Annotated in this window: 46 protein-coding genes and 2 pseudogenes (1 of these 48 running past the window's edge); 22 read left to right on the top strand and 26 right to left on the bottom strand. The window is 72.1% G+C overall.

All coding sequences use genetic code 11. From position 1 onward, the window contains the following. From ACIPXB_RS31470 to ACIPXB_RS31460, 3 genes are all read right to left on the bottom strand, one after another. Positions 1-12 carry the beginning of a hypothetical protein gene (locus ACIPXB_RS31470; protein WP_401455384.1) on the bottom strand. The gene continues 1,998 nt to the left of window position 1, outside the view, so only the first 12 of its 2,010 coding nucleotides appear in the window; the start codon lies at positions 10-12; its stop codon lies beyond the left edge, outside the window. Between the two features lie 109 nt (positions 13-121). Beyond that, entirely contained in the window at positions 122-1,021 is a 900-nt protein-coding gene (gene mmuM, locus ACIPXB_RS31465) for a homocysteine S-methyltransferase (RefSeq protein WP_401455381.1), read from the bottom strand. A 14-nt stretch (positions 1,022-1,035) separates the two neighbouring features. After that, complete coding sequence (locus ACIPXB_RS31460; protein WP_401455380.1) at positions 1,036-1,959, bottom strand: LLM class F420-dependent oxidoreductase; 924 nt, start codon at positions 1,957-1,959, stop codon at positions 1,036-1,038. Positions 1,960-2,164: 205 nt separating this feature from the next. Here ACIPXB_RS31460 and ACIPXB_RS31455 point away from each other — a divergent pair, with 205 nt between their 5' ends. Further along, on the top strand, positions 2,165-2,437 hold the full coding sequence (locus tag ACIPXB_RS31455; RefSeq protein ID WP_401455377.1) for a hypothetical protein: 273 nt from the start codon (positions 2,165-2,167) through the stop codon (positions 2,435-2,437). Positions 2,438-2,602: 165 nt separating this feature from the next. Here ACIPXB_RS31455 and ACIPXB_RS31450 read toward each other — a convergent pair whose 3' ends face one another. The 4 genes from ACIPXB_RS31450 to ACIPXB_RS31435 form a co-directional block, all read right to left on the bottom strand. Then, positions 2,603-3,091: a DUF6099 family protein gene (locus tag ACIPXB_RS31450; protein ID WP_401455375.1), complete on the bottom strand. Its 489-nt coding sequence runs from the start codon at positions 3,089-3,091 to the stop codon at positions 2,603-2,605. A gap of 124 nt (positions 3,092-3,215) precedes the next feature. Next, a complete protein-coding gene (locus ACIPXB_RS31445; protein ID WP_401455372.1) occupies positions 3,216-3,593 on the bottom strand; it encodes a nucleotide pyrophosphohydrolase in 378 nt (125 codons plus the stop codon). Then, positions 3,590-4,876: an AAA family ATPase gene (locus ACIPXB_RS31440; protein ID WP_401455369.1), complete on the bottom strand. Its 1,287-nt coding sequence runs from the start codon at positions 4,874-4,876 to the stop codon at positions 3,590-3,592. The genes ACIPXB_RS31445 and ACIPXB_RS31440 overlap by 4 nt, the downstream gene beginning before the upstream one ends. A 66-nt stretch (positions 4,877-4,942) precedes the next feature. Continuing rightward, positions 4,943-5,338 (bottom strand): cell division protein SepF, encoded by a 396-nt coding sequence (locus tag ACIPXB_RS31435; protein ID WP_401455367.1) that lies wholly within the window; start codon positions 5,336-5,338, stop codon positions 4,943-4,945. Between the two features lie 97 nt (positions 5,339-5,435). Here ACIPXB_RS31435 and ACIPXB_RS31430 point away from each other — a divergent pair, with 97 nt between their 5' ends. The 5 genes from ACIPXB_RS31430 (at position 5,436) to meaB (ending at position 12,070) form a co-directional block, all read left to right on the top strand. Then, on the top strand, positions 5,436-6,125 hold the full coding sequence (locus tag ACIPXB_RS31430; RefSeq protein WP_401455364.1) for a TetR/AcrR family transcriptional regulator: 690 nt from the start codon (positions 5,436-5,438) through the stop codon (positions 6,123-6,125). Between the two features lie 42 nt (positions 6,126-6,167). Then, complete coding sequence (locus tag ACIPXB_RS31425; RefSeq protein ID WP_401455362.1) at positions 6,168-6,884, top strand: DUF2470 domain-containing protein; 717 nt, start codon at positions 6,168-6,170, stop codon at positions 6,882-6,884. Between the two features lie 134 nt (positions 6,885-7,018). Next, positions 7,019-8,881 carry a methylmalonyl-CoA mutase small subunit gene (gene mutA / locus ACIPXB_RS31420; RefSeq protein WP_401455360.1) on the top strand — a complete coding sequence of 621 codons (1,863 nt, stop codon included), beginning with the start codon at positions 7,019-7,021 and terminating at the stop codon, positions 8,879-8,881. Continuing rightward, a complete protein-coding gene (scpA, locus tag ACIPXB_RS31415; RefSeq protein WP_401455358.1) occupies positions 8,878-11,064 on the top strand; it encodes a methylmalonyl-CoA mutase in 2,187 nt (728 codons plus the stop codon). Before mutA ends, scpA begins: the two co-directional genes overlap by 4 nt. A gap of 16 nt (positions 11,065-11,080) precedes the next feature. Further along, a complete protein-coding gene (meaB, locus tag ACIPXB_RS31410; RefSeq protein WP_401455356.1) occupies positions 11,081-12,070 on the top strand; it encodes a methylmalonyl Co-A mutase-associated GTPase MeaB in 990 nt (329 codons plus the stop codon). Between the two features lie 287 nt (positions 12,071-12,357). Here the strand turns inward: meaB and ACIPXB_RS31405 are convergent, their stop codons facing one another. Next, the gene (locus ACIPXB_RS31405; RefSeq protein WP_401455354.1) at positions 12,358-13,359 is read right to left on the bottom strand and encodes an asparaginase; all 1,002 of its coding nucleotides are present in this window, start codon (positions 13,357-13,359) and stop codon (positions 12,358-12,360) included. A 130-nt stretch (positions 13,360-13,489) separates the two neighbouring features. Between ACIPXB_RS31405 and ACIPXB_RS31400 the strand changes: the two genes are divergently transcribed. The 6 genes and pseudogenes from ACIPXB_RS31400 (at position 13,490) to ACIPXB_RS31375 (ending at position 21,640) form a co-directional block, all read left to right on the top strand. Beyond that, complete coding sequence (locus ACIPXB_RS31400) at positions 13,490-13,945, top strand: Lrp/AsnC family transcriptional regulator (RefSeq protein ID WP_401455351.1); 456 nt, start codon at positions 13,490-13,492, stop codon at positions 13,943-13,945. Positions 13,946-14,027: 82 nt separating this feature from the next. Continuing rightward, positions 14,028-17,561 carry a DUF4132 domain-containing protein gene (locus ACIPXB_RS31395; protein ID WP_401455349.1) on the top strand — a complete coding sequence of 1,178 codons (3,534 nt, stop codon included), beginning with the start codon at positions 14,028-14,030 and terminating at the stop codon, positions 17,559-17,561. Between the two features lie 144 nt (positions 17,562-17,705). After that, positions 17,706-18,833 (top strand): PP2C family protein-serine/threonine phosphatase, encoded by a 1,128-nt coding sequence (locus tag ACIPXB_RS31390; RefSeq protein ID WP_401455347.1) that lies wholly within the window; start codon positions 17,706-17,708, stop codon positions 18,831-18,833. A gap of 55 nt (positions 18,834-18,888) precedes the next feature. Next, positions 18,889-19,590: pseudogene (locus ACIPXB_RS31385) on the top strand (cation:proton antiporter); the annotation flags it as partial. A gap of 169 nt (positions 19,591-19,759) precedes the next feature. Continuing rightward, positions 19,760-21,040 carry a hypothetical protein gene (locus ACIPXB_RS31380; RefSeq protein ID WP_401455438.1) on the top strand — a complete coding sequence of 427 codons (1,281 nt, stop codon included), beginning with the start codon at positions 19,760-19,762 and terminating at the stop codon, positions 21,038-21,040. Between the two features lie 18 nt (positions 21,041-21,058). After that, complete coding sequence (locus ACIPXB_RS31375) at positions 21,059-21,640, top strand: ester cyclase (RefSeq protein WP_401455345.1); 582 nt, start codon at positions 21,059-21,061, stop codon at positions 21,638-21,640. A 27-nt stretch (positions 21,641-21,667) separates the two neighbouring features. Here ACIPXB_RS31375 and ACIPXB_RS31370 read toward each other — a convergent pair whose 3' ends face one another. Next, positions 21,668-22,390 carry an NUDIX hydrolase gene (locus tag ACIPXB_RS31370; RefSeq protein WP_401455343.1) on the bottom strand — a complete coding sequence of 241 codons (723 nt, stop codon included), beginning with the start codon at positions 22,388-22,390 and terminating at the stop codon, positions 21,668-21,670. A 25-nt stretch (positions 22,391-22,415) separates the two neighbouring features. Between ACIPXB_RS31370 and ACIPXB_RS31365 the strand changes: the two genes are divergently transcribed. From ACIPXB_RS31365 to ACIPXB_RS31355, 3 genes are read left to right on the top strand one after another with little or no spacing between them, the layout of a single operon-like run. Beyond that, entirely contained in the window at positions 22,416-24,230 is a 1,815-nt protein-coding gene (locus ACIPXB_RS31365) for a hypothetical protein (RefSeq protein ID WP_401455341.1), read from the top strand. Further along, complete coding sequence (locus ACIPXB_RS31360) at positions 24,227-25,144, top strand: hypothetical protein (RefSeq protein ID WP_401455339.1); 918 nt, start codon at positions 24,227-24,229, stop codon at positions 25,142-25,144. The genes ACIPXB_RS31365 and ACIPXB_RS31360 overlap by 4 nt, the downstream gene beginning before the upstream one ends. A 50-nt stretch (positions 25,145-25,194) precedes the next feature. After that, the gene (locus tag ACIPXB_RS31355; protein ID WP_401455336.1) at positions 25,195-25,860 is read left to right on the top strand and encodes a hypothetical protein; all 666 of its coding nucleotides are present in this window, start codon (positions 25,195-25,197) and stop codon (positions 25,858-25,860) included. Here ACIPXB_RS31355 and ACIPXB_RS31350 read toward each other — a convergent pair. Then, positions 25,822-26,340: an SDR family NAD(P)-dependent oxidoreductase gene (locus ACIPXB_RS31350; RefSeq protein WP_401455334.1), complete on the bottom strand. Its 519-nt coding sequence runs from the start codon at positions 26,338-26,340 to the stop codon at positions 25,822-25,824. The two genes, ACIPXB_RS31355 and ACIPXB_RS31350, sit on opposite strands and share 39 nt — an antisense overlap. 87 nt (positions 26,341-26,427) lie before the next feature. Further along, entirely contained in the window at positions 26,428-27,393 is a 966-nt protein-coding gene (locus ACIPXB_RS31345; RefSeq protein ID WP_401455333.1) for an alpha/beta hydrolase, read from the bottom strand. 221 nt (positions 27,394-27,614) lie between these two features. Between ACIPXB_RS31345 and ACIPXB_RS31340 the strand changes: the two genes are divergently transcribed. Both ACIPXB_RS31340 and ACIPXB_RS31335 read left to right on the top strand, forming a co-directional pair. Continuing rightward, positions 27,615-28,073: a MarR family winged helix-turn-helix transcriptional regulator gene (locus ACIPXB_RS31340; RefSeq protein WP_401455332.1), complete on the top strand. Its 459-nt coding sequence runs from the start codon at positions 27,615-27,617 to the stop codon at positions 28,071-28,073. 32 nt (positions 28,074-28,105) lie between these two features. Continuing rightward, on the top strand, positions 28,106-28,909 hold the full coding sequence (locus ACIPXB_RS31335; protein ID WP_401455329.1) for a hypothetical protein: 804 nt from the start codon (positions 28,106-28,108) through the stop codon (positions 28,907-28,909). A 126-nt stretch (positions 28,910-29,035) separates the two neighbouring features. Here the strand turns inward: ACIPXB_RS31335 and ACIPXB_RS31330 are convergent. The 10 genes and pseudogenes from ACIPXB_RS31330 to ACIPXB_RS31285 all read right to left on the bottom strand — a co-directional run. Further along, positions 29,036-29,176, bottom strand: a pseudogene (locus tag ACIPXB_RS31330) (MBL fold metallo-hydrolase); the annotation flags it as partial. A 240-nt stretch (positions 29,177-29,416) separates the two neighbouring features. After that, the gene (locus tag ACIPXB_RS31325) at positions 29,417-29,899 is read right to left on the bottom strand and encodes a TetR/AcrR family transcriptional regulator (RefSeq protein ID WP_401455327.1); all 483 of its coding nucleotides are present in this window, start codon (positions 29,897-29,899) and stop codon (positions 29,417-29,419) included. After that, positions 29,838-30,818: a sensor histidine kinase gene (locus tag ACIPXB_RS31320; protein WP_401455326.1), complete on the bottom strand. Its 981-nt coding sequence runs from the start codon at positions 30,816-30,818 to the stop codon at positions 29,838-29,840. The genes ACIPXB_RS31325 and ACIPXB_RS31320 overlap by 62 nt, the downstream gene beginning before the upstream one ends. Before the next feature lie 65 nt (positions 30,819-30,883). Beyond that, positions 30,884-31,792: a lysostaphin resistance A-like protein gene (locus tag ACIPXB_RS31315; RefSeq protein WP_401455325.1), complete on the bottom strand. Its 909-nt coding sequence runs from the start codon at positions 31,790-31,792 to the stop codon at positions 30,884-30,886. A gap of 307 nt (positions 31,793-32,099) precedes the next feature. Next, complete coding sequence (locus tag ACIPXB_RS31310; protein ID WP_401455323.1) at positions 32,100-32,510, bottom strand: hypothetical protein; 411 nt, start codon at positions 32,508-32,510, stop codon at positions 32,100-32,102. A 270-nt stretch (positions 32,511-32,780) separates the two neighbouring features. Then, on the bottom strand, positions 32,781-33,959 hold the full coding sequence (locus ACIPXB_RS31305) for a glycosyltransferase family 4 protein (protein WP_401455320.1): 1,179 nt from the start codon (positions 33,957-33,959) through the stop codon (positions 32,781-32,783). A 15-nt stretch (positions 33,960-33,974) separates the two neighbouring features. Beyond that, the gene (locus ACIPXB_RS31300) at positions 33,975-34,700 is read right to left on the bottom strand and encodes an FkbM family methyltransferase (RefSeq protein ID WP_401455319.1); all 726 of its coding nucleotides are present in this window, start codon (positions 34,698-34,700) and stop codon (positions 33,975-33,977) included. 717 nt (positions 34,701-35,417) lie between these two features. Further along, positions 35,418-36,365: a transcriptional regulator gene (locus ACIPXB_RS31295; protein WP_401455318.1), complete on the bottom strand. Its 948-nt coding sequence runs from the start codon at positions 36,363-36,365 to the stop codon at positions 35,418-35,420. 346 nt (positions 36,366-36,711) lie between these two features. After that, the gene (locus tag ACIPXB_RS31290) at positions 36,712-37,794 is read right to left on the bottom strand and encodes a transcriptional regulator (protein WP_401455317.1); all 1,083 of its coding nucleotides are present in this window, start codon (positions 37,792-37,794) and stop codon (positions 36,712-36,714) included. 509 nt (positions 37,795-38,303) lie between these two features. Further along, on the bottom strand, positions 38,304-38,519 hold the full coding sequence (locus ACIPXB_RS31285; RefSeq protein WP_401455431.1) for an MbtH family protein: 216 nt from the start codon (positions 38,517-38,519) through the stop codon (positions 38,304-38,306). Positions 38,520-38,983: 464 nt separating this feature from the next. Here ACIPXB_RS31285 and ACIPXB_RS31280 point away from each other — a divergent pair, with 464 nt between their 5' ends. Together ACIPXB_RS31280 and ACIPXB_RS31275 are read left to right on the top strand one after the other, a co-directional pair. Next, on the top strand, positions 38,984-39,781 hold the full coding sequence (locus ACIPXB_RS31280; RefSeq protein WP_401455315.1) for an alpha/beta fold hydrolase: 798 nt from the start codon (positions 38,984-38,986) through the stop codon (positions 39,779-39,781). Positions 39,782-39,811: 30 nt separating this feature from the next. Continuing rightward, on the top strand, positions 39,812-41,749 hold the full coding sequence (locus ACIPXB_RS31275; RefSeq protein ID WP_401455313.1) for an ABC transporter ATP-binding protein: 1,938 nt from the start codon (positions 39,812-39,814) through the stop codon (positions 41,747-41,749). 180 nt (positions 41,750-41,929) lie between these two features. Here ACIPXB_RS31275 and ACIPXB_RS31270 read toward each other — a convergent pair whose 3' ends face one another. Next, a complete protein-coding gene (locus ACIPXB_RS31270; protein ID WP_401455311.1) occupies positions 41,930-43,402 on the bottom strand; it encodes an amino acid adenylation domain-containing protein in 1,473 nt (490 codons plus the stop codon). Positions 43,403-43,674: 272 nt separating this feature from the next. On the opposite strand from ACIPXB_RS31270, the gene sbnA reads away from it, so the two are divergent. Both sbnA and sbnB read left to right on the top strand, forming a co-directional pair. Next, positions 43,675-44,661 carry a 2,3-diaminopropionate biosynthesis protein SbnA gene (gene sbnA / locus ACIPXB_RS31265; RefSeq protein WP_401455308.1) on the top strand — a complete coding sequence of 329 codons (987 nt, stop codon included), beginning with the start codon at positions 43,675-43,677 and terminating at the stop codon, positions 44,659-44,661. Then, entirely contained in the window at positions 44,658-45,683 is a 1,026-nt protein-coding gene (gene sbnB, locus ACIPXB_RS31260; RefSeq protein WP_401455306.1) for a 2,3-diaminopropionate biosynthesis protein SbnB, read from the top strand. The genes sbnA and sbnB overlap by 4 nt, the downstream gene beginning before the upstream one ends. 78 nt (positions 45,684-45,761) lie before the next feature. Here sbnB and ACIPXB_RS31255 read toward each other — a convergent pair whose 3' ends face one another. The 3 genes from ACIPXB_RS31255 to ACIPXB_RS31245 form a co-directional block, all read right to left on the bottom strand. Next, positions 45,762-48,212 (bottom strand): aminotransferase class I/II-fold pyridoxal phosphate-dependent enzyme, encoded by a 2,451-nt coding sequence (locus ACIPXB_RS31255; protein WP_401455305.1) that lies wholly within the window; start codon positions 48,210-48,212, stop codon positions 45,762-45,764. Then, positions 48,212-49,225, bottom strand: coding sequence for a 4-hydroxyphenylpyruvate dioxygenase (hppD, locus tag ACIPXB_RS31250; protein ID WP_401455303.1), 1,014 nt, complete (start codon positions 49,223-49,225; stop codon positions 48,212-48,214). The genes ACIPXB_RS31255 and hppD overlap by 1 nt, the downstream gene beginning before the upstream one ends. A 142-nt stretch (positions 49,226-49,367) precedes the next feature. Beyond that, entirely contained in the window at positions 49,368-50,951 is a 1,584-nt protein-coding gene (locus ACIPXB_RS31245; protein WP_401455302.1) for an MBL fold metallo-hydrolase, read from the bottom strand. Between the two features lie 696 nt (positions 50,952-51,647). On the opposite strand from ACIPXB_RS31245, the gene ACIPXB_RS31240 reads away from it, so the two are divergent. Beyond that, a complete protein-coding gene (locus ACIPXB_RS31240; RefSeq protein ID WP_401455299.1) occupies positions 51,648-52,664 on the top strand; it encodes a pyridoxal-phosphate dependent enzyme in 1,017 nt (338 codons plus the stop codon). 30 nt (positions 52,665-52,694) lie between these two features. Here the strand turns inward: ACIPXB_RS31240 and ACIPXB_RS31235 are convergent. Next, positions 52,695-57,671: amino acid adenylation domain-containing protein (locus ACIPXB_RS31235; RefSeq protein ID WP_401455296.1), on the bottom strand; the 4,977-nt coding region annotated here is incomplete at its 5' end.

Raw genomic sequence — 57,671 nt, 5'->3', positions numbered from 1 at the left:
GGCAGCACTCATCAGACCCCCCGTTCGATGGTCGGAGCATGGTGCCCCGGACCGACCGGCCCTGTCAGCTCCCGTGGCGTCCGCCGCCCCGCTCTTTGGCGGGAAACGGCCCACGTTTGGCTCAAGTCGACGAGCGGAGCCCCGCGATCCAGGCCGGGCCGATCCGGCAGCAGCCGCCGATGAGACGGGCGCCGGCCCGCTGCCAGTCGGCGGTGGGCCAGGGTTCGGGGGTGTCCGGGGCCCGCCAGATCCGGTGCGCGGCGTCCCAGGTGGATCCGTCGTTGGGGTAGGCCAGCAGCGGTTTGCCGGTGACCGAGGCGGCGGCCCGGAGCGCGGGCAGGACATCGGCGGGGGCGCAGCAGTTGACTCCGACCGCGATGATCTCGGGCAGGGCCGCTGCGAGGGCGAAGGATTCGGCCAGGTCCTGCCCGGCCCGGGTACGTCCCTCCGCGACCGTGTACGAGAGCCAGGCCGGCACCCCGGTGCCGGCCAGGACGGCGAGCAGGGCCTCGGCCTCGTCGGCGTCGGGGATGGTCTCCAGGGCCAGTACGTCCGGCTCCGCGGCCAGCAGTGCCTCGATCCGCGGGCGGTGGAAGGCGGTCAGCTCCCGTACGCCGAGCCCGTAGCGGCCGCGGTACTCGGAGCCGTCGGCCAGCAGCGCCCCGTACGGGCCGACGGAGGCGGCCACCCACACCTCGTGGTCCGCGGCCTCCGCGGCGCGGGCGGCCAGCGTGACGCTGCGCCGCAGCAGGGCGGTGGTCGCGGCCCGGTCGTAGCCCCGGCGGGCGAAGGCCTCGTAGCCGACCTGGTAGCCGGCGGTGATCAGGACCTCGGCGCCGGCCCGCGCGTACGCGGTGTGGGCGGCCTCCACCTGGGCCGGGTGCTCGGCGAGCACCCGGCCCGTCCACAGGCCGCCGGACAGGTCGCAGCCCTGGTCGGCGAGCTGGTTGCTCAGGCCGCCGTCCAGGAGGACCGTCCGGCGGGCGAGGGCGGCCGCGAGCGGACCGGACGCGCGGGGCACGGAGGGTTCCTCCCTCAGCCGAGCTGGGACATGACCTGGGAGGAGATCAGCTCCAGGTGGTCGAGGTCGTCGAGGTCGAGCACCTGGAGGTAGATCCGCGAGGCGCCGATGGCCGCGTAGGTGCCGATCTTCTCGACGACCTCGGCCGGGGAGCCGGCCAGGCCGTTGGCCTTCAGCTCGTCCACCTCGCGGCCGATCGCGGCGGCGCGGCGGGCGACCTCGGCGTCGTCCCTGCCGACGCAGACCACGAGCGCGTTGGAGTACACGAGGTCGTCGGCCTTGCGGCCGGCCTCCTCGGCGGCGGCCCGGACCCGGCCGAACTGCCGCTCGCTGTCGGCGACCGAGGCGAACGGCATGTTGAACTCGTCGGCGTAGCGGGCGGCCAGCTGCGGGGTCCGGCGGGCGCCGTGGCCGCCGATGAGGACGGGTACCTTGGCCTGGGCGGGCTTGGGGAGCGCGGGCGACTTCTCCAGCTGGTAGAAGCGCCCCTCGTAGTCGAAGGTGCGGCCGGGGGCGGTGGACCACAGGCCGGTGACGATCGCCAGCTGTTCCTCCAGACGGGCGATGCGCTCCGCCGGGAAGGGGATGCCGTACGCCTTGTGCTCCTCCTCGAACCAGCCCGCGCCCAGGCCCAGCTCGATACGGCCGCCGGACATCTGGTCGACCTGCGCCACCTGGATCGCGAGCACGCCGGGCAGCCGGAACGTGCCGGCGGTCATCAGGGTGCCGAGCCGGATGCGGCGGGTCTCGCGGGCCAGGCCCGCCAGGGTGATCCAGGCGTCGGTGGGGCCGGGCAGCCCGTCGGCCGAGCCCATCTTCACGTAGTGGTCGGAGCGGAAGAACGCGTCGAAGCCGAGGTCCTCGGTGGCCTTGGCGACCGTCAGCAGGGTGTCGTAGCTGGCGCCCTGCTGCGGTTCGGTGAAAATGCGAAGATCCATGCTCTTATCCTGCCCTCCCGACCCCTGCAGGGTGAATCTGCGTCAACCGGGAGCGGCGCCCCCGGCCCGGCCAGTGACCAGCACGGATGGCACTCGTTGGCTCGATCGGAGCCGGACCGCCCGGCCCGCGCGCCGGCGGCTGACGAGCCGGTGCGTCCACCACCCCCTTCCGCCGTGCGGAAGGGCCCGGGCCGAGGAGGCCGCCATGTCCCAGGAGTCCGTGCCGGAGCACACCGGACCCGTGCCCGAGCACACCGGGCAGGACCCCGCGGCAGCCGTGCGGGGCGGTGCGCCGAAGGGTCTCCTCCAGCAGATGGAAGAGCTGATGGCCGCACTCGACGCCGACCTCTCGCAGCTCGACGCCGACCTCCAGTCGTCCTCGCAGTCGTCCTCGCAGCCTGCCTCGCACGCGTCCCCGCAGCAGTCCCCGCGGCCGGCCGCCGAACGCGCCCCTGACAGCGGCTCCTGGTCCTCGTGACCCACGCGGGTCCCGCCGCACGCCCCCTGGCCCGCGGCGGGACCCGAGCCGGCCCGGTCCGGCGCAGGCCTCGGCTCCCGGGCCACGGATCCCCGGCCTCGGGTCCCGGACCTCGGATCCCCGGCCTCCGATCCCCGGCCTCGGACCTCAGAGCACTCGGAGCCCTCAGAGCACTCCGGAGGCCGATCCCCGTTCGCGGACCGTGAGCCGGCGCAGGATCGCCCGGACCCGGTCGCCGGCCTCGTCCGCCGCGTCGATCGACTCTATGCACTGCCAGTACAGGCTCTCGTCGTCCGTGGCGCACGCCACCCCGACCAGCGCGATCCCCACTTCGCCCAGCAGCGCCTGGAGCCCCAGCAGGGCCTGACGGACATCGGACACCTCCGTCAGCTGCGCCGCGCGCGGCGGGTGGGCGGGTGCTCTGCTGTCGCTGCTGCCTATCGCCGCGCGGTCGAAGACCCCGCAGCCTCTGCCTCCCGCCTCGTCCAGCCCCCGTGCCTCCTGTCTCAGCTCCGGTGGTCCGCCCACCGAGAGCCAGTTCCCCAGTCCCTGGACGAGCGCCTGGGCCTGCCAGGCCTCGCCCACGATGTCCATCGCCGCCCCGCTCTGCGCCAGCGCATGCCGACCGGCTGCGATGAGCCGCACCGCATCCATATGCCGTCCCCCGTCCGCACGACATCCCGACCTTCTCACCACTACCCAGAGTGAAGGCAACGGGCCAGTAAAGCCAGGGGTATTCGGAAATCTCTGGACACAAACATGGTTGTGGACGACGCCATCACTCCGAAGAGTGACGATTCGGTGTCGAAGTACCCGACACCGGGAAGCGGTGCTCGTTCCGGTCGATCTTCGCGGCGAGCGCATCCAGCACATCCACCCCGAGAACCTCACAGAATTGCAGCAGATACGCGAGCACGTCCGCGACCTCATCGGCCACGCGGTGCGCGGTTTCCGGCTTCTCCATGACCTTCGCCGACTGTTCCGATGTCAGCCATTGGAAGATCTCGACCAGTTCGGACGCCTCCACGCTCAGCGCCACGGCCAGGTTCTTGGGCGTGTGGTACGGCTCCCAGCCGCGCGCGGCGGCGAAGTCGGCCAGCCGCCGCTGGAGCTGGGCGAGCCGCTCGTCGCCACCGTTCGAAGGCTTCTCGTTCACGGGGTCAGGTCTACCACTGCCACGCCGGGCAGTTCACGGGCCAGGCGCGCGGTCCCCTCCCCGACCTCCGCGGCCAGCCGGACGTGGCCGCGCCCGCCGCACATCAGGGCCAGCCGCAGCAGTTCGGCGACCTGGCGCCGGTCCATGCGGTGGTCGAAGCCGTCGGCGAGGACGGTCAGCGCCTGTCGCGCGGCCGGCACTTCGGCGGCCGGGTCCACGGCCAGCACCCCGGGCCCGGTCAGCAGGACCAGGGCGAGGGCGAGGTAGCGCAGCTCGCCCGAGCCGAGCCGGGCCAGCGGGGTGGACGGCGGACCGGCGCCGGGGCCGGTGGCGGGGCCGACGGCGCGCACGAGTTCCGCCGTGAGCCGTCCGTCGGGCAGGGCCCGGGCGGCCAGGTCGCGGACCGGGCCCGCGCAGCCGGCGCGCGCGGCCTCGACGAGCAGCCCGTAGCGGGTGGCGCACTCGTGGCGGGTGCGGTGCAGTACGTCGGCCAGGTTCCCGCAGCCGCGCAGCAGCCGGCCGGCGCCGAGCTCGACGGGTTCGCGCATCAGGGCGGGGCTCGGGTCGCAGGGGAACACCGAGCGCAGGGCGACCACGACCTGCTCGGCGGCGGCCAGCACCTGGACCTGGGCGGGGGTGCTGCCGGCGACCCGGAGCGGGAGCAGGGCCGTACCGAGCCGGTCGTCGGGGAGCGGGGCCCGGGTGACGCCGGTGGTGCCGCCGGTCAGCCAGGCGGCCTGGACGCAGTGGCGACCGGGGTCGCGCAGGGCGGTGGTGAGCAGGATCTGGCCGTCGGCGGTGAGCCGTTCGCCGACGATGCGCAAGCCGGGTTCGGCCTGGACGGCGAGGTCCAGGCGGACCGGGCCGGCGGGGCCGTCGACCGTGCAGCCGATCCGGAACCCCCGCCGCCCCTGGGCGTCGGGCAGGGCCCGCTCCGGGACGCAGCCGCGCGGGTCGGGGAAGGCCTCCCTCAGGTCCGCCCCGGACCCCAGGCGCGCCAGGGCCTCGAACCCGGCGAGCGCCCGGGACTTGCCGCTGCCGCTCGGCCCGGCGAGCAGGGTGACCGCACCGAGCGGGAGCACGGCCCGCCGGTGCGGGCCGAAGGAGTCCAGCCTCAGCTCGGTGACGGAGGGACGTAAGAGAGGAGCGGGCGGCGCCCCGGCGGGCGGGGCAGCGGGGCCGGCGGGACCGGGCCGGGCCCCGGCGGACCGGGCCGAGGGAACGAAAGGGGCGGTGGTGGCGGCGGCTCCGGCGGGCGGCCCGGCGTCCGTGATGGCGTCCATGGGCGGACGCTACGGGGCGCCGGGCCGGGCACGGCGCCGGTGAACCGTTCCACCGCCGCGACCTTCCTACGATCGGGGGACGGCCCCCGCCGCGATGCCCTCGACCTCGGTACCGACCGGGGCCAGCAGGAAGACGTTGCGGTCGACGCGGTGCATGCCGCTGCCCAGGCCGAAGACCACGCCGCTGCTGAAGTCGAGGATGCGCTTGGCGACTTCGGTGTCCGCGCTCGTGAGGTCGAGCAGCACGGGGATCTGCGCGATGAGGTATTCGGCGACCTCGCGCGCGTCCGCGAACACCTGGACGCGGATCACCACCATGCGCCGCTGTTCGGCCGCGGCATGCCCGTGGGGCGCGGGGACGGTGCGGTGGTCCACACGGGACGGCCACTCGTTGCGGCTGCGCAGCGGCACCACCTGCGCGAGCCCCTCCCACTGTTCGTCGGTGACGTCGTACCTGCTCACCGGGCCGCCTCGGCCAGACGCTTCTTGTGCATCCCCCCATCCTCCCTCGTTTCACCCGTTCAGCCCAACACCGACACGAACCGCGTATCGTCACGCCATGAGACACGGCGAAGAGCTCCGCGGCGACGAGCTCCGCGGCGTCCGCGACACGGGCCGCGGCACGGGCCCCGACCCGCGCGGCGGCGGGGCCGCCGGTTTCGGCCCCCGCCCGGCACGGCCGCGCCAGCGGGCCGACGCGGTGCGCAACCGGGCCCAGATCCTCGCCGCGGCCGAGCAGTTGTTCGCCGAGCGCGACCCGCGCACGGTCACGATGGACCAGATAGCCAAGGCGGCCGGGGTCGGCCGGGCCACCCTGTACCGCCGTTTCCCCGACCCGTCCTCGATCGCGGTCGCCCTCCTCGACGAGCACGAGCGCATGCTCCAGGGGCAGTTGGCGTACGGGCCGCCGCCGCTGGGCCCGGGCGCGGCGGCCCCCGAGCGGCTGGCGGCCTTCTACGCGGCCGCCGTCGATCTGCTGGAGCGCCATCTTCCGCTGGCCCTGGGCGCCGAGACGGGTCCGGCCCGGTTCCGTGGCGCGGCGTACGGCTACTGGCGCGCGCACGTGCGCGAGCTGCTCGCGGACGCGGGCGTCGAGGATCCGGAGGCCTGCGTCGACATCCTGCTGAGCCCGCTGTCGCCGGAGGTGTACCAGCACCAGCGGCACACGCTGGGGCTCGCGCCGGAGCGGATCAACCGGACCCTGGGCCGGCTGGCACGCCGGGTACTCCGCACGACCGAGATAGGTTAGGTTAGGCATACCTAACCCACTCGGGACCATGGAGAGATCCGCATGCGCACGTTCGGCGCCCACGCCCACCCGGCCGTTCCCGCCGCCCGCCCCACCGACGCCGAACGCGTCCGCTCGGTCCTGGCCGCCGCCCACTCGATGACCGTGGTCACCGACGGGCTGCGCGCCGAGGTGCGCCACCTGGACGGCAGCGATCCGCTGGGCCGGCTGCACCTGCACCCCGCCGATTCGGTCCCCGCCGCCGAGGACCGCCCGGCTGTCCGGCTGGAGTTCACCGACGTCGCGCCCACGCCCGTACGCGACCGGGTCCGCGCCCGCGTCACGATCCTGGGCCGGCTCCTCACCCCGTACACCCAGGAGGGCACCGAGAGCACCTGTCTGGAGTTCGGGCGGGCCGTCCTGGAGACCGCCGAGAGCACGGCGTACGTCGGCCTCGACGAGCTGGAGATCGCCGAGCCCGACCCGCTCGCCCCGTACGAGGCGGGCATGCTCACCCACCTCCTCGACGACCACGCCGAGCTGGTCACCCTGCTGCTGCGGCTGGTCCGCCCGCAGCCGGCCGCCGGGGTCCTGCGCGCCCTCCCGGTCGCCATGGACCGGTACGGCATCACCCTGCGCCTGGAGAGCCGGGACGGGCACCGCGACGCGCGCCTGCCCTTCCCCTCCCCGCTGGACGACGTCGAGCAGTCGGGCCCGCAGATCCAGGCCCTGCTGAGCAAGGCCCGGCGGCTCTCGCACCGCAACACGCTGCCCGCCTGAACCGCCCGCGCGCCACGGTCCACGAGGTCGGCGACGAGCCGCTCTTTCGTGACCCATCCCGTCTCACATGAGAGGGGGAGATCACACGCAGTGGATATAGGCGTGCTTAAGGCGACCCCCCTAGCATTCGAGCCATGACGGTCCTGCCTGATGACGGGCTCTCTCTGGCCGCCGAATTCCCTGACGCGACACATGAGCAGTGGCAGCGCCTGGTCGAGGGCGTACTGCGCAAGTCGGGCAAGGAAGCTTCCGGCGAGGCAGCTGAAGAGGCGTTGTCCACCACGCTCGAGGACGGGCTCAGCACCCGCCCGCTGTACACCGCTGCCATCACCGGGGACGCCGGCACCGGCCTGCCCGGATTCGCACCCTTCGTGCGCGGCGGGACGGCCGAGGGCAACGCCGCCGACGGCTGGGACGTACGGCAGCGGCTGGTCGCCGCCGACCCCGCGCGGCTGAACGAGGCGGTCCTCGGCGACCTCGAGAACGGCGTCACCTCGCTGTGGCTGCCCCTGGGCCGCGCCGGGATCCCCGTCGACGGCCTCGCCCGCGCCCTGGACGGCGTCTACCTGGACCTGGCGCCGGTCGTGCTGGACGCCGGTGCGGACTACGCGGAGGCCGCCCGCGCGCTGCTGGCGCTGTACGACGAGCGCGGGGTGGCCCCCGAGGCCGCGCGCGGCAACCTCGGCGCCGACCCGCTGGGCCACGAGGCCCGCACCGGCGAGGCCCTCGACCTCTCGCCCGCCGTCGCCCTGGCCCGCGAGAGCGCGGCCGGCCGGCCCGGCCTGCGCGCGCTGACCGTCGACGCCCTGCCGTACCACGAGGCCGGCGGTTCGGCGGCCCAGGAGCTCGGCCTGTCGCTGGCGACGGGCGTGGCGTACCTGCGCGCCCTGACCGACGGCGGCCTGGGGACGGCCGCGGCGCTGCGGCAGCTGGAGTTCCGCTACGCCGCCACCGCCGACCAGTTCCTGACGATCGCCAAGCTGCGCGCCGCCCGCCGGCTGTGGGCCCGTGTCGCCGAGGCCTGCGGGGTCCCGGAGGCGGGCGCCCAGCGGCAGCACGCGGTGACCTCGCCGGTGATGATGACCCGGCGCGACCCGTGGGTGAACATGCTGCGCACCACCGTCGCCTGCATGGCGGCGGGCGTCGGCGGCGCGGACTCGGTCACCGTGCTCCCCTTCGACCACGAGCTGGGCCTGCCCGACGCCTTCGCGCGCCGCATCGCCCGCAACACCTCCACGATCCTGCTGGAGGAGTCGCACCTGGCCCGGGTCATCGACCCGGCCGGCGGCTCGTACTACGTCGAACGCCTCACCGACGAGCTCGCCCAGGCGGCCTGGGCGTTCTTCCAGTCCGTCGAGAAAGCCGGCGGCCAGGCGGCCTGCCTGCGCTCCGGCATGGTCGCGGACGCGCTCGCCACCACCTGGGCGGAGCGCTCGAAGAAGCTGGCCAAGCGCCGCGAACCCGTCACGGGCGTCAGCGAGTTCCCGCTGCTGTCGGAGAAGCCGGTGGAGCGCGAGAGCGCGCCCGCCGCGCCGTCCGGCGGGCTGCCCCGGGTCCGTCGCGACGAGGCGTACGAGGCCCTGCGCGCCCGCTCGGACGCGCACCTCGCGGCGACCGGCGCCCGGCCCCGGATCTTCCTGGCCGCGCTGGGACCGGCGGCCGCGCACACCGCCCGCGCCACGTTCGCCTCGAACCTCTTCCAGGCGGGGGGCATCGAGGCCGTGCACGACCCGGTGACGGTCACGGCGGAGTCGGCCGCGCAGGCGTACGCCGCGTCCGGCGCGGACGGCATGGCCGTGCTGTGCTCCAGCGACGCGCTCTACGAGGAGCAGGCCGGGGCGGTGGCGGCCGCGCTGCGCTCGGCGGGCGCGACCACGGTCTTCCTCGCCGGCCGGCCGGGCACGGCGGAGGCGGACGTGGACGCCTACGTCTTCGCCGGCTGTGACGCCGTCGCCGTGCTGACCTCCGTACTCGACCGGATGGGAGTGGCGAGTTGAGCATCCCCGACTTTTCCGAGCTGGGCCTGGGCTCCGGCGCCGCCGCCGCGGCCACCGAGGACCAGTGGCGGGCGGCGGTGAAGGAGTCCACCGGCTCCGCCACCGGTGACCTGCTGTGGGAGACCCCGGAGGGCATCGGCGTCAAGCCGCTGTACACCGGGCGCGACCTGGAGGGCCTGGACTTCCTCGCGACGTACCCGGGGGTGGCCCCGTACCTGCGCGGCCCGTACCCGACGATGTACGTCAACCAGCCGTGGACGATCCGGCAGTACGCCGGCTTCTCGACGGCCGAGGAGTCCAACGCCTTCTACCGGCGCAACCTCGCGGCCGGCCAGAAGGGCCTGTCGGTCGCCTTCGACCTGCCCACCCACCGCGGTTACGACAGCGACCACCCGCGGGTGACGGGCGACGTCGGCATGGCGGGCGTGGCGATCGACTCGATCTACGACATGCGGCAGCTGTTCGACGGGATCCCGCTGGACAAGATGTCGGTGTCGATGACGATGAACGGCGCGGTGCTGCCCGTGCTGGCGCTGTACATCGTGGCGGCGGAGGAGCAGGGCGTCTCCCCCGACAAGCTCGCCGGGACCATCCAGAACGACATCCTCAAGGAGTTCATGGTCCGCAACACCTACATCTATCCGCCGAAGCCCTCGATGCGGATCATCTCGGACATCTTCGCGTTCACCTCGCAGAACATGCCCCGCTACAACTCGATCTCCATCTCCGGCTACCACATCCAGGAGGCCGGTGCCACGGCCGACCTGGAGCTCGCCTACACCCTCGCCGACGGCGTGGAGTACCTGCGCGCCGGGCAGGCGGTCGGGCTGGACGTGGACGCGTTCGCGCCGCGCCTGTCCTTCTTCTGGGCGATCGGCATGAACTTCTTCATGGAGGTCGCCAAGCTGCGCGCGGCCCGCCTGCTGTGGGCGCGGCTGGTCAAGCAGTTCGACCCGAAGAACGCCAAGTCGCTGTCCCTGCGCACGCACTCGCAGACCTCGGGCTGGTCGCTGACCGCGCAGGACGTCTTCAACAACGTGACGCGCACGTGCATCGAGGCGATGGCCGCGACCCAGGGCCACACGCAGTCGCTGCACACCAACGCCCTCGACGAGGCGCTGGCCCTGCCGACGGACTTCTCCGCGCGCATCGCCCGCAACACCCAGCTGCTGCTCCAGCAGGAGTCGGGCACCTGCCGGGTGATCGACCCGTGGGGTGGCAGCGCGTACGTCGAGAAGCTGACGTACGACCTGGCGCGGCGGGCGTGGCAGCACATCGAGGAGGTCGAGGCGGCCGGCGGCATGGCGCGGGCCATCGACGCGGGCATCCCGAAGCTGCGCGTGGAGGAGGCCGCGGCCCGCACGCAGGCGCGGATCGACTCCGGGCGGCAGCCGGTGATCGGCGTGAACAAGTACCGGGTGGAGAACGACGAGGCGATCGACGTCCTCAAGGTCGACAACTCCTCGGTGCGCGCGCAGCAGATCGAGAAACTGCGGCGGCTGCGCGAGGAACGCGACGAGGCCGTCACCCAGGACACCCTGCGGGCGCTGACGAACGCGGCGGAGCGCGGCGACGGCAACCTGCTCGCCCTGGCGGTGGACGCGGCGCGCGCCAAGGCGACGGTGGGCGAGATCTCGGACGCGCTGGAGAAGGTGTACGGACGGCACGCGAGCCAGATCCGTACGATCGCGGGTGTGTACCGGAACGAGGCGGGAGAGTCCCCGGCGGTGGAGCGCACGCGCGCACTGGTGGACCGGTTCGAGGAGGCGGAGGGACGCCGTCCGCGCATCCTGGTCGCCAAGATGGGCCAGGACGGGCACGACCGGGGCCAGAAGGTGATCGCGACGGCCTTCGCCGACCTGGGCTTCGACGTGGACGTCGGCCCGCTGTTCCAGACCCCGGCGGAGGTGGCCCGCCAGGCCGTCGAGGCGGACGTCCACGTGGTGGGCGTCTCGTCGCTGGCGGCCGGCCACCTGACCCTCGTACCGGCGCTGCGCGAGCAGCTGGCGGAGGAGGGCCGCGAGGACATCATGATCGTGGTGGGCGGTGTCATCCCGCCGGCCGATGTCCCCACGCTGCTGGAGATGGGCGCGACGGCGGTGTTCCCGCCCGGCACGGTCATCCCGGACGCGGCGCACGACCTGGTGTCGCGGCTGGCCGCGGACCTCGGTCACGAGCTGTAGGCGGGGGCGGCGGCGGATGCCCCCTCGTATCGACATCGAGGCGTACGTGAAGGGTGTGCTCGACGGGAAGCGCGCGCAGATCGCGCGTGCGATCACCCTCGTCGAGTCCACCCGGGCCGATCACCGCGCGCTGGCGCAGGCGCTCCTGACGGAGCTGCTGCCGCACGCGGGGCAGGCGCGCCGGATCGGCATCAGCGGGGTGCCGGGGGTGGGCAAATCCACCTTCATCGACGCGTTCGGCACGATGCTGACGGGACGGGGCCACCGGGTGGCGGTCCTGGCCGTGGACCCGTCGTCGACCCGTACGGGCGGTTCGATCCTGGGCGACAAGACCCGGATGGAACGCCTGGCGGTGGACCCGGCGGCGTTCGTCCGCCCCTCGCCGTCGGCGGGGACGCTGGGCGGGGTCGCGAAGGCGACCCGCGAGTCCATGATCGTGATGGAGGCGGCGGGCTACGACGTGGTCCTCGTCGAAACGGTCGGCGTGGGCCAGTCGGAGACGACGGTGGCGGGCATGGTCGACTCCTTCCTCCTCCTGTCCCTGGCCCGTACGGGCGACCAGCTCCAAGGCATCAAGAAGGGCGTCCTGGAGCTGGCGGACGTCCTGGCGGTGAACAAGGCGGACGGCCCGCACGAGCGGGAGGCGAAGGCGGCGGCCCGCGAACTGTCGGGCGCACTGCGGCTGATGCACCCGGCCGACGCGGCCTGGACCCCGCCGGTCCTGACGTGCAGCGCACGGGAGTCGCTGGGTCTGGACGAGGTGTGGAACCGGCTGGAGCAGCACCGCACGGTCCTGGACTCCACGGGCCGGCTGGCGGCCAAGCGCCGGGACCAGCAGATCGAGTGGACCTGGTCGATGGTCCGCGACGAACTCCTGGACCGCCTCCGCTCCCACCCGGCGGTCCGCGCCCTGGCCCCGGCACTGGAACAACGCGTCCGCGACGGCGAACTGACGGCGACGTCAGCGGCGGACCAACTCCTGTCGGCGTTCACAACGGGCCCCTGAGCCAACGCCCCCGCCGGGCACCACTCCAGCCCAGCCGGCGTCTGAGGCGCGGGGCCCGGGGGCCGGGCGCCGTTCCAGCCCCGCCGGGCACCACTCCAGCCCCGCCGGCGCTTGAGGCGCGGGGGCACGGGGGCGGAGCCCCCGATCTCCCAGCCCCGCCGGCGTTTGAGGCGCGGGGCCCCGGGGCCGAGCCTCGGGTTCGGGAAGGGGCGGGGTGGGGAAGGAGCCGCCCGCAGGGCCACGTCCGGGCGCCGCAGGCCCAGCGGCCACCTCGCCCCCCGGAAACGTCAGGCCGTGGCGAGCGCCACCTCCGGCTCCCGCAGAGCCTCCCGCAGCACCCGCACCCGCTCGGCCGGGTCCGTCGACGCCAGCAACGCCGCCAGCAGGGCGATGCGGGCCTGGCCGGCCCGCAGCGTGCCCGTCGGGACCGCGCCCGCCGCGACCAGGTCCACCGCGCCGCCGTGGGTGTAGATCTCGGTGACCGGGCCGGCCGCGACCCGCGTCGTCAGGGCCACCAGCACACCGCGCGCGACGGCGTCCCGGACGGCCTCGACGATCTGCGGCGTGGCGTTGCCGGCGCCGGTGGCGACGAGGACGACACCCTTGGCCCCCGCCTCGACGGCGGCGTTCAGCAGCACCGCGTCGCCGTCGGCGTGGTGCATCACCATGTCCACGCGCGGCGCGAGCTCCGGCATCGCGGGCAGCGCCAACGGCTCCGGGCGGCGCGGCCGCCGCAGCACCGTGACCTTGCCGAAGCCGACCTTGCCGAGCCACTCGCCGGAAGGGTCCGCGAAGGCGTCGGCGGCCAGCGTCTGGGTCTTGACGGTGCCGCGGGCCGCATGGACCCGGCCCGCGAAGGCGATCAGCACGCCCAGGCCACGCGTGGTGGCGGCGGTGAGCAGGGCGTCGTACAGGTTGCCCGGCCCGTCCCCGTCCTCCGTACCCATCGGCTGCTGCGCACCCGTGAACACCACCGTGCGCGGGTCGTGGTGGTGGAGGTCGACGAGGAAGGCCGACTCCTCCAGCGTGTCCGTGCCGTGCGTGACGACGACGCCCTCGACGTCCGGGTCGGCGAGCACCTCGTGGACCGTGTGCAGCAGCGTCAGCTGGTGGGCGGTGGTCAGCCGCGGGCTGTTGACGCTGAACAGGTCGACGACCTCGACGTCCACCCCCTCGGGGAGCGGCGCGGTGGCCATGACCTCGCGGCCGTCCGCGTCGGCGGCGAAACCGGAACCCTGCCAGCGGCTCGCTATCGTCCCGCCGGTGCTGATGACGACGATCCGTCCCACGGCCCCTGCCTTCCCCTCGGAGTGGTTCTCGAATGTATTTGCGGCAATCAGCAATCATAGGAAGGTCCGCGCGCAATGTGCTTGCGTTCTGAGGCACACTCCCCCGATCTCCATGGTGGATGATTGCGCCATGGACGCCATCGATCGCGATATCTTGCGCGAGCTCCAGAAGGACGGCCGGCTCAGCAACCAGGAACTGGCCGCGCGCGTGGGGCTGACCCCCTCCCCCTGCATGCGCCGGGTACGGCAGCTGGAGCAGGACGGGGTGATCCAGGGCTACCGCGCGGTGATCGACCCCGAGGCGGTGGGCCGCGGCTTCGAGGTGCTGGTCTCGGTGGAGGTCCGGCGCGACCGCGAGGCGGTGGAGGCCTTCGAGGCGGCACTCCAGGACATTCCGGACGTCATCGAGGCGTACCGGCTGTTCGGCAGCCCCGGCTGCCTGCTGCGGATCGCGGTCGCGGACCTGCGGGCGTACGAGCGGTTGTGGATCGAACAGCTGACGGCGCTGTCCGGGGTCACCGAGGTCAACTCGCAGATCATCATGAAGCGCATCAAGGAACCGACGGGCCTGCCGGTCGACCGCTGAACACCTGCCCCGCCCGGCACTGTCAGTGGCCACCGCTACGGTGCGTACAGGTGATTCACACGGGAGAAAGGCCGCGGGGGCCGTGCGACAGGACCATAACCACACCGAGAACCACACCCAGGACCACACCACCGAGAACGTCTTCACGCTGCCGGACAGCTGGAAGCGGAACCTCCACCCGCGCCGCGGTGGTGCCCACGGGCCGGTGCCCGCGGTCGACCCACGCGCGGTGCCCAAGGCCGAGGCGCTGGTGGCCCGCGCCGCCGGCTGGATCGCCGAGATGCTCGGCGCCCCGGACAGCGACCCCGAGCTCGTGGCGGCGGTCCGCCGCCACCAGGACGGACGGCCCGACCCGGTGGGCGCCGCCGTCCTCGCCCAGCTGACCCGCGGCGGCGTCGACGACGCCGGGTTCGTCGTGGACGCCTGGGCCGCCACCTCCGGGCTGCCCTTCGCCGCCCGCGCCGCCGTCGAGTTCGACGAGATCCGGCTGCGGTACACCCAGAGCGGCACCGTCCGCACCGCCGAGGGTGTCGACGGGCAGCCGGAGTCCGGTGGCGGCTGGGGCGGCGCGCCCCGGCCGCTCGCCGACCGGGCGCGGGCCCTGCTGGCGGTGGCGGACGGGGCGACGTACGAGGCGGCGGTCGAGGCGCTGGCCGCCCACCGGCACACCCCGCGCCGCCGCGTGACCGTCTCCTACCTCGTGCCCACCGAACGGGCCTGGGTCACCGAGTGCTGCGCGGACCGCGCCACCGCGGCCCACCCCGACTTCGCCGTCCGGGCCCGGCTGTTGTGCGCGCTCGGCTCCGCCGAGCAGCTCGCCCTCCTGCTGGACGGGGCGCCGCGCCTCGCCCTCGGCCACCGCGGCTGGAACCCGGCGCTGATCGCCACCGTCGCCGAGGGCATCGGGCCCGCGCTGGCGCCCCTGCTGGCGGCCGAGCTGACCGACCCGCCGTACCCGCTGGACGCCGGGGCCGTGCGGATGCTCGCCGAGAGCCTGGCCGAGCTGCCCGCCGACGCGGCGTTCGCGGCCCTGCTGGAGGGCGGGCGGGACGCCGTACAGGGCAAGCAGGTACGGCCGGCCCTGCTGGCGGCGGCGCGCCGGTTCCCCGTACGGGCCCTCCGCCTGCTGGCGCAGGCGGTGCTCGCGGAGGAGGCCGGGGACGGCCCGGCGGCCGCGAAGGCCGGTGGCGCGACCCGGCGGCTGCTGGTGGGCCATGTCGCCGCCCACCGCGCGCAGACGCTGGCCGCGCTGGCGGACCTGCCCGAGACGGCGGCCGCGCTCGTCGGACCGCTCGCCCGCGAGGACGGCCGGCTGCCGGAGGCCGATGCCGCCGGCCTGCCCGCCGTGCTGACCAGCCCACCGTGGACCCGCGAGCGGGAGGTCGTCGAGCCGCCGGTGGTGACCGGTCTGGCCGCCCCCGGGGAGGGGCACGTCCGGTGGCTGCCGGGCGAGCGGGAGAGCTGGGCGGCGGCCGAGGTGTGGACCAACCCCTGGGCCGAGACCGACATGGACCGGCTCGCCGAGCAGCTGCGCGCGGGCCGGCTGCGCGAGGACGACGTCCTGCGGCTGTTCGCGCGGGGCCCGGTGGAGGTCGTCCGTCCGCTGCTGGAGCAGTGGGAGGGCCCGCTGCGGACGCACCACGAGATGGACGCCTTCCGGCCGGTCGTCGCCGCGCACGGGCCGGTCGCGCTGTCCACGGCCCTGGCCGTGGCGGAGCGGATGCCGGGCAGCATGGGTCCGCTGCTGCTGCCGTTGGTGGACGTGCGCGTCGCCCGTCTGATGGCGGACTGGCTCGTCCGGCTCAAGGCCGCCGGGCGCACCGCGCGCACCTGGCTGCTGCGGCACGGCGCGGCGGCCGCGCCCCTGCTGGTGCCCGACGCCCTCGCCCGCCCCGGCCGCGCCCGCACGGCCGCCGAGGCGGCCCTGACGCTGATCGCCCGGGAACACGGCGCGGACGTGGTCCGCGCGGCCGCCGCCGGGTACGGGCCGGAGGCCGCCGCGGGCATCGAGGTGCTGCTGGGCGCCGATCCGTTCGAGGCCGCGCTGCCGGCGAAGCTCCCGGTGCCCGGCGCGTGGGCGGACGAGCGGGTGCTGCCGCAGATCGCCCTGCGCTCCGGGACCGCGCTGCCGGCGGCGGCGACGCGGCACGTCCTGATGATGCTGGCGCTGTCCCGCTCCGACAGCCCGTACCCCGGACTCGCCGCGGTCCGCGCGCTGGCCGAGCCGGCGTCGCTGGCCGCGTTCGCCTGGGAGGTGTTCGAGGAGTGGCGGCTGGCGGGCATGGAGCCGGGTGACGCCTGGGCGGTGCACGCGCTGGGGCTGCTGGGCGACGACGGGACCGCCCGCCGGCTGGCCCCGGTGATCCGGGCCTGGCCGGGCGAGGGCGCCCACCACCGGGCCGTGGACGGGCTGGACGCACTGGCGGCCATCGGCACCGACACGGCGCTGCTGAGCCTGCACCAGATCGCCCAGCGGGTCCGTTTCAAGGCCCTCAAGGCGCGGGCGACGGAGAAGGTGGACGAGGTGGCCGCCGGTCTCGGGCTGACCGGCGAGCAGCTGGCGGACCGGCTGGTGCCCGATCTCGGGCTCGACGCGGCCGGCTCGATGGTGATCGACTACGGCGTGCGGTGCTTCACGGTCGGCTTCGACGCACAGCTGGCGCCGTACGTCCTGGACGGGGCGGGCAAGCGTCTGAAGAACCTGCCGGCGCCCGGCGCGCAGGACGACGCCGGGCTCGCGCAGGACGGGCGCAAGCGGTTCGCCGCGCTGAAGAAGGAGGTCCGCGCGACCGCCTCCGACCAGGTGCGGCGGCTGGAGTCGGCGATGGTGCGCGGGCGGACGTGGACGGGTGCCGAGTTCCGCCGGCTGTTCGTCGAACACCCCCTGGTGGGGCACCTGACCCGGCGGCTGGTGTGGCACGTGGGGCCGGGGGCGGAGCCCGCGGCCGGTGGTACGCCCGTAGCCGGTGGCATGCCCGCGGGCGCTGGTGCGCCGGCCGCCGGTGGCGCGCCCGCCGCCTTCCGGGTCGCGCCGGACGGCTCGTACGCGGACGTCGACGGCATGCCGGTGACCGTGGCCGACGACGCGGTGATCACCCTGCCGCACCCCCTGCTGCTGGGCGCGCCGGCGGTGGCCCGGTGGTCGGCGCGGTTCGCGGACGAGGCGCTCACGCAGCCGTTCCCGCAGCTGGAGCGGCCGGTGTTCACCCCGACGGCCGAGGAGTCCGGCAGTTACCGGCTGGCCCGCTTCGAGGGCGTCACCGTCCCCGTGGGCGCGGTGCTGGGGCTGACCCGGCGTGGCTGGGAGCGGGGCGCGCCGGCGGACGCGGGCACCGAGCGGTGGATCTCGCGACGGCTGGGCGAGCGCTGCCACGTGGTCATCGCGCTGCGGACGGGCATACAGGTGGGCACCGTGGACCGGACCCCCGACCAGACCCTGGAGACGGTGTGGCTGGACACCCTGCCCGGCGACCACTTCCCGCGGCGCGAGCACACCTGGCGCGTCGCCGACCTCGACCCGGTCCTGGCCTGCGAGGTTCTGGCCGACCTGACGGCGCTGACAGCCGCGACCGGCGGGACGGCCGTGTCGGCTGACGGGACGGCGATCTCCGTCTGACGGGGACGGCGGGGTCCGGCTGACGGGACCGGAGCCCGGCTGACGGGACCGGAGCCCGTCCGACCCGCGCGGAGCGAGGGCGCGACACGCGGGTCCCGGGCCGTCCGGTGCGCGCGAACTATAAGGGCGGTGTATCCAGGAGTCATGGATCAACGGCTGACGTACCTGAGTCACGGGCGCTCCGGTCCGTCGCGCCTGGTGCTGCTGTCGGTCCCCTTCGCGCTGATCGCGATCGTCACGGTGGTCGACATCCTGGCCCCGCCCGAGGTGCACCTCGGGCCGTTCCTCGTGGCCGCCCCGGCCCTCACCGCCTCCTTCGCCGGCCCCTGGATGACGGGGTTCGTCGGAGCGGTGGCGGTGCTGGCCCAGTCGGTGGTGGCGATCGTCCGCACCACGCTCACCGACCTGAACCACACGTTCCAGATCATCGCCCTGATCCTGATCTCGGTGTTCGTCACGCTCTTCGCGCACCTGCGCGAGGTCCACGAGAAACAGCTGACCCAGCTGCGCTCGGTGGCCGAGGCCGCGCAGCAGGTGGTCCTGCGACCGCTGCGGGACCGGATCGGCCCGCTGCGCGTGGCCTCCGTGTACCTCGCGGCCGAGGAGGAGGCGCAGATCGGCGGCGATCTGTACGCCGCAGCGCGCACCGCGCACGGCACCCGGCTGATCGTCGGGGACGTGCGCGGCAAGGGGCTGGAGGCGGTCGGCGACGCCGCCCTGGTCCTCGGCGCCTTCCGGGCGGCCGCCCACAAGGAGGTCGACCTGCCGGAGCTGGTCGCCCACCTGGAGGCGGCGGTCGCGGCGGACCTGGACGGCGTACCCGTGGCGGACGATCCGGACCCGCCCGGCGAGAGCTTCATCACCGCGGCCGTGCTCGACATCCCCGACCAGGAGATGACCCTGCACCTGATCAGCTGCGGACACCCGCCGCCGCTGCTGCTGCGCGGCGGCCGGGCCGTCCCGCTGCAGGTGGACCAGCCGGCGCCGCCGCTGGGCCTGGCCGACTTCATGGAGACCGCCGCCACCCCGCAGGCCTTCTCCTTCGAGCCCGGCGACGTGATCCTGCTGTACACGGACGGCGTCATCGAGGCCCGGGACGAGGCCGGCGAGTTCTACCCCTTGCCGGAGCGCGCCGCCGACTGGCCCGGCGACGGCCCGGACGCCCTGCTGCACCACCTGTGCGCCGACCTGCTGGAGTACACGCCGGGCGGTCAGCTGGGTGACGACGCGGCGATGGTCGCCATCGAACGGGTCGGCGAGGCCCGGACGTGACGCAGGCGCGGCCGATGGGTGGACACCCGCCCGCCCCGGCCGGGCCAATGAAGACATGCCACGCCGTACGCCGCGCACGAGGGCCTCCCCTGCCACGCCCTGGCCACCACCCCCGCCCCCGGCCTCGGCCCGCCGGGCGACACCCCCCCTGCCCCTGACGCTGTCCCCGCCCCTGTCCCTGTCCCTGTCCCCGACCCTCTCCGCGGTCCTGTCCCTGGCGCTGGCCCTCGCGCTGGTCCTTGCCGCGGCCCACGTCTGCGGCCGGCTCGCCGTACGCCTGCGGCAGCCCGCCATGGTCGGGGAGATCGTCGCGGGCGTGGTGCTCGGGCCCAGCCTGCTCGGGCAGCTCCCGGGCGACGTTCCCGGTCTGCTGTTCCCCGAGCAGGTCCGGCCGTCCTTACGGGTCCTCGCCCAGCTCGGGCTGGTGCTCTTCATGTTCGGCGTGGGCCTGCGCCTGGACCCCGCCCACCTGCGCGGCCTCGGCCGGCAGGTCACGGCGGTGCCCCTCGCCGCGGTCGCGCTGCCGTTCGCCCTGGGGGTGGGGCTGGCCGTGACGCTCCTCCCACGGCCGGCCGCCTCCGGAACGCCGGGGGACGGCCTGCTCGGGCCCGCGCTCTTCCTGGGCGTGGCGATGTCGATCACCGCCTTCCCGGTGCTGGCCCGCATCCTCGACGACCGCGGGCTGCGCGCCACCCGTATCGGCGCGCTCGCGCTGGCCTGCGCCGCCCTCCAGGACGTGCTCGCCTGGTGCGTGCTGGCCGTGGTCGTCGCCCTGGTGCACGCGGGCGGCGTCGCCGCCCTGGCCTGGCCGGCCGTGCGCGGGGAAGTTCGCCGGCGCGGTCGGCGCGGCCCGCCTCACCGGCGCCACGCCGCACGAGGCGGCCACCCTCGGCATCCTGCTCAACGCCCGCGGCCTGACGGAACTCGTGGTCCTCGACGTCGGCCTGTCCCTGGGCCTGCTCGACCCGCGCGTGTTCACGGCCATGGTCCTGATGACCCTGATCACCACCCTGATGACGGGCCCCCTGCTCGCCGCGGCGGGGCGGCCGCCGTCCCCGTCGCACGGTCCACCGCGCACCGGCGGCCGGGGCGGTGGCGTACGGACAGCGGCCCGAATGGCCTGCAAACCCCTTGTCCCCCAGGGGCGCGAGGCGGCACTAAATGACCCACGTGCCATCCCGACGGCGGAGAAGGGAAGTGGGTTGTCCGAAGCCGTGCCCCTCGTTCCGCCCCTGACGCCGCAAGCGCTCGCCATCCTCTCGACGTTCACCGGCTACCCGGACATACCCAACGGCCGGCCCTGCGGCCTGTGGGCGTATATGCCGGCCAACGCCTCGCGGGCGAAGACCTTCGCCCAGCACCCCGACGGCCATGTGGAGCCTCTGGCCCCGGGCCGGATCCCCCCTCCCGGGACCCGCACCCACACCGTCGACGTGCCCCGGTGGGAGCCGGGTTCCCGCCGAAGACCGGAACTGTATTACGCCGCCATCGAGACCAACCCCACGGGCATCATGGTCCCCAGCCTCCCCAAGGGGACGCAGGATCTCCTCGCCCGGCGACCCGGCGCGTTCCTGCGCGTCGAGCTCGGCCAGAAGCGCCGGCTGATACAGCTGATAGAGACCCTCGGCGCCCGCCCCGACCTCCCCGGCCCACCCCACCCGGCGGATCCGGATCCCTGCCGGCGCCGGGCGGCCGACCTCAACGCCCTGCACCACCAGCTCGTCCGCCTCCTCCTGGAGCACGGATTCTCCGTCGAGATCGAGAGCCCGTTCGAAGCAGCCGTCCGGGAGACATCAGAGGAGCACGGCTTCGACCTTCTGAGAGAAGCCGACAAAGTCGGCACCTGCAGGCGTTTCGTGGGCATGGCCCTGAGCAAGCGCAGCCCGCGCAAACCCATCGAGCACTTCCTCTACGCCGTCCAGGTCACCGACTTCGACGACACCCTGCCCAGGATCAGCACGATCGTCGAGGAGAAGGACCCGACGCGGGACGGGTGGCAGTACGAGGAACGCGGCGTCTTCCTCACCTTGGACGCCATGGACGCCCGGCTGCGCGCGGCCGCGCGAGAGGTGGCGGCCGAGGCCGCCTCGGCCCCGCACTCCCCCGCCACATCGGCGCGCGCCGGAGAACTGCGCGTGGCCCGCAGCCGTCTGGCGATGCTCCGCCGCATCGAACGGCGACTCGAACCCGTTCTCCCCTCGCCCTGACCGCTCAAGGAGGCAGCAGTGATCGACGAGGACACCCGCGCGGCACGGCAGAAGCTGGTCCTGGACCACTTCCACGACGAGGTCCGCCAGGACTGGGACGAGGTGCTCGCGACGTTCCCGCATCCCCACTACGAACTCGTCTCCACCATGACGGTCCACGACGGGGCCGCCGCCGTCCGCGCCTACTACCGCGAGACGCGTACCGCGTTCCCCGACCAGGACCACGAGATCATCGCGCTGCGGCACAGCGACGACGCCGTCATCGTCGAGTTCTGGCTGCTGGGCACCCACCTCGGCCCACTCGGTCCGATCCCGCCCACCGGCAGCCGCTTCCGCGTCCGCATGACCGCGTACTTCATCTTCGACGCGGAGGAGAACCTCGTCTGCGAGCGGGTCTACTTCGACAGCCTGACGATGCTGAGGCAGCTCATCGGCGGCCTGGACATGAAGAACCCCAGGAACTGGCTCCTGGCCGCCCGCTGCCTGCGCGGCCTGCTGAGAATGACCGCCGACGGCCCGCACCCCACCCTGACCGACACCCCGAAGGCGGACCTCCCGAAATCGGCCGCCCACCCCCGGCAGAGCGGAACCACCGCGTGAGCACGGTGCCGCACCCCGGCTGATCGACTAGGCAGACTGCCCGCCGGCACGCAGGAGCGGCGGGCTGAGCACCCATGCGTTCCCTCTGCGGTAGAGCGCGGCCGGGCGGCCCGTCGCGGGCAACCGCTGTTCGCCCGTGGCCTCCACGAATCCTGCGGTTTTCAGTACCTTGCGCCGGAAGTTGCTCGGATCCAACGGCTGTCCCCAGACCACCTCATAGACCGTGCGCAACTCGCTGAGGGTGAACTCGGGGGCGCAGAAGGCCGTGGCGACCGGGGTGTATTCGAGCTTGCGACGGACCTCCTCCACAGCCTCGGCGAGGATCTCAGAATGATCGAATGCCAGCCTCGTCCCGGCCCGGTCGAGCTCCTCCACAGGTGCCCAGTAGGCGCGTTCCGCATCGGTGCCGCCCACAGGGACCGGCAGGTCGGGCCCCAGGGCCAGGTACGCGACGGAGACCACGCGCCCTCTCGGATCCCGTCCGGGATCACCGTAGGCGCCGAGCTGTTCCAGGTGCAGCAGCCTGCCGTCGATGCCGGCTTCCTCCCACAACTCGCGCAGCGCCCCTTCCCGCAGGGTCTCGCCCTTCTGGACATATCCGCCGGGGAGCGCAGGCCGGCCGAGGAAGGGCTCCAGGCCGCGGTCGATCAGGAGCACCATCAGGCGGGCATCGCGCAGCGTGAAGATCGCCAGGTCCACCGTCACCCACGAGGCCTCCACCTCATCGGACTCTTTCAGCCAGTCATCCACGAGAACCCCTAAAGGTCACATTGACTTGAACACCCTCGCCACTTATGGTCGCACAGACCTTAACCCCAGGAGGCGAGGGCAGGGCATGGCGGCTCCCCCCGTACCACCCGCAAAGGACTTCGGCGCCGAACTCACGGCCGCTACACGCCACTTATGCGCGGGCGCTTATGTGGACGAACACTTCCGTGACCTCGTGATCGACAAGGTCTGCACGGCGCCGCACCGCAGGGTGGCCCCGTCCTACGGCTTCGACATCGTCCCCGTCATGCGCCATGCGTGGCGAGCCGCCGCCCTCACGGCCGTTCTGCGCGTCGCCCTGCTGGGATCCGTCATCGCGCCGGCGTGCGCAGGTGCCCTGCCCGCGAGCATCGTCGTGGGATGCGGCCTCGCCCTCCTGTGGCTGCTCCGCCTGACCTTGCTCGTACTCCGCGGCGGCCGCGAGCCGCGCACCGACCGAAGGCCCGGACGCCGCACCAAGGAACAGCAGTACCGCCATCGGCGCCTTCTCCAGCGGATCCTCCCCCGGAGGAAGACGGAGAAGTCACAGGCACTTCGACGCATCGGAGGCATCGCACTCGGTCTGGCGACGACCGGCCTCGCCGTCGGACTCGTCCACCCCCAGCACGCCACCACAGCCCTTCGTGTCGGGGCGAGCATCGCACTCATATGCCTTGCCGTCGGAGCGATGCGCCAGTTACAGCTCAACCGAATCCTGCGGGCACCGACCCTGCGCCCCGGTCGCCTGTCTCCCCGGCAGCGGGTGGCGGACGTTCAGCAGAGGGACGTGCACACCGTGTACCGCCGCCCCCGCCACAGCCAGGACAGGGGAGCCGCGGACGATGACCTGACCGTGTTCACCCTCTTCGGAAAGGAGTCGCCCTTCATCGGTGCCGGAGAGATCGTCTACCAGTGGAACCCGCCCATGAGCGTCCAGCTCCTGCGCCCCGTCGAGGACGATGACGCCCCACTGCACGAACGGGAGCACCCGGTACCGCCGTTCCAGGCCCACGAACTCGTCGAGCACCTGCGCGACGCGGTCCGCCTGCTGAACACCGACAGCCACGATGTCCGCCTCCCCACCCACGTCAGGGACCGCGTCTACGTGTCCGAGACGGACGTGGCGGCTGATCGCTCGCTCCTCCCCCGGAAACTCACCGACGTGGATCTGCGGGAGATCATCAACACGCCAGGATCGAGAGGGCATCATTTCCTCGAGGTCACGACACCGCTGGAGGGCGCGGAGTACGTCGCGACCGTCCTGCTCCACGTCAGCGTACGAGGACGGACCCTCATCATCTCCACTGCGGCATGCGTGCTCGCACACACACCGAGGTCCTTCCAACGGACGGCCGAGTTCGGCCAGCACGGCCTCATCGCGGTCATATGGGCCGCCTTCCGTGAACTGACCACGCTTCCGCGGCAAGTCCAGCACGCGTGGCGGATCATCTGGTACCTCCGCGCCCTGATCAAGGCCGCCGCCCTCCCTCCGGATCTCACCTCCACGCCGATACGCAACGTCCTCATCGGCAGTCGCGTGAGCATTCGGGAGCACGCGGGCCAGGAGTGGTCCAAGGTGCAATTGGAGAAGACCGACATCCTGGGCCGGATGAAGACGATCGAACAACGCCTGCTCCGGGCGGCCGGCGACTTCCTTCTGACCAAGGACGTGGACGCGTCGGAGTTCAACAATCGAGCACTGAAGATCATTAACAGTGGGATCTTCAACTTCGGCGACAACAACACCATCAGCAACAACGCCGTAGGCGATGCGGCCCAAGTCGGCGCCCCGGCGCAGCCTGCCGCGGGGACCGACAACCCGAGCGACGGAGGAAAACCATGACTGTCAACCGAGGCATCAGCTCCCACGGGAACGGCAACACCATCAGCAACAACGCCGTGGGCGACCACGCCCGCGTCATCGCGGCGCCTCCCGCAGAACGAATCGGCGCACCAGTCGCCGACCCCGTGGTCCCGACGCATCCGGAGACGTGGGACATCGGGATCGTCACCATCCTCAGCGAGGAACTGCGCGCAGTGTGCGACGAGTTGAAACTCGAACGGCACAGGAAGCCCGGCGGTCTCTACTTCTATCGCGGAGAACACTCCACTGCGGAATCGACCGTCCGCATCGTCGCCACCCAGACGCAGAGCCAGGGCCAGCGGTCGACAATGGCCGCTCTGGAGAATCTGCGACGCCACTACGCGCCCCGGTTATGGGCTCTCGTCGGCGTGGGAGGCGGTATTCACGATGAGCACGCCCGTATCGGGAACGTCATCGTCTCGACCGAAGTCGTCTACTACGAGAACCGCAAGATCAATCCACTCGGTGACGTCCGCAGGCGCGGCGAACACCGGCAGGCCCCGGCCCATGTGGTGCACGCCATGAACGCCTTCTTCACCGAGCACGGCACCCCCGCCCGCATCCACGGTCAGCTCGCCTCGCAATCCTCACAGGAATACGAGGTGTATCCAGGTCCGATCGGATCCGGTGAAGCGGTCGTCGCCGACCGCGACAGCGACATCCGCCACTACCTCACGCATTACAACGAGAAGGTATTGGCGGTGGACATGGAAGCGGGCGGCCTGAGTCAGTACTGGCAGGAGAATTCCGTCCACGACGAGTCCAACCCCGGCTGGATCGTCATCCGAGGGGTGTCCGACAACGCCGACGCGGCAAAGGGACACGCACACCACGAACTCGCGGCCCGCAACGCCGCCCACGTTCTGCGGCTCCTGCTGCCCTTCCTCTGCTGACGCGACCCCCACCCGGCCGAACGCGACCCGACACCGGAAGAGGGCTCCACATGACCGATTTTCTGTTGGGGATCCTCGGCTCTCTGGCAGCCAGCGCGATCCTCCTCGTCCTCGGCCTGCTGCGCGGGGCCCGTCCCCTGTGGTGGCTGGTCGCCGCCTGCTCCCGCTACACGGGAACCGGGCTCGGGCGTGTCTACCGTCACCAGTCCTCCGCCGAACAGGACATCGCGCGCGACCTGCGCCGAGCCCGCTGGGTCAAAGTCCTGGCAGGCCGTGGAAACGTGCTCACGCGCGAGGTCTTCTCACCCGTGTGGTCGGCGGAGCCGTCCCCGCAGTCCGTCCAGATCCTGTTGCCCGACCCCGATCCCCAAGAGGCCTCGTGGCTCGACCGGCGCTCTCAGGAGGTGTCCCGGTTCGATCCGGGCTTCACACAGGACCTGCTCAGAAACCAGGTCCGGACGAACATCGACTACCTGGCCCGGGTGACGCAGGCGAGGGACGGCATCGAACTGCGCACCTTCAACCTGCCCAACAACTGCCGGGTGATCGCGACGGACCGTGCCGCCTACCTCACCTTCTACAGCGCCTCCGCGCACGGCAGGAACTCTCCATGTCTGTACGCCCGGGCGCCCGGCATCCTGTACACCGCTGCCCTTCGCCAGTTCGACGCGACCTGGTCACACGCCACGCCGGCCCTCCCGGCCCCCCTCCCCTGAGAACCGGGAAGGTCCGCTGTGGCAGTCGTTCAGAACATGCGTGGTTGGCCGTTGGAGGCGCTGAGTGCACGTCCTCGTTGTCGACGATGGGCGCGGCCACCGGGGTGCGGGTGAGGCTGGGTGTACGGCGTTGACGCGTACGCCCTCGTGGCCGTGGTCGAGTGCCACGGCGTTGGTGAGGTTGACCAGCGCCCCCTTGGCGGCGTTGTAGGCCGCCAGGCCCCAGTCCGCGCCGAGCCCGGAGACCGAGCCGACGTTGACGATGCAGCCTCCGACGCGCCGCAGATGAGGCAGCGCGGCCCGGGAGGCGAAGAAGACGCCGTCGACGTCCACGGCGAAGACGTGGCGCCAGGCGCGGGTGTCGGTGTGCTCGACGGTTCCGGCTACGCCGGTGCCCGCGTTGTTGACCAGCACGTCCAGCCGTCCGTACTCCTCGGCCACGCTCGCGATCAGTGCGGTGATCGAGGACTCGTCCGACACGTCGCCGACACGCGTGACGATCGTCGAACCGGCAGGGGCGTCGGCGCATCACCGTGCGGTCGTGGCGGGCCGCGGCGATCCGGCTGCTCAGGCGGTGCCGAGTGCAGTGCGCAGGGTGGTGACGGCCTGGCTGATGGCGGCTTCGGCGGCGTGGGTTTCGCGCAGGGCGTTGAGCATGACGAAGTCGTGGATGATGCCCTGGTAGCGGACGGCGGTGACCGGGACGCCGGCGGCGCGCAGCTTGTTCGCGTACGCCTCGCCCTCGTCGCGCAGGACGTCGGCCTCCGCGGTGATGATCAGGGCCGGCGGCAGGCCGGTGAGCTGCTCGGTGGTGGCGCGCAGGGGTGAGGCGGTGATCTGGGCCCGCTCGGCGGTGTCGGTGGTGTACTGGTCCCAGAACCACTGCATGCCGTCGCGGCGCAGGAAGTAGCCCTCGGCGAACTGATGGTAGGAGCCGGTCTCGAACGCGGCGTCGGTGACCGGGTAGAAGAGGACCTGCTGGCGCAGGTCCAGGCCGCCGCGCTCCTTCGCCATCAGGGTCAGGGCGATGCTCATGTTCCCGCCGACCGAGTCACCCGCGACGGCGATCCGGGTGGCGTCCAGGCCGTGCGCGGCGCCGTCGGTGACGACCCACCGCGCGACGGTCCAGTTCTGCTCGATCGCCACGGGGTAGCGGTGCTCGGGCGAGAGGTCGTACTCCGGGAACACGACGGCGGCGCCGGTTCCGATCGCGAGTTCGCGGACGAGGCGGTCATGGGTGTGGGCGTTGCCGAACACCCAGCCGGCGCCGTGGATGTAGAGGATCACCGGCAGCGGGCCGGACGCCCCCGCCGGACGGACGATCCGCGTCCTGGCCTCGCCGGTGGGGCCGCCGGGGACGCTCACCCACTCCTCGTCCACCTCGAGTCCGGTGATCTCACCGGACTGGACCTCGTCCACGGCCTGACGGCCCTCGGCCGGCGGAATCTGGAACAGGAACGGCGGCTTCGCCGTCGCCTCGGCGAGCGCGGCGGCAGCAGGCTCGAGGACGGGGCGGGCACTTGTCTCGGTCATGTGGGGCTCTCCAGGGCGCAGGGCGCAGGGCGTCGAAGGCAGGCAGCCGTCGGCTGCCGCCGTGCCCGCCGTCCGGTGGGCACGGCAGAAACATAGAACACGATTAAGTCGCGCACAACTTAATCGAGCACGCTATGGTCGCGCACGCTTTGGGCGGTAGGATCGGAAGCCCTGGAGTTCCGGGCACCCGTGGCGGTGGAGGAAGCGGAGGCATGTGACGTATGGAGGACACGGCGATCGAAAACCCGGAAGAGGGATCGCTCCGGCTGGAGGACCAGCTCTGCTTCGCCCTCTACGCCGCCTCCCGCGCGGTCACGGCGCGCTACCGGCCCCTGCTGGACGCGCTCGGACTGACCTACCCGCAGTACCTGGTGATGCTCGCCCTCTGGGAGCGGGACCCCCTCTCCGTGCGGGAGCTGGGCACCGCGCTTCAGCTGGAGTCCAGCACGCTCTCCCCGCTGCTCAAGCGCCTCGAGGCGAACGGTCTCGTCCTGCGCGAGCGGCGCGCGGACGACGAGCGCTCGGTCGCGGTCCGCCTCACCGAAGCGGGCGCGGCGCTCCGGAACAAGGCCCGCGCCGTCCCGCCCGCCATCGGTGACGCCATGAACCTGACCCCGGAGCAGGACGCCACCGCCAAACACCTGCTCCGCCTGATCACGACGAGCGTCACCCGCCGGTGAACGGCGACTCCACCGAGACCGACCATGAACGCATGCCCGGGGAATCGAACGTGATGTCAAGCCTGTGGCCGTCCGTGCCGTCCGGAGCCACCGACTGGCTTCTGGAGCTGTGCGGCGACGGCGTGACCGGCTTCATGCCTCCGGCGATGCCCGACGCGGTGTGGGTGCTCAACGCCATGTACGAGCATGAGCAGGGACCGACCGATGTGTCGTACCACGAGTACCACCGGGCGCGTCTGGCAGAGGGGAGCATCCGGCCCCCGTTCGCCGCGGATCTCGGCCTCGACGCCGTGGGCGTCGCCACGGGAGGAGGTCTGGGCCGGGCCCGGCACCCGGGTCCCGGCTGGCGGCGGCTGCGCTGGGCCGAGCTCGCCCGGCGGACCGGCGACCCGGCCGTGCCGGACGGGCTGATGCCCTCCTACCGTTGCTTTCCATCGGCCAGGAAGGAGGGCAGCTGGCCGCTGGGGATGATGCCGCCGACCGAGGGGAGTCTGGACCGTGAGACCTGGAACCGGCTGATCGCCGTCCTCACCCGGTGCAGCACCGCGGGGCCGGACACCCGTTGCCTGGCCTACTACAACCCGCTGATGCTCCCGGACATCGACTTCGACAACCTCCACGTGCGTGCGGGGCGGCTCGGCGACGCCGCGTTCCTCTATGACCAGTTCCAGGCGGCCGACTACAGCCCGTCGAATCTGTGGGCCGAAGACCGCTCATGGGTCCTGTGCACCGACTACGACCTGTGGGCCACCAAGGTCGCCGGTCCCCCGGCACTCATCGACGCCCTGCTGAACGACTCCGAGATCGAGGCGGTCCGGCTGCCCTGGGCGCACTGATGACGAGCCGTCCTTGCTGGTCTCAGGAGGACTTGAGTGCTGCGACGGACTCGGCGGTGAGGTGACCGCCGTGCCCGACGTAGACGGTGGTTCGACGGCCGGGATTTCGGCCTTGGCCAGCATGACCTTCATGAGCCGGGGCACCAGGCTGGTGGGCTGCAGGTCGACGCGTCCGCCGCGCCGGAGCTGATCGGCGTCGTCCCGGTGGATGGCTATGGGTGCCCCGGTGGCCTCGCGCAGGGCGAGGGCGGAGCCGCTGTGGTCGGCGTGGTGGTGGGTCCGAAGCCCCGGCGGACGGTTCGCGGAGGCGGGTCGCGGGAGGCGTCGTAATGTGCAGCGCCCGCAGGCAACGGCGGCGGATCATGAGCTCGGCGACGACCAGGTTGGGCAGCCACGCCAGTGACCGGGAGGCGCAGTCGCTTCGGCATGGACGAACCACCGGAAGACCTCGCGAGCAGCACTCTGACCGCGCTGTTCGGTCTGTAGACGGGCGGCGCGTCCGGTGCGTCAGGGGTGTTCGGGGCGGGCGCCGAGGACGTTGTCGACATGGGCCGCGAGGGCGGATCGCAGGCCGTCGGGTGTCATCTTCTGATCGTCGATCAGGTGGGCGACGAGGTCAGCCCGGATGGTGGCCAGCAGTGCGTGAGCGGTGAAGGCGGGGTCGTGGACGCCGGGCACCTGGTCCAGCTCTGCGCGCAGGATCTCGTGCCACCAGCCGTAGTGCTCGGCGCGGTAGGGGCTGCTGAGCCCGGCGTCCTCCGCGGCCGCCATCAGGTTCCGGTTCTCGATCTTGAAGTGGAGTGCGGCGTCGAGGAGGTCCCGTACCCGCTGCCGCGGCGAGGACCCGGGGGCCTGCGCCGCTTCCCGTACGGCGTGCTGGAGGGGTTCCATACGGGAGGCGATCACGGCGCCGATCAGGCCGGCCCGGTCACCGAAGCGGCGGAAGAGCGTGCCCTTGCCCAGGCCCGCGGCCGCGGCGATGTCGTCCATCGACACGCTCTGGGGGCTGCTGCTGGCCGCGAACAGTGCGTCGGCGGCAGCCAGCACGGCCTCCCGGTTGCGCGCGGCGTCGGCACGCTCCGGGCGTGGGCGCACGATCCGCCGGCGCCGGGTCGGCGGGTGCCGTCTCACCGGTCGCCTCCAGTACGCCGAGCAGGTACCGCAGTTCCGTCAGCGCCCGCCGTCCGGTGCTGCTGACGGCGGCCAGCCCCTCCTCCGCGCGTTCGGGAGCGGAGCCGATGAGGAACTGCGCCGCGTCGGCCTGGACCACCATGGCCGTCACATGGTGGGTCACCACGTCGTGCAGCTCCCGCGCGATGCGCGCCCGCTCGGCGGCCTGGGCCATCTCGGCGGCCAGGCGCCGCCGTTCGGCCTCCTCCGCCCGCCACCTGCGCACGACGCTCCCGGCCAGCCACACCACGACCAGGCTCGCGTAGAACGCCAGGTAGTCCGCGAGCCCTTGCGGCGACCCCAGGTCGTGCAGGACGACCGCCAGCACCGCGTATCCCACACTCGCCACGGCCGCCAGCGCGCGGCGCGAGCGGACCTGGTACGCCCCGGCGGCGTACAGCGCCAGGTACAGTCCCACGCTCGCGAACGTCGTCGGAGAGCCCAGCGCCTGATGCACCGCGAACGCGGCACCGACCACCACCAGGCAGACCGCGGGATACCGGCGTCGCACCGCCAACGGCAGGGTCTGCGCCAGGGTCAGCCCCACGCTCACCGCTCCCGCGTGACGAACCTGCAGGTCACCGATCTGCGCCCCCAGGTTCGACAGCGTCGGCACGAACGCCAGCAGGGTGAGGACCACCGCGAGGGCACAGTCCTTCACGGGGGCCGCCCGCCCTTCCCACCAGGTACGCGGCACCCGCAGCAGCGCAGTCCTCCGACGTTCCCCGGGAGCCGTCATCTCTTCTCGTTCCTCCGGTCGGCCGGCAGGCGGGCAGGTTCCGTACGGCCGTCTGTTCAACCTGTTCAACGGCGGGCGCGCCGCCCAGGGGCGAGATTGCCACGCCGGTGGGCCAGGACGAGCATCCGGACGGCGATCAGCAGGCCGATGACGACCGGCACGACCGATGCCTCCAGGCCGAATTCACCGCCGGTCAGCACGGCGGGCCCGGTCACCTCGGCGGCGAGCAGCCCGTTGCCGGCATGACCGGAGACCGGGATGCCGAGCAGCTGCAACGTGGTGTTCCAGGCGAAGTGCAGACCCACCGCGAACCAGATGCTGCGCCGCCACAGGAACGCGGCCCCCAGCAGTCCACCGGCTTCCACGGCGAGCGCCAGCGCGCTCCACGCGGTGGCCCCGGGACTGGCCAGGTGCGCCCCGCCGAAGAACAGCGCGGTGACCACGAGGGCGGCCCGGCTGCCCCAGCGCTGCTCCAGCGCCTGGAGGGCGAGTCCCCGGAACATCAGCTCCTCCGTAACGGCCGCGCCCGCCGCCAGCGTGGCCGCGGACGCGACGACCGGCACGAAACCGTGGCCGGCCCAGGAGAACGAACAGCCTCCGAACACCGTGATGACGAGGGCGGACAGGAGCACGAAACCGGCCCCGATCCCGCCGCCGAGCAGAGCCTCCCGGCCGGCCCCCCGCCGGGCGATCTCCGGCACGTCCCGTCGTGCGACGCGGCGCATCACCGCCCAGTACACCGCCACCGCGGCCACCGCGCCCAGCAACGGCACCGGGCCGGGCCCGGTCGCGGTCACTCCCCCGACCAGACCGATGCCCAGCAGGCCCGTCAGCGACCAGCCCAGCGGATGCCCGGCGATCCGGCCGAACCGGCCGAACCGGCCGAACCGGCCGAACCGGCCGCCGCTCGTGTCCGCATCGCCCGGCCCGAGGTCGGGAGCCGCGTCATGGCGCGCGGCGGACGTCGTGTTCATCAGGGCCTCCCCTTGGCAGTGGCCGCACCCTCGGCGACCCACCGACCACGCTAGGAACCTGACGACGCCCGCGAATCCCCCGCCGGCGGACGACCCGTGTAGCTCTCACGGGGGATGCGCCGACTCTCTCACCACACCGCAGGTCAACGAAACCACAGGTCAGGGGCCTGGGTGAGGCACCCTGGACACGCCACTGGGATGCGCTGTGCGCAGAGTGGGCGGTACGTGCGGCATCGCGACGTTCTTACGCTGGAGCCGGCCGACCACGCCGGCCGGCTCCAGTCCGTCCTCACACGGAGTCGTGGCGTCAGCCGCGCTGGATGGGCCAGCTGGTCACGCTGACCTGCTGGCCGCAGTTCTTCCGGTTGTCGTCCTGGCAGATCTGCAGGTAGCTGCTGGTGGTGATCGCATAGGCGATCTTGGCCTCGACCTGCTTGCTGCCCGGTCCGCACACGGTGGCCAGGTTGCTGACCGGACCCGGGGCGAAGTCCCTGATGGTCACGGACCACAGCGAATAGCAGCCGGGCCCGGTGTTGCGCAGCTCGCCCTTGACCACCAGCGTCGAGCTGTTCTCGAGCCAGCGGGTGCCGTCGGCGGTGGCGGTTCCGTGCGAGGCCGACCACGGTACCGGGGCCGCCGACGCCGGAGCCCCGGCCAGGAGCAGGGCGGCCGCCGAAGCGGCCACCACGGTCAAGGACTTGGCTGTGCCATTGCGCATGGGATGTGTCCTTTCGAACGGTCGTGGTGTAAGGGGTGAAGCGGGTGGTGTCCTCCTCGGACACCCCGGAACGGATGGCTCCAGAGCCGTTCCGGTGTTCCGGCCGAACGGGACGCCGCGATCCGTTGCCGGATCCGGACAGTTCGTCGGCCGGAGAACCAGGTGGGGTTTCTGCGGGGTCCCCCGCCCTCCGTCTTCTGGCACGGTGCCGTCAGGTTGTCCCCGGACACCGGACGCCGCCGCGCCACGGGGCCTGACCGCACGTGCCGGCTATCCCCGCCCGCCTGTCCGGCCCAGCAGGGCCACCGGCCGCGGCTCCTCCTCGACGGGGGTCAGCAGACGTGTCAGATGGCGCGCCGACGCCTCCCAGGACCAGGACTCCTGGGCCCACCGGCGGCCCGCGGCGCCCATCCTCGCCGCCCGCTCGGGGTCGAGCAGCAACCGGGTCAGGGTGCCCGCGACCACCTCGGTGTCGGTGCCGTCCACCACGCGGCCCGTGCGGCCGTCGAGCACGGTGTCCGGGGCTCCCCCGGAGTTGCCGACGACCACGGGCAGACCGCTGGCAGCCGCCTCCAGGAAGACGATGCCGAGGCCCTCCGCCTCCAGGCCGCCCCTGCGGGTACGGCAGGGCATCGCGAAGACGTCCGCGGCGGCGTAGTACGCCGGAGTCTCGGTGTGGCGCTTGCCCCCGGCGAACCGCACGGCATCGGGGGCGTGGCGCAGAGCGAGCTTCCTCAGCCGTTCCTCGTCGGGCCCCTGGCCCACCACCAGCAGGACCGCGTCGGGCACCTGCCGCTGGATCAACGGCATCGCCTCGATCAGCTTGTCCTGCCCCTTGCGCGGTACCAGGCGGGCCACGCACAGGATGATCCTCTTGCCCTGCAGCCCCAGTTCGGCGCGCAGGGCGGCTCCGGCCGCCGCGTCGGGGCGGTAGATCTCCGCGTCCACGGCCGGGACCAGCCGCGTCAGCTCGGCATGGGGGCCGAGGGCGGGTGCGATGCGGGTGCGCGTGTAGTCGCCGAGGTAGGTGACGACGTCCACGCCGTCCCCGATGCGGCGCATCATCCGGCGCGCACCCGGGACGCGGGCCCACCAGATCTCGTGGCCGTGCGTGGTCGCGACGATGCGCCGTACGCCGGCCTCGTGCCTGAGGGCCGGTGCCATCAGCGCGAGGGGGGCTGCTGCACCGAACCAGACCCGGTCGCAGCCGTGGGAGCGGGCGATCTCCACGGCCCTGCGGGTGACGCGGGCGGTCGGCAGCAGCATGGTGGTGGAGTCCCGCACGACGGGGAAGGGGAGCGAGGCGTCGTAGGCGTCGTCGCCGGGCTCCCGGGAGGTGTAGACGACGACGTCGTCACCGGGCACCCGGCTGGCCATGGCGTGGACGAACGTCTCTATGCCGCCCTGGCGGGGCGGGAAGTCGTTGGTGATGACGAGAGTGGAACCCATGAGGGGCGAGATCCTTCAGCCGTGGGTGAGCGGGTGAACCGTGAAGAGGTAGTTCCGGAAGTCGTCCGAGACCACGGCCTCGGGATGCCATTCCCCGTCGCGCCGGCGGTACATCGAGTAGCCGAGCTCACGTAGGTCCGCGACGAGCGTGGCCGGGCGGACGCCGTACTTGGCGAGGTGACGGTCTTCGATCTCCAGCAGCAGGGGCGGCCGGTCACGCAGCAGGGTGCGGCGGGCGCCTGCGAGGACGGCCGCCTCGGCGCCTTCGACGTCGGCCTTGATGAAGTCGACGCGGTCCAGGCCCATGTGGTGGCACAGGCCGTCCACCGTGCGCACGCCCGTCGGCACGGGGCGGGACCGGGCGAACTCGGTGTTGGGCCCAGGGCCCTCGGCGCCCTCCGTGAGGTACGCGCGCCCGTGGACCGGCAGCAGGCGGCGCCTGGGCAGGCTCATCGTGCCCTGCTGGGCCCGAGCCCCCAGGGCCACGCGGTGCACGGTCACGTTGTCGCACCCCAGAGCCGCGGCCGCGGTGCGCAGCCAGGCCGCCGGGCCGGGCAGTGGTTCGACACTGTGGACGGAGCCCCTCGGGCCGCTGAGCGCGGACAGTGCCCAGGTGTAGAGGCCGTACTCGGCACCGATGTCGAGACAGACGGCACCCGGCCGCACGAAGGGGCGCAGTCCCGCCACTTCGTCCTCGACGAAGCCGAAACGCGAGGAGGCCCAGCGGAGCCCGCCCGCCACCGCCGCCACCCGTAGTCCCGCCCGGGTGTGGCGGCGACGGACGGGGGCCGGCGGCTCCGTCGGCCGGGTCGGCCCACCACTCACAAAAGCCCCGTTCGTCACCATGTGGTCAGCCTCCGTCGATCGTCGCTCCCGAGCGATCCGCCCGGCGGACCTGCCCTTCCCGCTCCCTTCGAGCGGTGAGGTGTCCGGCTCAAGGCCCCGGCCCGAACAGCGGCAGCCAGTGCGTCACGCGGCCGCGCACGGCGCGGTGCGGGCGGATTCCGAGGGGCGCCATGGCGGGTACTTCCTTCCTTGCCCGGAGGACATTCGCAGCCTTTCGCCGATCAAGCTATTGATCATCTGGTCGCACTGTCATCACGCCCAGGATGTAACTCCCGAGGACGACAGACCCTGACGCCCCGGTCCGGACCGGAATGAAGCCGTCAGTCGAGCGAATGGGCCGAGCAGGCCCCGCGATTCGGTTTTCCGAGCCTTCGATCCGGACGCTTCGTCATAACGGCCCCGCTCCCGTATTCGCTCGGCGACCGTGTGCCCGCGCCTCGCGCGGTCGGCGAAAGGGCCACGGCCGGACGGCGGGCTGCCACGGCCGTTCGGCGAGAAATACGGGAGCAGGGCCCCGAGTGGAATGCACACCCACGCGGTGGGTGCCGATGCCAGGGCCGGCCCTGCGGGCAGCGGGCCGCAGGGCCGGCCGGACCGGCTCAGGTCATGCCGTCAGCTGGCCGCCCGGTGCCCCGCCGACTGGGCCGCCTCGTCCAGCTCCCGCGCGAACTCCATCCAGGTCTCGGCGCACTGCCGCGCGAGGTCCACCACCAGGGCGCCGCAGTGCGTCGGCACCACGGTGACCAGTTCGGACCAATCCCGGGTTCCGATGGCGTTCTGCTGGAGCATGCGCAGCAGTTGCCGCCCCTCCTGCTTGTGCCGCAGCGACGGGTCCTGCAACAGCTTCTCCACGACGACGGCCGGCTGGGGCGGTGCCGAAGGCATCCTCCGTACGGCGGACTTCGGCTTGCCGGCCGGGGCCGCTTCGCCGGCACCGGTCGCCTCGGCTGCAGCGGGCGACTGTCCCGATGCGAGCCGCTTGCGGACGTCGCTGACCGTGGCCGGTGAGATGCCCGCGCGGCGCGCGACCTCGCGCAGGGAGATCATCGGGTTCTCGGCGATGATCTCGGCGGCCCGCCTCCTGCCCTCCGTGCTGTTCAACGGGCGGACCTTGCCGTCGAGTCCGACACGTTCGGCCGGCTGCTGCCCCGGATCGGTCATCTCCCGCCGGATGTTCGCCACGGTCCGCGCTCCGAGCCCAACGGACCGGGCGATGGCCCGGTCCGAACTCCGGGGATGGGAACGGATGATGCGTTCCGCGGCCGCACGCCGGTCCGCGTGCGAGAGCGGAAGGCCGTGCGCGATGTTCGCCTCGACGGCACGCCGGAACGCTTCTTCGGCGGTGCCCTCGAAGAACTCGACGGCGATCGACTCCTGGCCCTTGATGGTGGCGGCCATCAGGCGGTGCATGCCGTCGATCACGCGCATGGAGCGGCGATCGACCAGGATCGGGGGCAGCGGGGCGTCGAGCTCCGCGAGTCTGGCGATGTGGCCGACGTCCTTGCCCTGCGACCGCGGGGAGTCCCCGGGGAGAAGCAGCGCGATGGGCACGGTCACCACGTGCGGGAGGGTACTGCCGGTCACGGCTGGGGACTTCGAACCGCCGGCTTCGGTATCCATGCCGTCGGATGGGCGGGCATAGGTCTTGCTCACAGTGTTTTTCACCCCGTTGAATAGCTTTTCCACACCTGCTGCTCGAGCAGGCTGTTCACGGCCCTGGAACCGATCACAGGCCGACGGTGCGGGTCCCCTCCCGCAGCTCCGTCCCGCTCGATCCGGCACTCGGGCAGCCGTCGGACGCGTATGCCCCCCGTCCGTGGGGCTGCCCCTACACGAACGCTCTCCCTTTCGTCGAGAGCGCCGCTCCAGGTTGCGATCAAATCACATTCAAGATCACCTCGATGCGTCAGATCACCCTGCCACCCGCGCTGACCTGCTGCATCGGCGTACCCGCCCTACCTTCTGGGCGGATGCTCTCGTCCAGTTCCTGCGCGAATTCCATCCAGGTCTCCGCGTACTGGTGCGCGAGGCTGACGACGAGGCCGCGGCAGTGCGAGGGCACGGCTGCGGCCAGCTGCGCCCACGCCTGGTTGCCGAGGGCGCCCTGCTGGAGCAGGCGCAGCAGGTGGCGCCCTCCCTCCTTGTGACGCAGGGAAGGGTCACGCACCAGCTTGTCCATCAGCGAGACGGGGTCGAGCTGCGCCAGCCGCGCCTTGCGAACGGGCCGCGGCCGGGACACGGGCTCGGAGGCGGACGGTACGACCCCGTCCGCCTCCGGCGGGACGGCAACCGGCCTGGGCTCCGCCACGGGCGGCTGTCCGGCCAGCAGGCGCTTGCGGACGTCGCTCACCGTGGCGGGCGAGATACCGGCATGCCTCGCCACTTCGCGCAGGGAGGCTTCCGGATTCTCGGCGATCAGTTCGGCCGCCCTCCTGCGGCCCTCGGCACTGCTCAGCGGCCGGACCCTGCCGTCCTGTCCGACCCTGACGGCGGGCTGGCCGGCCTCGCCGGCAGAAGCCCGGCGGATCACGGCCACCGACTTGGCGCCGAGGCCCGAGGCCCGGGCGATGGCGCGGTCCGACATGTGCGGGTGCGCCTCGATGATCCGCGCGGCGGCGGCCCGGCGGTCCTTCTGGGAGAGCGGAAGGCCGTGCGTCACGTTCGCCTCGACGGCCCGGAGGAACGCCTCCTCGGGAGTGCCGTCGAAGAGCTCCGCCTCGATCACTTCCTGGCCCCTGAGGCAGGCGGCCAGCAGACGGTGCATTCCGTCGATCACGCGCATGGTGCGGCGGTCCACGAGGATGGGGGGCAGCGGTGCGTCAAGCTCCGCCAGCCGGGTCACGTGCTCCGTGTCCTGCCCGTCCAGGCGGGGCGACTCCCCGGGAACGAGCAGGGCGATGGGCAGGGAGACGATCTGTCTTCCGCGGGTATCAGAGGCCGTGGCGGTTCGGCCAGGATCGCCGGCCGAACCGAGTCCTACGGAATCCATCCCACCGTCGTCGGCCGGACTCATTCTCGTATCCCCCCTGGATAGACAGATCTTCTCCGCGACGAGGACTCAAGCCCCCAGCGCCGTCGAACGTCCGGTCGTCAGCGGCGTCGGGCGTGCGACGGCAACGCGCGAATTTGCCATGCCCTCGACAAACACGCAGCTTGCAGGTAAGCCAAACCTCACCTAACCCCCGAGTCACGCGACCACCATGCGGACTTCGGTCATGGTTACTCGGGAGTCAGGGCAGTGTCGAGTCTTGATCACTCAAAACTTGAGGGCCGAATGACCTTCGAATCGCAGCCTCAGACGCTCCAAAGGTTACGTTCGAATGAAAATGGCCAAAGGAAACGGATCACGCCACTGACGGGCGTTCAACTGCCTCCACGCACCGGTTGAACGGCGCTCCGCACGGCGTGGCCGCCGGCCACGCGGGCGGCCCCGCCTCGTGCCCCTCATGCCGATGCCGCCGGCCATCCGTAGATGGCCGGCGGCATCGGCACGACGGGCTACTTCTGCGCCGCCATCGCCTCGATCAGGCTCTTGGGTCGCATGTCGGTCCAGGATCCCTCGATGTAGTCGAGGCACTCCTGACGTCCCGCCTTGCCGAAAACCGACTCCCAGCCTTCGGGCACGTCGACGAAGACGGGCCACAGCGAGTGCTGCCCCTCCTCGTTGACCAGGACCAGGTACTCGGCATCGGGGTCCTCGAACGGATTCGTCACCACGCCGTCCTTTCTTGGGTACATGGGCTGCATCGCATCGGTGGCGCGCTCCCGGGCAGTTCACCCGGCACCGCCCTTCCGCCGGTGGCCGTCCGGCGCGGCGCCGGGCCTCCTGGGGGCCACTATGGCCCGAAGCCCTGTCGGCGCGTCAACCGGGCCCGGACAGTCCCCCAAAGAGCTGTTCAACTGCCCCTGCGCCCCGGTTGAACAGGGTCGCGGCGCCCGGGCGGCAGGGACCCGACCCGCCCTTGATCGACGCGTCGGCCCGGTGCATCGTGAACGCTGCGACGCCGTCAGCCGCGCCGTGCCCGCCGGCGGCGACCGCCGGCCGGGAACGCCCATGCCCTCACGGCCGCAGCCGCGTCCGCATATCTCCGGCTCCGGACAGTCTGCCCCCGGACCGCTTGCCCCGACTTCCAGGAGGCCGTCTTGCCCATGCCCACCGCCCCCGAGGGAGCTCCGCCGTGCCGTTCGTGAGCGCCAACGGGATCCGGCTCTCCTACCAGCGATCAGGCCGGGGGGAGCCGGTGCTCCTCATCATGGGCTCCGGGGCCGCAGGCCGCGTGTGGACGATGCACCAGACGCCCGCTCTCCACCAGGCCGGCTACGAGACGATCGTCTTCGACAACCGGGGCATCGCCCCCTCGTCCGCTCCGCCCGGCGACTACTCGCTCGCGGACATGACCGCCGACACGCTCGGACTGATCGAGGCACTGGACATCGGGCCGTGCCGCATCGTCGGCACTTCGATGGGCGCCATGATCGCCCAGGAACTCGCCCTCGCCCGGCCGGATCTGGTGCGCTGCGCCGTCCTCATGGCGACACGGGCCCGCTCCGACGCCACGCGGCGGATGCTGCTGGCGGCCGACCGCGAGCTGCGGAACGCGGGCATCACCCTTCCGCCCAAGTACGCGGCCGTGCGCACCGTGCTGGAGATGCTGTCCCCGACCACGCTCAACGACGAGAGCGCGGCTTCCGGGTGGCTGGAGATCTTCGAGCTGACCTCGGGCCAGTCCGCCTCCGGGCAGGACTCGGTCGACACGGTCGGCGACCGCCGTGAGGCGCTGCGCGGCCTCACGGTGCCGTGCCGGGCGATCGCCTTCTCCGACGACCTGATCTGTCCCCCGCACCTGGTCGCCGAGGTGGCGGACGCCATCCCGGACTGCGACTACGTGGAAATCCCCGGCTGCGGCCACCTGGGAAACCTGGAGAACCCGGACGCGGTGAACACCGCGGTCATCGAGTTCCTCGGAAAGTTCTGACCGCACTCACCGACACGAAGGACGTTTCCCATGGCAAGGAGCGCCGGCGGGGCCGCAGACCGGGCACGGCTACGGTTCGACGACGACTCGATCACCAGCCGGCGGATCAAGCAGGGGACGTTCCGGCGCATCCTGCCCTACGCCCTGTCCTACCCCTGGCCCGTGGCCCTGCTGCTGGTCAGCACGGTCGTCGACGCGGTGGTCACCGCCGCCGGCCCACTGGTCCTGAAGATGGTCATCGACGACGGCATCCTCCCCGGCAGGACCGGCACGGTGGTCTGGCTCTGCCTGGGGGTGACCAGCCTGGCGCTGGTCGAGGGCGCCGCCATGTACGCGCAGGCGTGGGCCTCCGGCCGGATCGGCGAAGGCGTCGTGCACGACCTGCGCAACAGGGTGTTCACGCACGTCCAGAAGCAGTCGCTGACGTTCTTCACCCGCGCCCAGACCGGAGCGCTGGTCAGCCGACTGAACACCGACGTCGTCGGGGCGCGGCAGGCCGTGACCGTCCTGCTCTCCCAGTCGCTCTCCGTCCTTCTCTCGCTGGCCCTGGTGCTGGCCGCGATGTTCTACCTGTCCTGGCAGATCACCCTGGCCGCACTGGCGATGATCCCGCTCTTCCTGCTCCCGGCCCGACTGGTCGCAGGCCGGCTCCAGCGCATCACGCGGGAGCGAATGGAACTCGACGGCGACATGAGCTCCCTGATGAGCGAGCGGTTCAACGTCTCGGGCGCCATGCTCGCCAAGCTCTACGGGCGTGCGGAGGACGAGTCGGCCCTGTTCTCCCGGAAGGCGGGCCGGATCCGCGACATCGCCGTGCTGGGCGTCGTCTACGGACGGATCCTCGGCATCGTCGGCACCGTACTCACGGCGATCACCACCGCCCTGGTCTACGGACTGGGCGGGGTCCTCACCATCAACGGCACCCTGGCGCTGGGCACCCTGGTGGCCATGGTGGCCCTTCTGCTACGGCTCTACGGCCCGGTCAACCAGCTCTCCACCATGCACGCGACGGTGATGACGGCTCTGGTCAGCTTCGACCGGGTCTTCGAGATCCTGGACCTCCAGCCGCATATCGCGGAGCGGCCCGGCGCACGGCACCTGGCCGACATCCGGGCGGCACACGAGAGCGGCGACGCGCCGGACATCACGTTCAAGGGGGTCAGCTTCCGCTACCCCAGCGGTGACGAGGCCGCACTCGCCTCCCTCGGACCGGCGTCCGCCCGCCGGTCCGAGGAACCGTCCGCCACGTGGACCCTGCGCAACCTGGACTTCCACGTGCCGGCCGGAAAGCTGACCGCGCTGGTCGGGCCCTCGGGCGCGGGGAAGACCACCATCACCCAGCTGGTGCCCCGGCTCTACGACCCGGACGAGGGCTCCGTCCACATCGACGGCCAGGACGTCAGGGACCTCACACTGCAGTCGCTGCGCGACACGATCGGTGTGGTCACCCAGGACGCCCACCTGTTCCATGACACGCTGCGGGCCAACCTGGAGTACGCCCGGCCCGGTGCGAGCGAACAGGAGCTGATCGACGCCTGCGAGGCGGCACTGATCTGGGACACCGTCCGAGCCCTCCCCGACGGCCTCGACACCATGGTCGGCGACCGCGGTTACCGGCTCTCCGGCGGCGAGAAGCAGCGGATCGCCCTGGCCAGACTGCTGCTCAAGGCACCCCCGGTCGTCGTCCTCGACGAGGCCACCGCACACCTCGACTCGGATTCGGAGGCGGCGATCCAGCGTGCGCTCAAGACCGCGCTGGCCGGGCGCACGTCGCTGGTGATCGCCCACCGGTTGTCCACGATCCGCGAGGCCGACCAGATCCTGGTCGTCGAGGCGGGGCGGATCCGCGAGCAGGGCACGCACGAGGAGCTGCTGGCCGCCGATGGCCTGTACGCAGCCCTGTACCGCACCCAGTTCGCGCAGAACGATCCGCTGGAGGAGCCGGCGCTCAGCCCCGATCAGCACTGACACGGCTCCCGCAACGAAAGAGGTGCCGTCCACCGCTCGGACCGGTGGACGGCACCTCTTTCGTTGTGGGGGGGGGGCGGTTCCGAGCCCGGGTGCCGGGCGACGGGCCGGCGCGGGCGCCTGGCCGCCCCTGCCAACTGAGCAGGTGCGCCAGTTGAACAGCCTGCGGGCGCCCGTGGCCTAGCGCCCCCGGGCGAAGTCGTGCACCACCACCGCGGCCGCTCCGACGGACGGGTGACGCTGCAGGACCGCCTCGATCTCACCGAGTTCCATCCGGACTCCCGCGATCTTGACCTGCCGGTCCACGCGGCCGAGGTACTGCAGGGCGCCCTGCGGAAGGACCGTCACGGCGTCACCGGTGCGGTAGAGCCGCCCGGTCGGCGTGTCACCGAACGGGTCGCGGAAGAACGCGCTGCGGGTCCGGTCGTGGTCGTGGACGTAGCCGCGGCCCACGCAGACCCCTCCGACGAACAGCTCCCCCGTCTCCCCGGGCTCGCAGGCGTGCCAGCCGTCGTCCTCGTGTCGCAGGACGTACAGCCGGCTGTTGACGACCGGGGTGCCGATGGGCAGGCGCAGCAGGTCGAGGTCCTCGGGGAGCACCGTGTGGTGGGTGACGTCGTCGGAGCACTCCGTCGGGCCGTAGGCGTTCACCAGGCCGGCCTGGGGCATCTCCCGGAGCCAGCGGCGGGCCACCTCGGCCGGGAGCTCCTCTCCGGTGGCGAGCATCCACCTGAGGCCCTCCAGGCGGTCCGCCGTCGGGGTGGCGCCCAGGTCGTCGAGCAGCAGGCGCACCATCGTGGGCACCAGTTCGACGACGGTGACGCCCTGGTCGCCGATCAGCCGGGCGAACGCCACTGAATCGTGCGCCGTGGCGTCGTCGACCACGCTGACCTCACCGCCCACGACCAGCGGGCACAGCATCTGCCAGATCGAGATGTCGAACCCAAGCGGTGCGGTCTGGGCGACCACGTCGCGCTCGGTCAGCTCGAGGTCGACGACCTTGGCGAAGAGGTGGTTGAGCATCCCCTGGTGTTCCACCACCGCTCCCTTGGGCCTGCCGGTGGAGCCGGAGGTGAACAGCACGTACCGCGGCTGGCCGGGGGACTCCAGCCGCGCCGGCCCCTGCCACGGTTCGCACGAAGTGGCCTCGGCCGCGCTGACGAGCCGTACGCCGGCCTGCCGCGCGCCCTCGGCGAGAGAGGACGCGACCGCCTCGCCGCCGGTGCCGAGCAGCATCACGGCCCGGGCCTGTCCGATGACGTCGGCCACCCGCTGGGCCGGCCAGTTGCCGTCGGCGGGGAGGTAGAGCGCACCGAGGAGTTCGGTGGCGAGGAAGGCCGCGACGACGGTGGCACCGCGTTCGCCGCCGACCGCGACGACGGTACCGGCAGTGACGCCCTCCCGCTCCATCAGGGTGGCCAGACGCCGTGCCTCCAGGGCCAGTTCGGCGTACCCGAGCCGACGGTGGGTGTCCCTGACCGCCGGCCGGTCACCGTCCCGGGCGAACCGCTCGACCCTGGTTATCACGGCGTCCGCGAGGTCTGCCGGGTGGTCGCGGGTGGCTGCCAGCCTGCGGGCGCGCCGGACTTCAGCCGGGGAGATCGCCAGTTCCGGCAGCTCGGAGGTGCCGAGCAGGCCATCCACGATCGTCATGAATCCGCTCCTTGTGATCGGCATTAATAGCCGCTATTGACTGTTCAGGGAATAGCCGGATCTTGCAGGCCAACTTTCCCTCCAGTACGGTAATCCATGCCATGGCGATCAGGTACGGCTTTTATCGCCCGATGGAAGACACTGCGGAGTAGCAGTGGACAACGGCAGTCGACGCCCGATCAGGTCTGCAAAACATTTCCTGAGGCGCATGCCGGGCCTATTCCCCACCACTTCCACATCCATTACCCGTCCTGCAGAGGGTGTCCGGCACCGTGCCCATCATCAGCTCCCCTCATGAATTCAATGTCGAGGACCTATACATAGATCTGCGCAGGGTGAACGACACTCCGCTGTACCTGAAGTGCGAGGGGTTCAACTTCGCGGGGTCCATCAAGCTGAAGGCCGCCGCTGAAATGCTCGACGCAGCGGAGGCCGGCGGTCTGATCGGCCCGGACTCGGTCCTGGTCGAGTCGTCCTCGGGCAACCTGGGCGTCGCGCTGGCGATCATCGCGGCCGACCGGGGCTACCGCTTCATCTGCGTGACCGACCCCCGTTGCAATCCCACCACCCTGCGGCTGATGCGCTCGCTGGGCGCGGACGTCCGGGTGGTCTCGAAACAGGATGCCAACCTGGGGTACCTCCACAGCCGGATCCAGTACGTCCGCGACCTGTGCGCCCGCGACGACCGCCACGTGTGGCTCAACCAGTACGCCAACCCCAACAACTGGCGGGCGCACTACGAGCACACGGCGCCGGAGATCGAGCGCAGCTTCCCCGGTCTGGAGGTGCTGTTCGTCGGCGCGGGCACCACGGGCACGCTGATGGGCTGCGCACGCTACTTCAAGGAACGTCGCAGGCCCGTCACGATCGTGGCCGTCGACGCGGTCGGCTCGGTCACCTTCGGTGGTGCCCCGGAGCGCCGGGTGGTTCCCGGCCTGGGCACCAGCACGCGCCCGGAACTGGTCGACGAGAGCTGGATCGACGACGTCGTACACGTCTCCGAGGTCGACACCATCCGCGTCTGTCACAGCCTCGCGGCCCGGGGATTCCTGCTCGGCGGGTCGACCGGGACGGTGGTGAGCGGCGCCTCCCGCTGGCTGGGCGAGAAGTACCCGGGGGAGGACCCGGTGGCCGTCGCCATCTCCCCCGACCTGGGCGAGCGCTACCTGACCTCCGTCTACGACGAGGGCTGGCTCCGCGAACACTTCGGCCAGGCCAACCTGTTCACCGACATCGACGACTGGAGCCCACACCCATGACCCAGCCCCCCTCGTTCTCCGTCATCTCCGGCGCGCAGGTCGTCGACGTCCTGCGCGGCCGCGAGAAGCAGGTGACCGCCATGGTCGAGCAGGCGTACCGCCTGCACGGGCAGGGGATGACGGTGAACCCGGACTCGTACTTCCTCCGCTTCCCCGAGCGGCCGTCCTCCCGGATCATCGCGCTGCCCGCCTCGGTCGGAGGCGACGTGGACGTGCACGGCATCAAGTGGATCTCCTCGTTCCCCGAGAACGTCGCGGCCGGCATTCCCCGGGCCTCCGCTGTGCTCGTCCTCAACGACACCACGACCGGCTACCCGCTGGCCTGCCTGGAGAGTTCCGTCATCAGCGCGTCGCGGACCGCTGCCTCGGCGGCGTTGGCGGCGGTGACGGTCGCCGACAGGCGTGGTGTGACGCCGCGCCGGATCGGCTTCATCGGGGTCGGGCTGATCGCCCGGTACCTGCACAACTACCTGGTGGCCAACGGCCTGGACTTCGACGCGGTCGGTGTCTTCGACCTGGCGCGGGAGCACGCGGAGGGCTTCGAGGAGTACCTGACCCGGTCCGGCGCCGGGCCGGTGACGATCCACGACAGCGCCGCGTCACTCATCGCCGGGTCGGAACTGATCGTGCTGGCCACGGTGGCGGGCGAACCGCACATCCTCGACCCGGGACTGTTCGCGCACAACCCCCTGGTCCTGCACGTCTCGCTGCGTGACCTCTCACCCGAGATCATCCTGTCCTCCTACAACCTCGTCGACGACATCGACCACTGCCTGAAGGCCGACACCTCCCCGCACCTGGCGGAGCAGCGGACCGGCAACCGGGACTTCGTCGACGGCACGCTCTACGACCTGCTGGAGGGGCGCACCACTCCCCCGGCCGACCGGCCCGTCGTGTTCTCCCCGTTCGGCCTGGGCGTGCTCGACCTGGCCGTGGCCAAGTACGTCTACGACGAGGTCGGCGCGGCCGGCACGTTGCAGACCGTCCCCGGCTTCTTCCACGAGATGAAGCGCTACGGCTGAACCGGTCCACCCCACGGAGCACGAAGGGCCCGCCTGTCCAAGGCGGGCCCTTCGTGGTGGTGCCGAGCACGGCCGCGATCAGGGCCGGCTTCCCGCCCGGGACCGCACGAAGGCGGCCAGCCGCTCGATGCCCTCGGCGATCCGGGCGGGCGTCAGATAGCTGATGGAGAGCCGCAGGCCGTGTTCTCCGCCGCCCTGCGGATGGAAGTAGGACATGGGCGTCCAGATGACTCCGAACTCCTCCGCGCAGGTTTCCAGGGCCGCGTCGTCCGCGACGAACGGTACGTCGACGGCCAGGAAGAAGCCTCCGCTCGGCTCGTTCCACCGGATGCCCAGTGCCGACCGCTCCTCCTCGGGGAAGCACCGGTCGAGCTCCCGCAGGGTGACCCGCATGGCCTCCCCGTAGTGGGCGGCGGTTCCGGCGTTGAGTTCCGAGGTCCGCCCGTTCGCTGCGAGCAGCATGCCGGCCACCACGGCCTGGCTGAGCGGGGAGGTGTTCACCGTCACCATGGATTTGATCCTGGTGAGTTCGTCCGCGAGCAGCCCGGTGGATCCGTCGGCGCCGACGACGACCTGGTCGGCGACGACGTAGCCCACCCGTGCTCCCGGGAAGAGCGTCTTGGAGAGCGAGCCCAGGTGGACGACGCGGCGCTCGCGGTCGAGCGACTTGAGAGTCGGGAGTTGCCGGCCCGGGCTCACCGCTCGGTAGGGGCTGTCCTCCAGGATCAGGATGCCGTGGCGGGCCGCCAGGTCGAGCAGCTCCAGGCGCTGCTCCAGCGGCATCGTCGTACCGGACGGGTTGGAGTGGTCCGGGACCACGTAGAACACCCGGGGCCGGCGCCCGCGGGCCCGCTCGGCGAGTATCGCCGCCTCCAGGTCGGCACAGCGGAATCCGCCGTCAGCCTCCTCGACGGCGGTCGGCACGATGTCGAACAGCCTGGCCGCCCCGGTGATGCCCACGTAGCAGGGGCTGGAGACCAGCAGTACGTCCTCGGGGCCGGCGATGAGCGCCCGGACCGCCAGGAGCATCGCCTCCTGGGCGCCGACGGTGACCACGACGGACTCCGCGGGCACGTCCGTGTCCTCGTCCACCCGCAGCGTGTCGGCGATCAGCTCACGGATCTGGCCGGCCGTCGGGCCGTACTGGAAGAGGGCCGAGCGGATCTCGCCGGGAGACGCCCCGCCCTCGGCCAGGTGGTCCAGGTAGCGGCGCAGGTGGGTGAAGACCTGTTCGGTCTCGAAGAAGCCCGCGTAGGGCCGGCCGGGCGCGAAGGAGATCGCGTCCGGGTACCGGTGGGTGATCTCGTTGAGGAAGTTCATCGTGTCGAGCACCGGGTCGGAGACGCTGCCGTGCAGGTCGTCCCTGCGCAGGTCCGCCGTCGGGGCGCCCGCCGGCCCGGCGTCCCCGCCGAGGGCTGCGCCCGTCGGCCGGAGCCTGCGCGGCGGCGTCCCGGCGGGCGGCTCCGACAGGCCCGGCAGCGCGACCAGCTCCGGCCGCGCATCGGTGACGGCGGCCGTGCCCGTGAGCGTCAGCGCCTCCGTGAGTTCCCCGGTCACGAGGTCCAGGAGGTGCTCCACGCCCTGCTCGCCGTTCACGGCCAGCCCGTGGAGGACGGGTCGCCCGAGGAGCACGGCGTCGGCCCCCAGGGCCAGCGCGGCGAGGACGTCCGTACCGCGGCGCACCCCGCCGTCGAGGAGCAGCGGAACAGCGCCCGAGACCGCCCGCGCGATCTCCGGGAGCACCTCCAGTGCCGCCGGGGCTCCGTCCAACTGCCGGCCGCCGTGGTTGGACACCACGATGCCATCGGCGTCGGCGGCGAGCGCCAGTCGGGCGTCGGAGCCGGTGAGGACGCCCTTGACCAGTACCGGCAGGGAGCTGACGGACCGCAGCCAGGCGACCACCGACCAGTCGAGGGACGGGTCGAACTCGGTGCGGGCGTGCGCGCTGGGCGAGGAGAAACCCGTGCCCTCCAGGTTGGCCGGGGCGACACCGGCCGGCAGCCGGAAGCCGTTGCGCAGGTCGCGCAGCCGACGGCCGAGGTGCGGGGCGTCCACGGTGAGCACCAGCGCCTCGAAGCCGGCCCTCTCGGCGCGCTCGACGAGGGCACGCGTCGTGGCGCGGTCGCGGAAGCAGTACACCTGGAGCCAGAGCGGTGCGGTGGCGGCTGCGGCGATGTCCTCGAAGGTCCGGCTCGCGAAGGAGCTGACGACGAGGGCGCCGGCCCGTGCGGCGCCCCGGGCGGTGGCCACTTCGCCGTCCGGGTGGGCCAGCGTGTGGTAGGCCATCGGCGCGACACCGAACGGCACCGGCCAGGTCCGTCCGAGGATCTCGGTGCCGGTCGCGGGCTCGCCCGCGCCGGTCAGCACCCTGGGGCGCAGCCGCAGGCGGTCGAACGCCGCCAGGTTGGCCTCGAGCGTACGCTCGTCCCCGGCGCCGCCCGCGATGAAGTCCCACACCCCTGGGTCGAGCCGCCTCCGTGCCAGGGCCTCGTAGTCGGCTGGTGTCAGCGGTCCGTTGAGGGCGTCCATCAGGAGGACAGCCGGTCACGCTCGACGGCCTCGTACAGGGCCCGGATGTTGGCGCTGCCGAACCCGCGTGAGCCATGGCGCTGGATGAGCTCGAAGAAGAGGGTGTTGCGCTCGTAGGGGGAACGGGTGAACAGCTGGAGCAGGTGGCCCCACTCGTCGCGGTCGGCCAGCACCTGCGCCTTGCGCAGGTCGGCCACCTGTTCCGCCATACCGTCGAACCGCTCGGCCAGCAGGTCGTAGTACGTGTCGGGGGTGTTGAGGAACTCCACCCCGCGGCCCCGGGACTCACCGACCGCGGAGATGATGTCGTCGACGAGGAAGGCGAGGTGCTGTACGCCCGGGCCGTCGTTGCGCTCCAGGAACGCGTCGAGCTGGCCGGGCTCCTTGGCCGGGTCCGGCGCGACGAGGGTGAAGGTGACCCGGCCGGATGCGCTGCGCACCACGACGGAGTCCATCGCCTGACCGCCGACGGCCACGTACTCCGAGGAGTAGCGGGAGAATCCGAAGGCGTCCCGGTAGTAGTCGGCGTACCCCTGGAGGGTGCCGCCCGCGAGGCAGATCGCGACGTGGTCGAGCAGCCGGATCCGGGACGGCTCGGTGGAAGGCGCCGCCGGGCTCGGGGTCCACCGGCGTCCGTCGGGCACCACGTCGCCGGGCACCGCCGGGAGCAGGGTGTGCGTGACGTCGCCGAAGCCCGACACCATGACGTCGCCGCGCGGGCCCGCGATCGGCTGCGCTCCGGCTGCCACCGCCCGCTCGGCGGCCGCTGCCGGGTCCTCGCAGGTGAAGGCGATGTCCGCGATGCCGTCGCCGTGGTTGTCGAGGAACTTCCAGACGCCGCGGCCCGACGTCACCACGAGCCGCACGTCGCCCTGGCGCAGCAGTATGGAGCTCCGGTCGACCTCGACCGAGTCGGCGACCCTGGTGAAGCCCAGGGCCGAGACGAAGTGGTCGATGGTGGAGACCGCGTCCGACGCGAACAGTTCGACATACGCGATGTCCTGCACAGCCATGGTGCTTCCTGCCTCCTGAACGGCCTGTGGCCGGTGGTGTTTCGTGGGTGTCGTGGGCTTCACGGGTCCGGGGCGGGACCGCCGGTCCGTACGTGACGGATCCGTTGGTCCCGCCCCGACAGGCCCTACCGGTCGCGGGCCGCTACCAGCGCCATTCCTGCTGCTTGAAGAGGTGGCCGGCCTTGATGTTCCGGTCCTTGCACCAGGTGAGGAACTCCTCGATCTGCTTGATCTGGTAGGTGTCCGGGGTGTAGGTGGTGGCCATGACGTGGCCCAGCCAGTCCTCCTCGCCCATGGCGTACACGTACGCCTCCTGGGCGCCCAGCTCGGTCATGATGGCGGCGGCCTGCTCCGCGTTGGATCCGGAGAGCTTGCGCGAGTTGCTCATCTTCTTGGTGACCGGGATGGTCAGCAGCGCCTGGTAGAGCCAGGTCAGGGGCGCGCCGTCGCACTCCATGCCGAGGAAGGCGATGTCGGCGGTGCCCAGGTGGTTCTTGATGTAGCGGTAGAGGGACGGCTCGATGCCCGAGGAGTCGGCACCGATGAAGACCTTCTTGCCGGCCAGCTCGGCCCAGTACGTCGACTTGGCACGGATGTCCAGGTCGCAGTGCTCGCCGAGGAACGGCGTCGCGGTGATCTTGCCGCCGGGGAACTCCACCTCGTCGAAGTCGTCGACCTCGATCACGTTGAAGCCCTGGTTCCGCAGCATCAGCGCCATGGACGGGTCGCAGAGGTTGCCGCGCGAGGAGCGCGGGACCACGATCGCACCGAGGCGGCCGCGCAGCTGGAGCAGCGTCTCGAAGACGATGTGGTCCTGGTGTCCGTGGGTGATCAGTACCAGGTCGATGTAGTCGGGCAGGTCATCCAGCGTGTAGCGGTCACCCGCGGTGCTGTCGGCGCTGATGAACGGGTCGGTGACGATGGCGGCCTCGGGCGTCTGCAGGACCAGACAGGCGTGCCCGAAGTAGCGGATGCGACCGCCGTTGTCGATGTGGCGGTCCTCGGCGAGGCTCGGGCGGTCGCTCAGCATGCCGGCCAGCTGGGCGGCCTGGGCGTCGTCGAGCTCCAGGGCCTCGCGCAGGTGGGCGAGGGTGGTTCCGTGCACGCGGGCCCGGAACAGCTCGGTGAGGCCCTCGTGGCGGAACGGGATGTCCAGCTCGAGGACGTCCGGCGAGGGCAGGCGCGGGGTGCTGAGGATGAACGGGCGCTCGATGCCGGTCTCGAAGGAAAGCTGGACCGACTGGCGCGACTCGTCGTAGACCTTGCTCTTGTAGACCACCGGCTCCATGAAGCGCATCTGCGCCTGGTTGTCGGTGTCGTAGGCGAGTTCTATGAGTCCGCCGAGTTCGGCGGGCATCTTCGGGTAGAGCGGGGTCAGGTCGAAACCGGTCGCGTTCGCCCGCAGGATCTCCTGACCGGCCGCGATGGCCTCGGCGAAGCGCAGCATGTCGGCCCGGTCCCGCTTGATCGCGGCGACCAGGTCACGGACCTCGTCGGCCCGCGACTCCGGGATGTTGACGAAGTAGCCACCGCGCAGCTCCGGGTTCACGCTGGCCGCGACGTGCACCTGCGGGGACTGCAGGTACGACTCGAGAAGCGGCAGCTGAAGGAAGGCGAGGTTCATCGCCGCCTGTACCGGTGCCACGGTGTAGGGCCAGGCGAAGAACCTGTCCACCAGTGGTTCGATGATGGCCTTCGATCGCAGGAAAACCCGCTCGTCGGACATCTGCACCTCTCTCTCCAGAAGAAAGCAAAACGAATTGACCAACGGCCGGCTGTCGCTCTCGGAATTTGATGCGTCCAGCCGGACAGCCGTTGAATGACGACCAGAGAGAATCAGCCAGGACCCGCAGCCCACGAAGCCGAAAATCCGCCTCCGCCCTGCCGCACAGGAATCACCGGACACAGAGCGCTCTCGTGATTCAGGATGACCCCTGGCGACCTGGTGGATCAATACTCAAAGGCCGGGTACAGCCGTTGAACGCGGACGGGCGGCTCCAGCGCGCGTGCGGGGCGGTGCTCCGGCCGCCGCCCTGTGCAACTGCGTCGGTGCGGCGGTTGAACGGCTCCGTGGTCCGTGGAGGGAACGACCGTCGGACGGCGGTCGCCGCGACGCCGGTACGGGACCCGCCGGCGCCGCCGACGAGGTGCTCGGCGGCCTCCCGGGCCGCGAAGGACGCCGCCGGGCAGCGTTGAACAGTTGTCGGATCGCAGTGAATTGTGGTCCGCAGGGCAGCCGCTGCCGCCCTTTTTCCGAACCTTTCGGACCGTTAACCCTCCCTGTAAGGATGACGGACGTTTCCGCACTGTCCGCGGACATCATTCGAGGAGGTCCCGATGCTCGATACATCGACATGGAAGAAGTACGCCGGACCGGACGCCCGAAATCCAATCGGCGCCCTGGAGGCAAAGGAGAAGAAGAATGTCTGAACACCCTACCGGAACGTCCTCCGCCCTGCGGACGGAATCCCGCCTCGAACGCGCCGACGTCGAACGTGCGGCACGTGAACTCGCCGGCCGGATCTGGCGCACTCCGGTCCTGCGAAGTGACGCGCTCGACGACATCGCCGGTGCGCGGCTGTGGCTCAAGGCCGAGAACCTCCAGCGCGGCGGGTCGTTCAAGGTCCGCGGCGCCCTGCTGGCCGTCGACGAACTGGCCCGTGCCGGAAGCCGGGGACTGATCGCCCAGAGCACCGGCAACCACGCGATCGCGGTCGCCCTCGCGGCCCGCGCCCACCGGCTGCCGGCCACGCTCGTCCTGCCCTCCGACGCGCCTCCGGCCAAGATCCAACGGATCCGGGAGAGCGGCGCCGAAGTGATCACCGCGGGAACCCTGCTGGCCGAACGGCTCGCCGTCGTCGCGGAGATGCAGCGGGAGCGCGGCTACGACACGGTCGACCCCTACGAGAACCCGAGGGTCGTGCTCGGGCAGGCCACCGCCACCGCCGAACTGCTCGGCCAGGTCGCGAGCGAGGGTGCCCGGCTGGACGCCGTCGTCGTCCCCGTCGGCGGGGGCAGCGCCGTCGCCGGCGCCGGCCTGGCGGCCTCCGGGTCCGGGACCGAGGTGGTCGGTGCGGAACCCGAGGCCGTGCCGGCGCTCACGGCCGCGCTCCGCGCGGGCGGGCCGGTGACCGTCCCCGCTCGTCACACCGTCGCCGACGGGCTCCGCCCCGACCGGATCGGCACGCTGCCCTTCGACCTCGCCCGGCCGGTGGTGACCTCGGTGGTCACCGTCCGCGAGGCCGCCATCATCGACGCCCTCCGGGCCGCGTTCGTGCACGCCCGGCTCGTTGTCGAACCGGCCGCGGCCACCGCCCTCGCCGCCGCTCTGGCCCATGCGGCTGACCACGGCGACGACGTCGGTGTCCTGCTGAGCGGCGGGAACGTCGAGCCGGGCCTGGTCTCCTCGGTGCTCGACGGGAGGAGCAGCCCCCTCTAGGACCGCTCCGCGCCGCTCCCCTTCAGGGCGTCAGTCCTCCCATCCCAGCCAGGCGGCCACCTCGGCCCAGACCAGGCCGAGGTTCTCCGGCTTCGCGAGGTCGTAGTGCGTGCACGGCACACCCGCCTCCGACACCACGCCGGTCACATGAGGCGCCCACCGGTGGGCGGTCGGTCCCTCCTCTTCGCGGCCGTTCCTGGCGACGACGAGGAGAGCGTCTCCGTCGAACCGCCCGTGCACGTGGGTGGCCCGGATCCGGCGGCCGTTGTGCAGCACTCGTGCGAAGCTCCGGTACTCGTCGTCGGTGATCGCGCCCAGGACTCCGCCCGCCTCCTTTCGCACCAGCTCGGCCAGTTCGTCGATCGCGGCCTCCGGGTCGAGGTCCGGCTCCTGTTCCGCCGACGCCTTCTCCGCCTCGTGGTCCCACGGGTACTGGTCGAGCAGCACCAGCGCCCCGACCTCTTCTCCCGCCGCCTGCAGCTGGACGGCGATCTCATGGGCGATCACGCCTCCATAGGACCAGCCCATCAGGCGGTACGGGCCGCTCGGCTGCACCGACCGCATTCGGGCGATGTAGTCGGTCGCCATGTCGCTGATGGATGCGGCAACCGGGGACGTGCCGTCCAACCCCCGGGCCTGCAGGGCGTAGAGCGGCACGTCTTCCGGCACGTACCGCACCAGCGGCATGTAGCACCAGCTCACGCCACCCGCCGGATGGAAGCAGAAGAACGGCGGCTGCTCCCCCTGTTCCCGGATCGGCAGCAGCACGTCCAGCGCGTCCCGCACGGACGACAGGCTCATCCGCTTCAGGAGCCCCGACACGGTCGGTGCCGCGAACAGGTCGCGCACCGCGATCGCCACGCCCCGTTCCCGCAGCTGCTCCACCAGGCGGACCGCGAGCAGCGAGTGCCCGCCGAGGGCGAAGAAGTCGTCGTCCACGCCCACGCTCTCCAGGCCGAGGACCTCCGCGAACGCGGCACCGACGTTCGCCTCGAACGAGGTGACCGAGTGGTGCGCTTCCTCACGCATCTCGACTTCCGGCACCGGCAGGGCCTTGCGGTCCAGCTTGCTGTTCGGCATCAGCGGCAGCTTCTCGATCACCACCACCGCGGAGGGCACCATGTAACCCGGCAGCCGGTCCTGCGCCACCGCGCGCACCGCCTGTCCGAGGTGGCCCAGCTCGTCCTGCGGGAGACCGCGGTTCGGCACCACGTACGCCACCAGCCGCTGGTCACCGGGGATGTCCTCGCGCACCAGCGCCACGGCCTGTGCGACCGAGGGATGCCCGGCGACCACCGCCTCGATCTCCCCCAGCTCCACCCGGAAGCCGCGCACCTTCACCTGTTCGTCCGAGCGCCCGACGTACTGCAGGTCACCGTCCGCGGTCCAGCGCACCACGTCGCCCGTCCGGTACATCCGTTCGCCCACGCCACCGAACGGGTCCGCCACGAAGCGGCCGGCGGTCAGCGCCGGGCGGCCCAGGTAGCCGCGGGCCACGCTGCGGCCCGCGATGTAGAGCTCGCCGGCCACTCCCACCGGCACCGGCGCCATCCGGTCGTCCAGTACGTAGACCCTGGTGTTGCCGATCGGGCCACCGATCGAGGTCACGTCCGCCCCGCTGCCCACCAGTTCCTTTCCGGTCGACCAGACCGTGGTCTCGGTCGGCCCGTACAGGTTCGTCAGGGTGGGCGTCCGGGTCAGCAGCGTCCGCGCGAGATCGGCAGGCAGCGCCTCGGCACCGATCATCGCACGGACCCGGCTCCAGTCCACCGGGTCGTCGGCGTCGGCCATCAGGCCCCGCCACAGGCTCGGCGTGGCATGCACGATCGTCGCGCCGGTGTCCCGGATCAGCCCGCGCAGCGCCCACGGGTCGAGCACCTGCTCCTGCGCGGCCAGCACGATCCGGGCCCCGTTCAGCAAGGGCAGGTAGAACTCGAAGCCGGCCATGTCGCAGCCGTGTGTGCTGACCGCCAGCAGCCGGTCCTGGGCGTCGAGCACGAAGCAGTCCTGCATCGCCGTGAGGAAGTTGACGATGGCCCGGTGTTCCACGAGCACGCCCTTGGGGCGCCCCGTGGAGCCGGAGGTGTAGATGACCCACATCGGGTGCTCGGGGCGCAGCGCCGCCGTACGCTCGCCGTCCGCCAGCGGGCCGTCCGCCAGGGCGGCCAGCTCGGCCCCCACCTCGGCGGAGTCGAGCAGTACCAGAGGGACCTCCTCCGCCCGCGGTTCCGCCGCACCGGCCATCAGTCGGCCCTCGGGCTCGACCGGCCGCTCGGCCAGGCTCGCGCTCGTGAGCCGGCACACCGCTCCCGAGTCGGCGATCACGTATGCGATGCGGTCCGCCGGATACGCCGGGTCGATCGGCAGGTAGCACGCCCCCGCCTTGATCACCCCGAGGAGTCCCACCACCAGGTCGACCGTGCGCTCGAAGACCGCCGCGACCACCGACTCCGGGCCGATGCCCCGGCCCACGAGCAGCCGGGCCAGCCGGTTCGCCCTGGCGTCCAGCTCGGCGTAGCTGAGCTCGACGTCCCCCTGCACGAGCGCGATCGCGTCCGGCGTCCGGGCGACCTGCGCCTCGAACAGCTCGACGACCGTCGCGTCGGGCACCGGGATCTCGGTGGCGTTCCATTCCGTGAGGACGCGGCGCCGCTCGTCCGCACCGAGGACGTCCACCGCGCTGAGCCGGACTCCCGGGTCCTCGGCGAGCGTCTCCAGAAGCCCGGCCAGCCGCTCGGCGATGCGCGCGCCGGACTCGGGGTCGAAGAGGTCCGCCGCGGCGATCACGGCGCCGTGCATGCCGGCGGGCCTGCCCTCCGCGTCGTGGACCTCGACCATGCTGACGTCCAGGTCGAACTTGGCGACGGCCTGGCCGGTCGGCAGAGCTGCCGCAGCACTGCCGGAGAGCTCGGTGCCGGACCCTTCCGAAGGCTCCGCACCCGGCTGGTCCTTCGGTCCACCCACGGCGTTCTCCACCAGCAGCATCACCTGGAACAGCGGGTGGCGGGCCATGGAACGGGCCGGAGCCAGCTCCTCGACCAGCTTCTCGAAGGGAACGTCGGGGTGCGCGAGCGCGCCCAGTCCGGACTCCCGGACCCGTCCGAGCACCTCACGGAACGTCGGGTCACTGGACAGATCGGTGCGCAGTACGAACGTGTTGACGAAGTACCCGACCAGGTCGTTCAGCGCCTCGTCGGACCGGCCGGCGAGCGCCGACCCCACGGGCAGATCGGTTCCGGCACCGAGGCGGTTCAGCAGGACGGCGAGGGCGCCGTGCAGGACCATGAACATGGTCACGCCTTCGGCCCGGGCCACCTCGGCGAGACGTGAGTGCAGCTCGGCGGGGATCTCCAGCCGCGTGCGGTGGCCCCGGTGGCTCGCCGTCGCCGGACGCATCCGGTCGGTCGGGAGCTCCAGCTCCTCCGGCACTCCGGTCAGCGCCTCCCGCCAGTAGGCGACCTGGCGGCTGATCAGACTGTCCGGGTCCTCCGTGTCGCCGAGCACCTCGCGCTGCCAGAGCGCGAAGTCCGCGTACTGGACGGGCAGCGGTTCCCACGTGGGTTCCCTGCCCTCGCTGCGCGCCGCGTAGGCGGTGGCCAGGTCACGGGCCAGCGGGTCCCAGGACCAGCCGTCACCGGCGATGTGGTGGACGACGACCACCAGCACGCACGTGTCGGGACCGGTCCGGAAGAGCGAGGCCCGGATCGGGATCTCGGCCGCCAGGTCGAAGCAGTGCTGTTCGGCCTCGGCCATGGCCCCGGCCAGGTCAGCCGGATCGATGTCGGCCGAGTGCAGCGTCCAGTCCACGTCCGCGATGTCGAGGATCCGCTGGTACGGCTCGCCGCCTTCCGCTCCGAACACCGTGCGCAGGACCTCGTGGCGGCCGATGACGTCCCGGAAGGCCGCGTTCAGCGCCTGCGGCTCCGCGTCACCGCTCATGCGGGTGGAGACGGGGATGTTGTAGGTACTGCTGGGCCCGTCCATCTGGTTGATGATCCACAGTCGGCGCTGGCCGTAGGAGAGGGGGAGTCGGTCGGGGCGGGGCATGGGGGTGAGGGCGGCGCGGGCGGTTTCGGCGCCGGCGAGCCGGGCGGCGAGCCCGGCGACGGTCGGCTCCTCGAAGACGGTACGGATCTCGGCCTCGACGCCCAGGACCGTGCGGATCCGGCTGACCAGCCGGACCGCCAGCAGCGAGTGCCCGCCCAGCTCGAAGAAGTCGTCGTCGACGCCCACGCTCTCCAGTCCGAGGACATCGGCGAAGGCCAGGCAGAGCAGTTCCTCCCGCAGGTTCGCGGCACGACGGCCGCTGCCGGCCGAGGAAGCCCCGTACTCCGGGGCCGGCAGGGCCTTGCGGTCGAGCTTTCCGTTCCCGGTCAGCGGCAGACCGTCCAGGACGACCACCGCGGCCGGGACCATGTGCTCCGGCAGACGGCGGCCCACGAACTCCCGCACCGCGGCCGGGAGCCCGTCGGTGTCACCGTCCTCGTCGGACGGCACCACATAGGCCACCAGCCGCAGGTCGCCGGGCGTGTCCTCACGGGCCACCACCGCGGCCTGGTCGATCAGCGGATGCGCGGCGACCCCGGCCTGGACCTCGCCCAGCTCGACGCGGAAGCCGCGGACCTTCACCTGCTCGTCCGCGCGGCCCAGGAACACCACGCGGCCGTCGGCGGTCCAGCGGGCCTGGTCGCCCGTGCGGTACATCCGGGCACCCGGCTCGAACGGGTTCGCGACGAATCGTTCCGCCGTCAGCCCCGCACGCTTCACGTAGCCGCGCGCCAGCTGGACTCCCGACACGTACAGCTCACCCGACACGCCCACCGGGACAGGCCGCAACGCCGCGTCCAGGACGTAGAACCGGGTGTTCGCCACCGGCGTGCCCACCGGCACCAGTCCGGCAGCGGCGTCACCGGCGTCGAGCCGGGTCGTGGCCACGCCGATGGTGGTCTCCGTGGGCCCGTAGTGGTTGAACACCGCGCACTCAGCCGCGTGCCCGACCAGCTCGCT

The sequence above is a fragment of the Streptomyces sp. NPDC090022 genome (assembly GCF_044748145.1).
GTDB lineage: Bacteria > Actinomycetota > Actinomycetes > Streptomycetales > Streptomycetaceae > Streptomyces.
The sequence above is the reverse complement of the archived record's forward strand: the minus strand, read 5'-3'. Positions and strand labels throughout refer to the sequence as shown.

Coding starts and splice junctions, on each gene's coding strand:
- ACIPXB_RS31460 (WP_401455380.1), bottom strand. CDS start 1,959: ATGGATCTTCGCATTTTCACCGAACCGCAGCAGGGCGCCAGCTACGAC.
- ACIPXB_RS31455 (WP_401455377.1), top strand. CDS start 2,165: ATGTCCCAGGAGTCCGTGCCGGAGCACACCGGACCCGTGCCCGAGCAC.
- ACIPXB_RS31450 (WP_401455375.1), bottom strand. CDS start 3,091: ATGGATGCGGTGCGGCTCATCGCAGCCGGTCGGCATGCGCTGGCGCAG.
- ACIPXB_RS31440 (WP_401455369.1), bottom strand. CDS start 4,876: ATGGACGCCATCACGGACGCCGGGCCGCCCGCCGGAGCCGCCGCCACC.
- ACIPXB_RS31430 (WP_401455364.1), top strand. CDS start 5,436: ATGAGACACGGCGAAGAGCTCCGCGGCGACGAGCTCCGCGGCGTCCGC.
- ACIPXB_RS31425 (WP_401455362.1), top strand. CDS start 6,168: ATGCGCACGTTCGGCGCCCACGCCCACCCGGCCGTTCCCGCCGCCCGC.
- mutA (WP_401455360.1), top strand. CDS start 7,019: ATGACGGTCCTGCCTGATGACGGGCTCTCTCTGGCCGCCGAATTCCCT.
- meaB (WP_401455356.1), top strand. CDS start 11,081: ATGCCCCCTCGTATCGACATCGAGGCGTACGTGAAGGGTGTGCTCGAC.
- ACIPXB_RS31400 (WP_401455351.1), top strand. CDS start 13,490: ATGGACGCCATCGATCGCGATATCTTGCGCGAGCTCCAGAAGGACGGC.
- ACIPXB_RS31390 (WP_401455347.1), top strand. CDS start 17,706: ATGGATCAACGGCTGACGTACCTGAGTCACGGGCGCTCCGGTCCGTCG.
- ACIPXB_RS31360 (WP_401455339.1), top strand. CDS start 24,227: ATGACTGTCAACCGAGGCATCAGCTCCCACGGGAACGGCAACACCATC.
- ACIPXB_RS31355 (WP_401455336.1), top strand. CDS start 25,195: ATGACCGATTTTCTGTTGGGGATCCTCGGCTCTCTGGCAGCCAGCGCG.
- ACIPXB_RS31345 (WP_401455333.1), bottom strand. CDS start 27,393: ATGACCGAGACAAGTGCCCGCCCCGTCCTCGAGCCTGCTGCCGCCGCG.
- ACIPXB_RS31340 (WP_401455332.1), top strand. CDS start 27,615: ATGGAGGACACGGCGATCGAAAACCCGGAAGAGGGATCGCTCCGGCTG.
- ACIPXB_RS31335 (WP_401455329.1), top strand. CDS start 28,106: ATGCCCGGGGAATCGAACGTGATGTCAAGCCTGTGGCCGTCCGTGCCG.
- ACIPXB_RS31325 (WP_401455327.1), bottom strand. CDS start 29,899: ATGGACGACATCGCCGCGGCCGCGGGCCTGGGCAAGGGCACGCTCTTC.
- ACIPXB_RS31320 (WP_401455326.1), bottom strand. CDS start 30,818: ATGACGGCTCCCGGGGAACGTCGGAGGACTGCGCTGCTGCGGGTGCCG.
- ACIPXB_RS31315 (WP_401455325.1), bottom strand. CDS start 31,792: ATGAACACGACGTCCGCCGCGCGCCATGACGCGGCTCCCGACCTCGGG.
- ACIPXB_RS31310 (WP_401455323.1), bottom strand. CDS start 32,510: ATGCGCAATGGCACAGCCAAGTCCTTGACCGTGGTGGCCGCTTCGGCG.
- ACIPXB_RS31305 (WP_401455320.1), bottom strand. CDS start 33,959: ATGGGTTCCACTCTCGTCATCACCAACGACTTCCCGCCCCGCCAGGGC.
- ACIPXB_RS31290 (WP_401455317.1), bottom strand. CDS start 37,794: ATGGATTCCGTAGGACTCGGTTCGGCCGGCGATCCTGGCCGAACCGCC.
- ACIPXB_RS31275 (WP_401455313.1), top strand. CDS start 39,812: ATGGCAAGGAGCGCCGGCGGGGCCGCAGACCGGGCACGGCTACGGTTC.
- ACIPXB_RS31270 (WP_401455311.1), bottom strand. CDS start 43,402: ATGACGATCGTGGATGGCCTGCTCGGCACCTCCGAGCTGCCGGAACTG.
- sbnB (WP_401455306.1), top strand. CDS start 44,658: ATGACCCAGCCCCCCTCGTTCTCCGTCATCTCCGGCGCGCAGGTCGTC.
- ACIPXB_RS31255 (WP_401455305.1), bottom strand. CDS start 48,212: ATGGACGCCCTCAACGGACCGCTGACACCAGCCGACTACGAGGCCCTG.
- hppD (WP_401455303.1), bottom strand. CDS start 49,225: ATGGCTGTGCAGGACATCGCGTATGTCGAACTGTTCGCGTCGGACGCG.
- ACIPXB_RS31245 (WP_401455302.1), bottom strand. CDS start 50,951: ATGTCCGACGAGCGGGTTTTCCTGCGATCGAAGGCCATCATCGAACCA.
- ACIPXB_RS31240 (WP_401455299.1), top strand. CDS start 51,648: ATGTCTGAACACCCTACCGGAACGTCCTCCGCCCTGCGGACGGAATCC.